At 37.6% G+C, this 57,671-nt stretch carries 48 protein-coding genes and 1 pseudogene (1 of these 49 running past the window's edge); 27 read left to right on the top strand and 22 right to left on the bottom strand.

Annotated features, from left to right (window positions below):
- The 3 genes from V6256_RS05970 to V6256_RS05960 all read left to right on the top strand — a co-directional run.
- Window positions 1-290 carry the 3' portion of a GNAT family N-acetyltransferase gene (locus tag V6256_RS05970; protein WP_341597160.1) on the top strand. 208 nt of this gene lie to the left of the window's left edge, so only the last 290 of its 498 coding nucleotides appear in the window; its start codon lies beyond the left edge, outside the window; it ends in the stop codon at window positions 288-290.
- Between the two features lie 99 nt (window positions 291-389).
- Complete coding sequence (locus V6256_RS05965) at window positions 390-1,250, top strand: DMT family transporter (protein WP_341597159.1); 861 nt, start codon at window positions 390-392, stop codon at window positions 1,248-1,250.
- Window positions 1,251-1,279: 29 nt separating this feature from the next.
- Window positions 1,280-1,888, top strand: coding sequence for an acyl carrier protein phosphodiesterase (locus tag V6256_RS05960; protein ID WP_341597158.1), 609 nt, complete (start codon window positions 1,280-1,282; stop codon window positions 1,886-1,888).
- Between the two features lie 55 nt (window positions 1,889-1,943).
- On the opposite strand, the gene V6256_RS05955 is transcribed toward V6256_RS05960, so the two are convergent.
- Window positions 1,944-2,513, bottom strand: a complete 570-nt coding sequence (locus V6256_RS05955) for a phosphoribosyltransferase (RefSeq protein WP_341597157.1) — start codon at window positions 2,511-2,513, stop codon at window positions 1,944-1,946.
- A gap of 207 nt (window positions 2,514-2,720) precedes the next feature.
- Window positions 2,721-3,710, bottom strand: a complete 990-nt coding sequence (locus tag V6256_RS05950; RefSeq protein WP_341597156.1) for a 2-hydroxyacid dehydrogenase — start codon at window positions 3,708-3,710, stop codon at window positions 2,721-2,723.
- Between the two features lie 306 nt (window positions 3,711-4,016).
- Here V6256_RS05950 and V6256_RS05945 point away from each other — a divergent pair, with 306 nt between their 5' ends.
- A complete protein-coding gene (locus tag V6256_RS05945) occupies window positions 4,017-6,125 on the top strand; it encodes a protein-disulfide reductase DsbD family protein (protein WP_341597155.1) in 2,109 nt (702 codons plus the stop codon).
- 1 nt (window position 6,126) lies between these two features.
- On the top strand, window positions 6,127-6,642 hold the full coding sequence (locus tag V6256_RS05940; protein ID WP_341597154.1) for a protein disulfide oxidoreductase: 516 nt from the start codon (window positions 6,127-6,129) through the stop codon (window positions 6,640-6,642).
- Window positions 6,643-6,776: 134 nt separating this feature from the next.
- Here V6256_RS05940 and pckA read toward each other — a convergent pair whose 3' ends face one another.
- The 3 genes from pckA to hslR all read right to left on the bottom strand — a co-directional run bounded on the left by pckA (window position 6,777) and on the right by hslR (window position 9,858).
- Window positions 6,777-8,396: a phosphoenolpyruvate carboxykinase (ATP) gene (gene pckA, locus V6256_RS05935; RefSeq protein ID WP_341597153.1), complete on the bottom strand. Its 1,620-nt coding sequence runs from the start codon at window positions 8,394-8,396 to the stop codon at window positions 6,777-6,779.
- A 166-nt stretch (window positions 8,397-8,562) separates the two neighbouring features.
- Window positions 8,563-9,423: an Hsp33 family molecular chaperone HslO gene (gene hslO / locus V6256_RS05930; RefSeq protein ID WP_341597152.1), complete on the bottom strand. Its 861-nt coding sequence runs from the start codon at window positions 9,421-9,423 to the stop codon at window positions 8,563-8,565.
- Window positions 9,424-9,453: 30 nt separating this feature from the next.
- The gene (gene hslR / locus V6256_RS05925) at window positions 9,454-9,858 is read right to left on the bottom strand and encodes a ribosome-associated heat shock protein Hsp15 (protein WP_341597166.1); all 405 of its coding nucleotides are present in this window, start codon (window positions 9,856-9,858) and stop codon (window positions 9,454-9,456) included.
- A 298-nt stretch (window positions 9,859-10,156) separates the two neighbouring features.
- On the opposite strand from hslR, the gene gspC reads away from it, so the two are divergent.
- From gspC to V6256_RS05855, 14 genes are all read left to right on the top strand, one after another.
- Window positions 10,157-10,990 carry a type II secretion system protein GspC gene (gene gspC, locus V6256_RS05920; RefSeq protein ID WP_341597151.1) on the top strand — a complete coding sequence of 278 codons (834 nt, stop codon included), beginning with the start codon at window positions 10,157-10,159 and terminating at the stop codon, window positions 10,988-10,990.
- A gap of 66 nt (window positions 10,991-11,056) precedes the next feature.
- Complete coding sequence (gene gspD / locus V6256_RS05915; protein ID WP_341597150.1) at window positions 11,057-13,087, top strand: type II secretion system secretin GspD; 2,031 nt, start codon at window positions 11,057-11,059, stop codon at window positions 13,085-13,087.
- A gap of 17 nt (window positions 13,088-13,104) precedes the next feature.
- Window positions 13,105-14,625 carry a type II secretion system ATPase GspE gene (gspE, locus tag V6256_RS05910; protein WP_341597149.1) on the top strand — a complete coding sequence of 507 codons (1,521 nt, stop codon included), beginning with the start codon at window positions 13,105-13,107 and terminating at the stop codon, window positions 14,623-14,625.
- A gap of 1 nt (window position 14,626) precedes the next feature.
- Window positions 14,627-15,844 (top strand): type II secretion system inner membrane protein GspF, encoded by a 1,218-nt coding sequence (gspF, locus tag V6256_RS05905; protein ID WP_341597148.1) that lies wholly within the window; start codon window positions 14,627-14,629, stop codon window positions 15,842-15,844.
- 32 nt (window positions 15,845-15,876) lie between these two features.
- Entirely contained in the window at window positions 15,877-16,317 is a 441-nt protein-coding gene (gene gspG / locus V6256_RS05900) for a type II secretion system major pseudopilin GspG (RefSeq protein WP_341597147.1), read from the top strand.
- Window positions 16,318-16,343: 26 nt separating this feature from the next.
- Window positions 16,344-16,910 carry a type II secretion system minor pseudopilin GspH gene (gene gspH / locus V6256_RS05895; protein ID WP_341597146.1) on the top strand — a complete coding sequence of 189 codons (567 nt, stop codon included), beginning with the start codon at window positions 16,344-16,346 and terminating at the stop codon, window positions 16,908-16,910.
- Window positions 16,911-17,300, top strand: coding sequence for a type II secretion system minor pseudopilin GspI (gene gspI / locus V6256_RS05890; protein ID WP_341597145.1), 390 nt, complete (start codon window positions 16,911-16,913; stop codon window positions 17,298-17,300).
- Complete coding sequence (gspJ, locus tag V6256_RS05885; protein ID WP_341597144.1) at window positions 17,287-17,928, top strand: type II secretion system minor pseudopilin GspJ; 642 nt, start codon at window positions 17,287-17,289, stop codon at window positions 17,926-17,928. The genes gspI and gspJ overlap by 14 nt, the downstream gene beginning before the upstream one ends.
- Window positions 17,921-18,919, top strand: coding sequence for a type II secretion system minor pseudopilin GspK (gene gspK, locus V6256_RS05880; protein ID WP_341597143.1), 999 nt, complete (start codon window positions 17,921-17,923; stop codon window positions 18,917-18,919). Before gspJ ends, gspK begins: the two co-directional genes overlap by 8 nt.
- Complete coding sequence (gspL, locus tag V6256_RS05875; RefSeq protein WP_341597142.1) at window positions 18,912-20,111, top strand: type II secretion system protein GspL; 1,200 nt, start codon at window positions 18,912-18,914, stop codon at window positions 20,109-20,111. The genes gspK and gspL overlap by 8 nt, the downstream gene beginning before the upstream one ends.
- Entirely contained in the window at window positions 20,111-20,590 is a 480-nt protein-coding gene (locus V6256_RS05870; RefSeq protein WP_341597141.1) for a type II secretion system protein GspM, read from the top strand. Before gspL ends, V6256_RS05870 begins: the two co-directional genes overlap by 1 nt.
- Window positions 20,591-20,608: 18 nt before the next feature.
- A complete protein-coding gene (locus V6256_RS05865) occupies window positions 20,609-21,358 on the top strand; it encodes a type II secretion system protein N (RefSeq protein WP_341597140.1) in 750 nt (249 codons plus the stop codon).
- 143 nt (window positions 21,359-21,501) lie between these two features.
- On the top strand, window positions 21,502-22,128 hold the full coding sequence (gene lexA, locus V6256_RS05860; protein WP_341597139.1) for a transcriptional repressor LexA: 627 nt from the start codon (window positions 21,502-21,504) through the stop codon (window positions 22,126-22,128).
- A gap of 103 nt (window positions 22,129-22,231) precedes the next feature.
- The gene (locus V6256_RS05855) at window positions 22,232-22,912 is read left to right on the top strand and encodes an SCO family protein (RefSeq protein ID WP_341597138.1); all 681 of its coding nucleotides are present in this window, start codon (window positions 22,232-22,234) and stop codon (window positions 22,910-22,912) included.
- A gap of 188 nt (window positions 22,913-23,100) precedes the next feature.
- Here the strand turns inward: V6256_RS05855 and V6256_RS05850 are convergent, their stop codons facing one another.
- The gene (locus V6256_RS05850; RefSeq protein WP_341597137.1) at window positions 23,101-23,586 is read right to left on the bottom strand and encodes a GNAT family N-acetyltransferase; all 486 of its coding nucleotides are present in this window, start codon (window positions 23,584-23,586) and stop codon (window positions 23,101-23,103) included.
- Between the two features lie 242 nt (window positions 23,587-23,828).
- Between V6256_RS05850 and metA the strand changes: the two genes are divergently transcribed.
- The 3 genes from metA (at window position 23,829) to V6256_RS05835 (ending at window position 29,552) form a co-directional block, all read left to right on the top strand.
- On the top strand, window positions 23,829-24,740 hold the full coding sequence (gene metA / locus V6256_RS05845; RefSeq protein WP_341597136.1) for a homoserine O-acetyltransferase MetA: 912 nt from the start codon (window positions 23,829-23,831) through the stop codon (window positions 24,738-24,740).
- Between the two features lie 171 nt (window positions 24,741-24,911).
- On the top strand, window positions 24,912-28,595 hold the full coding sequence (gene metH / locus V6256_RS05840; protein WP_341597135.1) for a methionine synthase: 3,684 nt from the start codon (window positions 24,912-24,914) through the stop codon (window positions 28,593-28,595).
- Window positions 28,596-29,183: 588 nt separating this feature from the next.
- Window positions 29,184-29,552 (top strand): MazG nucleotide pyrophosphohydrolase domain-containing protein, encoded by a 369-nt coding sequence (locus V6256_RS05835; protein WP_341597134.1) that lies wholly within the window; start codon window positions 29,184-29,186, stop codon window positions 29,550-29,552.
- A 184-nt stretch (window positions 29,553-29,736) separates the two neighbouring features.
- On the opposite strand, the gene V6256_RS05830 is transcribed toward V6256_RS05835, so the two are convergent.
- The 15 genes from V6256_RS05830 to argE form a co-directional block, all read right to left on the bottom strand.
- Window positions 29,737-31,140 carry an efflux transporter outer membrane subunit gene (locus V6256_RS05830; RefSeq protein WP_341597133.1) on the bottom strand — a complete coding sequence of 468 codons (1,404 nt, stop codon included), beginning with the start codon at window positions 31,138-31,140 and terminating at the stop codon, window positions 29,737-29,739.
- A gap of 2 nt (window positions 31,141-31,142) precedes the next feature.
- On the bottom strand, window positions 31,143-33,083 hold the full coding sequence (locus V6256_RS05825) for a MacB family efflux pump subunit (RefSeq protein ID WP_341597132.1): 1,941 nt from the start codon (window positions 33,081-33,083) through the stop codon (window positions 31,143-31,145).
- Window positions 33,084-33,086: 3 nt separating this feature from the next.
- Window positions 33,087-34,277: an efflux RND transporter periplasmic adaptor subunit gene (locus V6256_RS05820; RefSeq protein WP_341597131.1), complete on the bottom strand. Its 1,191-nt coding sequence runs from the start codon at window positions 34,275-34,277 to the stop codon at window positions 33,087-33,089.
- A 233-nt stretch (window positions 34,278-34,510) separates the two neighbouring features.
- Window positions 34,511-36,109: a B12-binding domain-containing radical SAM protein gene (locus V6256_RS05815; RefSeq protein ID WP_341597130.1), complete on the bottom strand. Its 1,599-nt coding sequence runs from the start codon at window positions 36,107-36,109 to the stop codon at window positions 34,511-34,513.
- A 200-nt stretch (window positions 36,110-36,309) separates the two neighbouring features.
- Complete coding sequence (locus V6256_RS05810) at window positions 36,310-36,795, bottom strand: VOC family protein (protein WP_341597165.1); 486 nt, start codon at window positions 36,793-36,795, stop codon at window positions 36,310-36,312.
- A 231-nt stretch (window positions 36,796-37,026) separates the two neighbouring features.
- A complete protein-coding gene (locus V6256_RS05805) occupies window positions 37,027-38,292 on the bottom strand; it encodes an MFS transporter (RefSeq protein ID WP_341597129.1) in 1,266 nt (421 codons plus the stop codon).
- 266 nt (window positions 38,293-38,558) lie between these two features.
- Complete coding sequence (locus tag V6256_RS05800; RefSeq protein WP_341597128.1) at window positions 38,559-40,421, bottom strand: ABC transporter substrate-binding protein; 1,863 nt, start codon at window positions 40,419-40,421, stop codon at window positions 38,559-38,561.
- Window positions 40,418-41,464, bottom strand: coding sequence for an ABC transporter ATP-binding protein (locus tag V6256_RS05795; RefSeq protein WP_341597127.1), 1,047 nt, complete (start codon window positions 41,462-41,464; stop codon window positions 40,418-40,420). The genes V6256_RS05800 and V6256_RS05795 overlap by 4 nt, the downstream gene beginning before the upstream one ends.
- 3 nt (window positions 41,465-41,467) lie before the next feature.
- Window positions 41,468-42,448: an ABC transporter ATP-binding protein gene (locus V6256_RS05790; protein ID WP_341597126.1), complete on the bottom strand. Its 981-nt coding sequence runs from the start codon at window positions 42,446-42,448 to the stop codon at window positions 41,468-41,470.
- 3 nt (window positions 42,449-42,451) lie between these two features.
- Window positions 42,452-43,603 (bottom strand): ABC transporter permease, encoded by a 1,152-nt coding sequence (locus tag V6256_RS05785; protein ID WP_341597125.1) that lies wholly within the window; start codon window positions 43,601-43,603, stop codon window positions 42,452-42,454.
- A gap of 9 nt (window positions 43,604-43,612) precedes the next feature.
- Window positions 43,613-44,602 (bottom strand): ABC transporter permease, encoded by a 990-nt coding sequence (locus V6256_RS05780; protein ID WP_341597124.1) that lies wholly within the window; start codon window positions 44,600-44,602, stop codon window positions 43,613-43,615.
- Window positions 44,603-45,149: 547 nt separating this feature from the next.
- Window positions 45,150-45,392, bottom strand: coding sequence for a sulfurtransferase TusA (tusA, locus tag V6256_RS05775; protein ID WP_341597123.1), 243 nt, complete (start codon window positions 45,390-45,392; stop codon window positions 45,150-45,152).
- 135 nt (window positions 45,393-45,527) lie between these two features.
- The gene (locus tag V6256_RS05770; RefSeq protein ID WP_341597122.1) at window positions 45,528-46,538 is read right to left on the bottom strand and encodes a hypothetical protein; all 1,011 of its coding nucleotides are present in this window, start codon (window positions 46,536-46,538) and stop codon (window positions 45,528-45,530) included.
- A 316-nt stretch (window positions 46,539-46,854) separates the two neighbouring features.
- Entirely contained in the window at window positions 46,855-49,494 is a 2,640-nt protein-coding gene (gene ppc, locus V6256_RS05765) for a phosphoenolpyruvate carboxylase (protein ID WP_341597121.1), read from the bottom strand.
- A gap of 177 nt (window positions 49,495-49,671) precedes the next feature.
- A complete protein-coding gene (argE, locus tag V6256_RS05760) occupies window positions 49,672-50,817 on the bottom strand; it encodes an acetylornithine deacetylase (RefSeq protein ID WP_341597120.1) in 1,146 nt (381 codons plus the stop codon).
- A gap of 507 nt (window positions 50,818-51,324) precedes the next feature.
- Here argE and argC point away from each other — a divergent pair.
- From argC to argH, 5 genes are all read left to right on the top strand, one after another.
- Window positions 51,325-52,335, top strand: a complete 1,011-nt coding sequence (gene argC / locus V6256_RS05755) for an N-acetyl-gamma-glutamyl-phosphate reductase (RefSeq protein ID WP_341597119.1) — start codon at window positions 51,325-51,327, stop codon at window positions 52,333-52,335.
- A gap of 12 nt (window positions 52,336-52,347) precedes the next feature.
- The gene (gene argB / locus V6256_RS05750; RefSeq protein WP_341597118.1) at window positions 52,348-53,133 is read left to right on the top strand and encodes an acetylglutamate kinase; all 786 of its coding nucleotides are present in this window, start codon (window positions 52,348-52,350) and stop codon (window positions 53,131-53,133) included.
- 14 nt (window positions 53,134-53,147) lie between these two features.
- A complete protein-coding gene (locus V6256_RS05745) occupies window positions 53,148-54,056 on the top strand; it encodes an ornithine carbamoyltransferase (protein ID WP_341597117.1) in 909 nt (302 codons plus the stop codon).
- A 26-nt stretch (window positions 54,057-54,082) separates the two neighbouring features.
- The gene (locus V6256_RS05740; protein WP_341597116.1) at window positions 54,083-55,291 is read left to right on the top strand and encodes an argininosuccinate synthase; all 1,209 of its coding nucleotides are present in this window, start codon (window positions 54,083-54,085) and stop codon (window positions 55,289-55,291) included.
- Window positions 55,292-55,453: 162 nt separating this feature from the next.
- Window positions 55,454-57,334: an argininosuccinate lyase gene (gene argH / locus V6256_RS05735; protein WP_341597115.1), complete on the top strand. Its 1,881-nt coding sequence runs from the start codon at window positions 55,454-55,456 to the stop codon at window positions 57,332-57,334.
- 139 nt (window positions 57,335-57,473) lie between these two features.
- Here argH and V6256_RS05730 read toward each other — a convergent pair.
- Window positions 57,474-57,602 (bottom strand): annotated as a pseudogene (locus V6256_RS05730) (gamma carbonic anhydrase family protein); the annotation flags it as partial.
- Window positions 57,603-57,671: the final 69 nt, after the last annotated feature.

Below are 57,671 nucleotides of genomic sequence, written 5' to 3'. Positions count from 1 at the left end.
ACAGTTTACGTACTTGGGTTGCTTATTATCAAGGGACGATAGCAGGGTATTTTGAGCTTGAAAAAACAGCTAACCAAGAAGTAGAAATTAAATATTTTGGGTTAAGCCCTGCTTTCATTGGCAAAGGTTTTGGAGGGTATCTATTAACTTATGCGATACAACAAGCCTGGCAGAGTTGCCATGCTAAACGTCTTTGGGTGCATACTTGTAGTTTAGACCATCCCAGTGCATTAGGTAATTATCAAGCCCGTGGATTTACTTTATATCATCAAGAAATTGAGCCTGAGTGATACTCTTTTTCCTTCAAATATTTGTTTTAATAAATATCAACAATAGCTTACAAGAGTGATTATCCAGTGGTAGGATAGCGATTTTTTATGGGGTAAGCTATGCCGGCTGGACTGGGTTTTTTAATCGCGACGTTTTTATGGGGTAGTTCCTTTGTTGCTCTGAAAGCTGCTATTGATGTTTATCCTCCCTCTTTTGTTATTTTTTTACGTATGCTCATTACGTTATTAATTTGCTTATGTCTTTGGCATTGGGTTAAGCGCTTTACATATCAACAAGGGGATTGGAAGTGGCTATTAATGATGTCACTGGCTGAACCTTGCCTGTACTTCTTATTTGAAGGTTATGCAATGCAGTATACTTCTGCTTCTCAAGCGGGAATTATTGTCTCTTGTTTACCTTTGATGGTAGCCTGCCTTGCGTTCTTTTTAATTCAAGAGAAATTGAGTAAAAGTATTATTCTCGGTTTTAGCTTATGTATCACTGGCAGTGTGTTGTTGAGTGTTGTCTCGCCAGATACAGACTATGCGCCTAATCCTTTATTAGGCAATGGTTTAGAGTTTTTAGCGATGCTTTGTGCGGCATTCTATGTTGTTGCTATGAAACACCTTTTAAATCGCTATTCAGCACTTTCATTGATTGCATTACAAGGGTTTTCTGGGACCATTTTCTTTATCCCATTCTTATTCTTTATTGATTTACCTGCGCAGCATGATATCAATGCGCTTTTGAACATTATCTACTTAGGATCTGCGGTAACACTGGGTGCTTATGGTATGTATAACTTTGCATTATCTAAGTCATCGGTGTTAACCGCAGCAGCTTATTCTAACTTAGTCCCTATTTTTGCTTTATTATTATCAGCAATATTATTAAATGAAGTCCTAACAATAGCGCAGTGGTTAAGTATCTTCGTTGTTTTCGTCGGCATTTTAGTAAGCAAGCGACATGCTAGTAATTAGGCTTAATTGATACACTCAGGTCGAATATTATGAATTATCTTGCACATTTACATATAGCAGATCATACAAAAACCAGTTTTACTGGTAACTTTTTAGGTGACTTTGTTAAAGGCGATCCTGAACAACAATTTCCTGTTGATATTGTAAAAGGGATCCGCTTACATCGTTATGTTGATAGCTTTACTGATAAGCACCCACTCGTATTAAAAGCGAAACAACTTTTCCCAAAACAATTAAGGCGTTATGCACCTATTGCATTAGATATGTTTTGGGATCATTGCTTAGCTCGACAGTGGAGTGATTCCCATCACCTATCATTACCTCGTTTCTGTGAATTAGCGGAATTAAAAATAGCTGATGAAACAAGTGATCGTCACATTGTATTGCCGGAAAGGTTTCAACGAGTTAATGGCTGGGTGTGGAAGGATAAATGGCTTGAGTCCTATCAGAAAATAGAAAATATTAACTATGCTTTACAAAGAATGTCTATGCGTAGTGAACGAATGAAACCATTAGCGGAAACGGGTGAAGTATTAATAGAAAACTATGCTGTTTTAAGTGATGTGTTTAAGCCCTTATATAAAGATCTGTTACTGGTTACCGAGCAATTTGTTTTACAGTATAAAAAAGGAGACTAAATAGTCCCCTTTACGATATAAAAATCAACACAAGATGTATCAACAAGACTAAGAGTTAGTCTTCGTTATTAAATAAGTGTGCAATATTTTTAAAGTCAGTTTTTCCTTCAGTAATTTCTTCGATGCTTAAACCTGAAGCTTCATGTGGAAATACTAACCATTCATCTGACTCATGGATGTAGTAATCTGGTACCATTTCCACTGCTTTGTTTTTTGGTTTGTAGTAAGGTGTTGCAATACGCACATCACGAGGCATATTCAAACGCATTACTTCAGTTAACTTTTCCGTTAATGCAACAACACTTCGACCTGAGTCAAATACGTCATCTACAATTAATAAACCATCGTCAGCATTTGCATTCTCAATAATGTAATGTAAACCATGTACTTTGATCGTTTTACTTTGCTTGCCAATTCCGTAGTAAGAAGAAGTACGCACAGCGATATGGTCTGTTTCTACTTTTTTGTAGTCAAAAAATTCTTGAACTGCGATACCAATTGGAGCACCTCCACGCCAAATCCCTACAATAAATTGTGGGCGAAAGCCGCTGTCGTAAACTTGTGCGGCAAGACGAAATGAGTCTTCAAGTAGTTGTTGTGCAGTGATAAAGACTTTTTCAGACATATCATTTTCCTCTGAATTAAATTTAGTAGGACATTTTAAACTAAAAAAAGCATCTGTGCTTACTTTGCGCTATAAAATAGTAAAAAAAGCAGCGTATTTTGAGTAGAAATAAAGAGAGATAAGTTAAGCCCTTGAAATGCCTAGTTTAACAGAATAGATAAATACCTAATATGGAGTGTTATCTATTCTGTTGATGGCGCTTAGCTTTTAAATTGTTACTTGGTTAGTACAATCTTTTCCTTCACTTAATATTTTTAAGTTGCCTAATGTGGTTTGGGCAATACTAGTTAGTGCTTCTTTAGTTAAGAATGCTTGATGGCCAGTAAATATAACATTATGACAAGCTGATAAACGGCGGAAAATATCATCAGAAATGATTTCGCTTGAATGATCACCAAAGAATAATGTTTCTTCATCTTCATAAACGTCTAAACCTAAACCACCAATACGGCCAGATTTCAATGCTTGGATTGCATCATAAGCATTAACCAAACCGCCACGACTTGTGTTGATGATAGTTACTCCATCTTTCATCAGAGCAAAGGTATCTTTGTTTAATAGATGTTTATTATCTTCCATTAATGGACAATGTAAGCTAATAACATCACTGTTTGCGAATAATTCTTCCAAGCTAACATATTCAGCGCCCAGTGCGATTGCATGCTCAGATGGGTAAGGGTCTGATGCTAATATCTTACAGCCAAACCCTTTGAAAATAGCCATAGCAGCGACACCAATTCGGCCTGTTCCAATAATACCGACAGTCTTTCCGTGAAGATTAAAGCCTACTAAACCTTCCAAAGAGAAGTTGGCATCTCGTGTACGCTGGTATGCTTTATGAGTTCTACGGTTAATCGTCATTAATAGTGCAATGGCATGTTCAGCAACGGCTTCTGGTGAGTAAGCTGGCACACGGACAATATTAATATCTAATTTTTTTGCACACTTTAAATCAACATTATTAAAGCCCGCACATCGCATGGCAATGTGTTTAACACCTAATTCATGTAACTTAGTTAAGACAGGCTCACTTAAATCATCATTTACAAATGCGCACACCGCATCAAAACCGGCGGCGAGTGATGCTGTTTGTATGTTTAGTTGAGTATCAAAAAAATCGATGCTAATTGGATCTGAGATAAGTGGTTTGAAATGTTGAATATCATAACTACGAGAACTAAACATTGCGACTTTCATAAAATGGGCTCCATGTTGGTAAAACTGTTTAATTTATAATTATTTTAAATAGTAACAGTATTAAGAAAGGTTTTATTGTTTTTCTAATACGGTTATTCTACGGATTGTTTTTTTATATAAATATTATTTTTGTGATTAAAAGCATGTTTATTGATATTTATTAATAAACAGGCTTTTTTTAAATTTAGTAACAAATGCAATTTTTAGGTAAAAAGGGCGGTCTGTTATTGATGGGAACTTTTTTTAGATAAATCTATCCATCTTTATTGTGAACGTATTCATGTTGTTAAGCTTTCTGGAGTAATAATGCCCATCATCAAGTCTTATCTATTATATTTAATTGTATTTTTTACTTTTTCTTCCAGTGCCTTTGCACAAGCACCTGAAACAGGGTGGCTAACTAATGCCAACCATCCCCCAGTGAAAGTAAATCTACAATTAACTGGGCAAATTGAGGATAACTCCGTCAATGCGATATTGAATGTGAGCTTGGATGAAGGCTGGAAAACCTATTGGAGATCTCCTGGTGAAGGAGGTGTAGCACCAACGTTTGAATGGCAGCCTCATTCAACTAATATTAGTAGTATTGATTGGTCTTGGCCAACACCTAAACGTTACCCTGTTTTAGGGGTTGAAACTGTGGGTTATAAAGATCAAATACACTTTCCTATTAAACTACACCTTAATGATGCAAATGAAGTGACTGTATTAAACGGTACATTGACGCTTGCTTCGTGCACAACTATCTGTGTATTAACCGATTATGAAGTTGATTTAAGCTTTTTTCCGGGCGCTTTAAGTCTTGACCAAGATGTTGCTTTTGCTTATGCCCAAGCGGTGAGTAGTGTGCCTATTGTGGTTGGCGAAAGTGCAATTAAGGCTAAAAATAATAATGCTAATATTACTAGTCTTATCAGTTCATGGGATCAAATCAATCAAAAAATCGTTGTTCAGTTAACCAGTCAAGTAGCATGGCAGCAGCCAGATTTATTTATTGATAGTAGCAATCCTGAACTAGACAATGTGTTTTATTCAAAACCTACTATTTCAGTCTCAGATAAGACAGTGACAGCCAGTTTTTCTGCAAGTAGTTGGGCTGGTGATGTTGACCTGAAGAAAGCAACAATGAATATTACTGTTGTTGACCAAGGTGTTGCGGTTGAAGTGGCGACAACCTTAGGTAACCAACCTATCATATACGATGGCGATTCTATTCTATCTATTTTCTTAATTGCACTGTTAGGTGGCTTGATTTTAAATATTATGCCTTGCGTTTTACCTGTTTTAGGCATGAAGCTAAGCTCTGTCCTTGGTGCTAGTGATGGTAAGCGCTCGCAAATTAGAAAACAATTTATAGCATCCAGTGTTGGTATTATTAGCTCATTTTGGTTATTAGCTGCATTTCTGATGGTGCTTAAACTTTCGGGTGAAGCGTTAGGTTGGGGAATTCAATTTCAAAATCCTTACTTTATCGGGTTTATGGTTATTGTCACGGCAATATTCACAGCTAATATGCTCGGGTTATTTGAGATTCAACTCCCTTCCTCTGTACAAACTTGGTTAGCAACAAAAGGTGGCCACTCCTATCTAGGGCATTATTTACAAGGTATGTTTGCTACATTGCTGGCGACGCCTTGTAGTGCTCCATTCTTAGGCACGGCTGTTGCTTTTGCTTTGGGGGCGTCAGTATGGCAATTGTTTGCTGTATTTACTGCTCTTGGGTTAGGTATGGCTTTACCTTGGTTATTGATTGCAATATTTCCTAGTATCGCATTGTTGATACCTAAACCTGGTAAATGGATGGGGAGCGTTAAGGGCTTTTTTGCTTTATTAATTCTTGCCACTTGCCTTTGGTTAGTGAGCTTATTAAGTAGCTTTATTGGTATTTTTTATGCTTCTTTAATTGCCTTGTTTATCTTATCTATTTTTGCTGTTTTAACGCTTAAAAAATACGGTGCCCGTCTCTTTTTCATTCGTACTGGCGTCTTTTTAATCATTACAGCCTTTGCTTTAATTGTGGCTAGTTTGACCTCTGCTTACTGGAGCACACCTTTAAAAGATGACATTCCTTGGGTTCCTCTTGATTCACAACTGATAGAGCAGGAAGTCGCGCAAGGCCATGTTGTTTTTGTTGATGTTACCGCGCAATGGTGTGTTACCTGTAAAGCAAATAAAATCGGGGTGTTATTACAAGAGCCTGTTTCTTCTGCTTTACAAGAAGAGGGGGTGATTGCCATGAGTGGCGATTGGACAGTACGTTCCGATAGTGTGACTGCTTATTTACAATCGTTTAACCGCTATGGCGTTCCTTTTAATATTGTATATGGTCCTGGCGCACCTAATGGTATTGAGTTATCAACCATTCTAAATAGTGATGATGTTATAAATGCGATACAGAAAGCAAAAGGGCAGTAAAATGACAGAAGAAAATAAAAGTAAAAAGACTTGGTTCTCACGTATTAAATCAATTGCTCTTTATGTTTTTTTTGCCTTGGCATTAGGCTGGGGAGTGGATTTTTGGCGTGCTCAATCAATTGTGTCAGGCAAGGCTCCTGAGTTAATTGCGACTAGTGTACAAGGTGAAAATATTGATTTGATCGCAATGAGCCAAGATAAGCCGGTAATGGTTTATTTTTGGGCTACTTGGTGCAGTGTTTGTAGCTTTGTGTCCCCGTCGGTAGATTTTGTTGATAATCAGATGCAGGTTGTTTCTGTGGCCTTAAATTCCGGAGGGAATGAGCGAGTAGCACAGTACCTTAGCGCTAAAGATTATGATTTTACTGTTGTAAATGATGAAAAAGGTCACATTGGAAAAGCATGGGAAATTAGTCTGACGCCAACGATCATTGTTGTTGATAAAGGGGTTATCACGTCGGTAACAACTGGTTTTACAAGTCCTTTTGGCATGTGGGCGAGAATGCTGTTTAGTTAAAAAATAAACTAACTTTAACTTACGTTGGTCAATAGCAGTAATAGATGAGTGATTATTAATGTTTTGTGTTAATAATTAAAAAAGCCAATTTATAATTAAATTGGCTTTTTTGGTATTAGGTTAATTAATTATTTTTAATCGTCTAATGTTGGTCCAGCATGCAGTAACACTTTACCTTCTTCCTTGTCTGTATAGCGATCAAAGTTTTCGATAAATAAGTGTGCTAATTTTTCTGCTTTTGTCTGCCATTCTTGTGCATTAGCGTAAGTATCTCGAGGATCTAAGATCGCACTGTCTACATTAGGTAATGCAGTAGGAACTGCTAAATTAAAGATAGGAATTGTTTTGGTTTCAGCCTTTTCAATTGAACCATCTAAGATAGCGTCAATAATGCCACGAGTATCTTTTATCGAGATACGTTTACCAGAGCCATTCCATCCAGTGTTTACTAAGTAAGCTTCTGCACCACAAGCTTCCATTCGTTTCACTAATTGTTGTGCATATTGTGTTGGATGAAGCATTAAAAATGCTGCACCAAAACAAGCTGAAAATGTCGGTGTTGGTTCTGTAATACCTCGTTCAGTACCAGCTAACTTAGCCGTAAACCCAGATAAGAAATGATATTGAGTTTGCGCTTTATCCAGTTTTGAGACAGGTGGTAATACCCCAAAAGCATCTGCTGTTAAGAAGATCACTTTTTTAGCGTGGCCGCCTTTAGAGACTGGTTTGACTATATTTTCGATATGATGGATTGGGTAAGATACACGCCCATTTTCAGTCTTGCTTGCATCGTCATAATCCACTACACCTCGCTCATCAAACACAACGTTTTCAAGTAGTGCATCTCGCTTGATTGCACCAAATATATCCGGCTCAGCTTCAGCGCTTAGGCGGATAGTTTTAGCGTAACAGCCTCCTTCAAAGTTAAATACACCTTCATCATCCCAACCGTGCTCATCATCACCAATTAGCGCTCGTTTAGGATCTGTTGAAAGAGTTGTTTTGCCTGTGCCAGATAAACCAAAGAAAATAGCAGTATCATCAGCTTGACCAATATTTGCTGAGCAATGCATTGATGCCATTCCATTCAGCGGTAATAAGTAGTTCATGACAGAAAATAGGCCTTTTTTCATTTCCCCGCCATACCAAGTACCACCGATAAGCTGCACTTTTTCAGTCAGATTGAATGCAACAAAATTCTCTGAATTTAAGCCTTGTTCTTGCCAGTTAGGGTTATTTGTTTTGGAACCATTCATGACTACAAAATCTGGCTCAAAATCGATAAGCTCATCTTCTGTTGGACGAATAAACATGTTTTTAACAAAGTGTGCCTGCCAAGCCACTTCCATAATAAAACGTACTTTTAATCGAGAGTTAATATTGGCACCACAATAAGCATCCACAACAAACAGTTTTTTACCAGATAACTGTTCAGTCACTGTGTTTTTTAATTGCTCCCATGTTGCTTGGTCGATAGCTTTATTGTCATTTTTGCCTTGATCACTCCACCAGATGGTATCTCGTGTTGTATCATCTTTAACAATATACTTATCTTTAGGAGAGCGCCCTGTGAAGATACCAGTGTCAACAGCAACTGTGCCATTACTAGTAATTACCCCTTTCTCACAACCACTCAGTGAGTCTTGAGTCTCTTCAGCAAATAAGACTTCATAACTTGGGTTATAAATTACTTCTGATGCACTGTTAATTCCGTATTGTTGTAATTGTGTTGCAGATAGCTTGGTTGAGGACATAACTTACTCTCTTCTTTATATTTTATTGATAAAGCGTGAATAGGAGAGGTAAGAATAAGTGAAACGCAATAAATTAAGTGGGATCAGTTTCTAATTTATAGGGGAAAAACCATAACCCATGGAGGGTTATGGTAATTTTGTGATGCAGGGTTCATTAAAATGAAATTTAGTGTTTTTGGTCCGTTGCAGTAAATAAAATTTGCAAGTCTTGCTCTTTAAAAGAGTAAGTTGTTGCACAATACTCACAGCGCATTTCAATACTTTCTTGTTCTTCTAAAATTTCTTTTATCTCAGTTGGATCTAAAGACGCTAAAGACGATAAACAACGTTCTTTAGAACACCCACATTTAAAGCTAATTGGTTGTGTTTCAAATAAACGAACTTGCTCTTGGTGATATAAACGAAACAGTAACTCATCATTTTTTAACGTATAAATTTCTTCAGCTTTGATCGTTGATGCTAAAGCACATACATGTGCAAAATCTTCTTCGTGGTTTTCACTACTTGCAGGTAATGTTTGAATCAATAAGCCCGCTGCTTGTTTAGGCGATGATTGACTGTCTGCAAATAAGCTTATTTTAGTTGCAAGTTGCTCAGATTGGACAAAGTAATCCTCTAAACAAGCGGCCAATGTTGCTTTTTCTAATGCCACTATGCCTTGGTAACGCTCTCCATTTTCAGGGGTGATTGTAATCATTAGATTACCTTTACCAATTAATTCTAAAAATGAAAGACCTGTGGTATCACCTTTCCAGCGTGCCGTTCCTCTAACTTCTAAATCTTGATTCGCATTAATCACTGCCATACTTAAAGGACCATCGCCTTGGATTTGTACGGTGATTTTTCCTTCAAATTTTAGAGTTGCCGTTAATAAACTTGTGGCAATCAACAGCTCCCCAATTGTATTAGCGACTTCAGCAGGGTAATCATGGTTATCAATACATTGTTGAAATGCTTGATGAGCTTGGGCAATTTCCCCACGAATTTCAAAATCATCAAATAGGAAACGTTGTATTTGGTCTGTCATAAGTTCTCTCAATATTAATTTTTGCAGCGATTAATCAAATTTTGCTGTGTTACGTTGCGTTTTAGCTTGTATAAGCTCACGCCGTTCTTTTTTATTTGGTTTGCGATCTGGGTGCGGTGCATTTTGCAAACTTAACTTTCTAAGTACTTGGTATTGTTCTCGTTTAATAATGCTTTTTTCAGTCTCTTTATAAAGTGTTTGAGCAATCGGTGCACCTCTACGTTGATCTGAAATTGCTTCAATAGTGATTTCAAATAATTGCTCTCCTTGTCGAAGAGAGAGTAGTGCGCCTATTTCAACCATTTTACTTGCTTTACAGCGTTGGCCGTTATAATGGACTTTGCCACCCTGTACCATATCACGAGCAATGCTTCGGGTTTTGTAAAAACGAGCTGCCCATAGCCATTTATCTAGTCTAACTGTTAGCGTTGTCATCATCGCCTCGTTTTATAAATGAATTAGAGTGTAGCAAAATGCTACTATTTGCCAAAATAAAAGAAAAGAGTGAACTGAGCCATAATAAATGGGGTCATAAATGCATAAAACAAGGTACACTTGATGCATAATACCGTATTAAATATTACTATTTATTTGTGATTTGTATATTCATGACTTATTAAATTACTTATTATCGGTGTTGTTTAATATTAATAATTTGTATAACAAGAAGATAAAGATAAAATGTAATCATTAACAGTTAATGATTTAGTGACAGGAATAAATAAGAATACCGATGATCTCTCAACTTCCTAAAATTACATTAGCCATATTATGCGCTTTTATTGCTTATCAAGCTGCTCTATTAACATGGGGGTTATACCCTGTAAAAAAACAATCTTATACATGGACCCCAGCGACAAATACAACCAAAAATGATGATAATAGCGAGCAATTAACCACTAAATTATTACAAGAACAGCATTTATTCGGACAGTTTGTCGGCGAAAGAAAGGTACAAGGAAAAACCACTGATGCCCCTAGAACCAAGCTTAAGTTAACCTTGGTAGGTATTATTGCTGCGACAGAGCCTGCTTACTCAAGTGTTATTATCGAATACAAAAACTCACAAGACAGTTATTTTATCGACTCTGATATTCCTGGAACGGGAGCAAGAGTCTCCGAGATATACCAGGACCGTATTATCATTGTCGTAGATGGTGAAGCACAAACCTTAGTGCTTGATGGTCTAGAAAAAGATATTGAACGAATGGACAGAGTAGAAAGAGGGCAAACGGTATTATCTAGACCAGATAAATCTAAAAAAATTGAGTTAGATAGAAACTCTTTAATTGATAACCCCGCTAAATTGCTTGATTACATTAAAATTTCGCCAGTAAGAGAGGGTAATGTCGTGAAAGGCTACCGTGTTAATCCAGGTAAAGATCCTGAACTTTTTGAAGAAGCAGGCTTAATTGCAGGTGATTTAGCCATTGAGTTAAACGGTGTTGATTTAACCAATACAGCAGAAGCGGTTGGCTTGATGAAAGAGTTTCCTACCATGACAGATATTAGCTTAACGGTTGATCGTGATGGTGAAATAAACGAATTGTTCTTTAGTATTCCATAGTATATAAAAATTGTTATCTAAAGTTAGCTTGTGATAAATAATATAATAAAACAGAAGGTTGTTGTAATGAGTTTAGGGATAAAGAAAAAATTGGCAGGTATGTTAGCAGCCAGTGTTTTTATTTTATTTTCACAGTCTACAGTAGTGCAAGCAGCAGAGTACTCCGCTAGTTTCAAAAATGCAGATCTGAATGAATTTATTAATATTGTAGGTAAAAATCTTAATAAAACCATTGTCTTAGACCCTGCTGTGCGCGGGAAAATTAATGTTCGTAGTTATGATTTATTAAATGAACAGCAATATTATCAATTCTTTTTAAATGTCCTAGAGGTTTACGGCTTTGCTGTTGTGGAAATGGACAATGGCATTTTGAAAGTGATTAAAGCTAAGGATGCAAAAGTTGCTGCGATTCCTGTTGTGGATAATGGCACACAATATAAAGGTGATGAAATGGTCACCCGAGTGGTGCCTGTTATTAATGTGTCAGTGAGAGAGCTTGCTCCTTTATTGCGTCAACTTAATGACAGTGCTGGTGGCGGTAATGTTGTTCACTATGACCCTTCAAACGTTATTATGATCACAGGTAGAGCTTCTGTTGTTAATCGACTGGTGAATATTATTCAGCGCGTAGATAAAGCAGGCGACCAAGAAGTTGATATTGTAAAACTTCAGTTTGCTAGTGCCTTAGACATGGTAAATATGATCAACTCAATCCAAGAAACACCAAGCACATCTAAAACATCTACTAGCAGTGTACTCAAGCCGCGCTTAGTTGCAGATGAAAGAACTAACTCGGTAATTATTAGTGGTGAGCCTAAAAGCCGCGCTCGTGTTATTAAATTAGTGAAATCTTTAGATGATGAGTTAAAAAATAACGGTAATACACGTGTTTTTTACCTGAAATATGCGAATGCAAAAGAAGTCGTAGATGTATTGAATGGTGTGAGTAAAGGGATTGAAGAAACTGTAGGTAAAAGTGCTGGTGCCTCTAATGCGAGTAAACAATCGTCATTGAATATTCAAGCTCATGCAGGGACTAATTCCATTGTCATTTCTGCTCAACCGGCATTAATGTCTTCGCTTAGCAGTATCATTCGTCAACTTGATATTAGGCGTGCTCAAGTATTAGTTGAAGCGATTGTGGTGGAGGTATCAGAAGGCAGTGGTATTAACCTGAGCGTACAGTGGGCTTCTACTTCAGCTGGTGGAACACAGTTTAACGACAATGGTATTTCTACGAGTGAAATTATTACTGGTGCTTACCAAGTGGATAACGACGAAGATGATCTAACAGATGTTATTGATTCTTTATCTTCACTGGCTGGTGGTATCGCTGGTTTCGTTGGTAATGATTGGGGGGTAATACTACAAGCCCTTAGTACGACAACGGGATCAAATATATTAGCAACTCCAAGTTTAACGACTTTGGATAATCAAGAAGCGAGTTTTATTGTTGGTGATGAAGTACCAGTATTGACGGGGTCAACGTCAAGCTCGTCTAATGATAATCCATTCCAAACTATTGAACGTCGTGAGGTGGGAATAAAGTTAAAGGTAACACCGCAAATTAACGAAGGTGATTCTGTGCAGATGGAAATCGAACAGGAAGTGTCTAATATCCAAGGCCAAACTTCTGTTGATGTTATTTTTGCAACTCGTTCAGTTAAAACTACCGTTTTAGCTAAATCAGGTGAAACGATTGTTATTGGTGGGTTAATTGATGAAGCAGTTAATGAAACCGTAGATAAAGTGCCTTTATTGGGTGATATTCCTTACTTAGGGCAGCTATTTAGATCGACTAAGAGTAGTACTGAAAAGCGTAATTTAATGATCTTTATTCGCCCAACTATTATTCGTGACGATCAAACTATGTTGGAATTGAGTCAACGTAAATATGGATTGATTCGCCAAGTTCAATTAGGTCAAGCAGTTGATGGTATCGAGTTAATGCCAGACTCTAATGTGCCATTATTACCAGAATGGGGCCAGCCAGTTGAAATAGACCCTTATACCTTTAAAGAAGGCAGTGAGTCTAATCAAGCAGTCGTGGATTTTGAATTAGAGCAAGCAAAACAACAAGCTGAAGCATTACAATAAAAGTTGGATTGGGTAATATGAACGATTTAAGTGACCTTGACGTCATTGAACAAGCTGACAATATAGAGTTTACGCCTTCAGGGCAGTTACCCTTCGCTTTTTCTAAAAAACATGAATTAGTGATGTCGCATGAAGGCAGAAACAGTCAATTGTGTTTTAAACAAACACCGAGTGTCGATTTATTGATTGAGGCGCGTCGTGTGATTGGCCATGCTTTTACGACTAAGCTGGTGGATAGTGACGTTTTTAATCGATTAGTTGCTAAGGCGTATCAATCTTCTACTTTAGAAGCTCAGCAACTAATGCAAGATTTAGGGGATGACGATCTGTTTACCTTAGCGGATGAGTTGCCTAGTGATGAAGACTTGCTAGAAGCTGAAGATGACGCGCCGATTATTAAGTTGATTAACGCCATGCTAGGGGAGGCCATTAAAGAAGAAGCTTCTGATATTCATATTGAAACCTTTGAACAATCTTTAATTATTCGTTTTCGTATTGATGGTGTCTTACGTGAAATATTAAAACCTCAGCGTAAACTTGCTTCGTTACTCGTTTCACGTATTAAAGTAATGGCAAAATTGGATATTGCTGAAAAACGTATTCCTCAAGATGGACGTATTTCATTACGCATTGGTGGGCGAGCAGTTGATGTGCGTGTTTCTACTATGCCTGCAAGTCATGGTGAGCGTGTGGTATTACGTTTATTGGATAAAAACGCAGTTAAATTAGAGCTTGCAACATTAGGCATGACCAAACAAAACCATGTTTTATTGCAAAGTCTGTTGCATAAACCACACGGTATCATCTTAGTCACAGGACCAACGGGGTCAGGTAAAAGTACGACGCTTTACGCTGGTCTATTAGAAATCAATTCGAAAGATAGAAATATATTAACCGTTGAAGATCCAATTGAGTACGCGATCGATGGTATTGGGCAAACGCAAGTTAATACTAAAGTTGATATGACATTTGCGCGCGGCTTACGCGCTATTTTACGTCAAGATCCTGACGTGGTAATGATTGGTGAAATACGTGATATCGAAACGGCAGAAATTGCCGTACAAGCCAGTTTAACCGGACACTTAGTATTATCTACTTTACACACCAATACCGCTGTAGGTGCCGTTACCCGTTTGCATGATATGGGGGTTGAGCCATTTCTTTTGTCATCTAGTGTTCTCGGTGTATTAGCACAACGTTTAGTACGTCGGTTATGCGCTCAATGTAAGCAGGCTCATCCTGCTACAACTCCAGAAAAAGAGATCCTTGGGGTTGAGAGTAATGAGCAAGCGATTGTTTACCGTCCTGTGGGATGTCAGCATTGTAATCACTCTGGTTATCGCGGGCGTACAGGAATACATGAGCTACTTGTTGTTAACGAAAAAGTACGTGAGTTAATACATATAGGCGCCGGTGAGCAAGCCATTGAACGTGAAATACGTCAAACCTCAAAAAGTATCCGTGAAGATGGAATACAAAAAGTGTTGTCAGGGCAAACTACGCTTGAAGAAATTCTACGTGTAACAAGAGAGGACTAATTTGGCTACTTTTACATACAAGGCACTAGATGCTAAAGGTAAACAAAAAAAAGGAACTGAAGAAGCTGACTCTGCCCGTATGTTGCGCCAACACTTGCGTAACAAAGGCTTAACGCCTATCGAAGTCGATAGCATCGCCTCGAAACGTAAAAAATCTAATAATAGCTTTATTCAAAGCAAGATAAAAACGGCTGACCTAGCTTTAATAACTCGTCAACTATCAACTTTAGTTGCTTCAGGTATTCCGATTGAAGAGTCATTACAGGCAGTTGCAGACCAGTGTGATAAACCAAAAATAAAAACCATGATTCAATCTGTTCGTGGTGGTGTTATTGAAGGTTATAGTCTTGCTGATAGTATGCGTAACTACCCAACCATCTTCGATAACTTATTTTGTGCAATGGTTGCTGCCGGTGAGAAATCAGGCCATTTAGAGAAAGTATTGGACAGGCTGGCTGATTATGCAGAGCAACGTCAAGAAATGAAAAGCAAAATGATGCAAGCCTTGATTTACCCTATCGTTTTAACCTTGGTTGCTATTTCAGTTGTGGCGATTCTATTAACTTCTGTTGTGCCGCAAGTAGTTGGGCAGTTTGAACATATGGGGGCTGATTTACCTCGCTCTACACAATTCTTGATTGCTACAAGTGATGCTTTGAGCGCCTATGGCTTGTATTTTGTGGTTATTTGCCTTTTGGCTTTATTGCTATTTAGCCAATATCTTAAAAAAGCCAAGAATCAGTTAAAATTCGATCGTTTATTATTAAATATTCCCGTGGTGGGGAAGGTAGTAAATGAATTGAATACTGCGCGTTTTGCACGTACTTTGAGTATTTTGAATAGTAGCGCTGTACCTTTGTTAGAAGCGATGGCGATTGCTGGTGATGTATTAAGTAATCAATATATTCGTTTGAAAGTAAGTGAAGCTGCTGAACGTGTACGTGAAGGAACAAGCTTAGGTAAAGCCTTAGGCAGTACAAAATTATTTCCTCCCATGATGCTACATATGATTACAAGTGGTGAGAGAAGTGGTGAATTAGGAAATATGTTGGAACGATCTGCAGATAATCAAGACAAACAATTCTCTGCGCAAGTTACATTAGCATTAGGCATTTTTGAGCCTGCACTCGTTATCTCTATGGCGGGTGTTGTTTTATTTATTGTCGCTGCTATTTTACAGCCAATATTGGCACTTAATAATATGGTTTCAGGCAGCTAAAACCATTCATTTAATCATAAAAGGGTCATTTCGTGAAAAACTCAATTAGCAAAACAACACAAAAAGGTTTTACTTTATTAGAAATCATGGTGGTTATCGTCATACTAGGTGTATTAGCTTCAATGGTGGTACCTAATTTAATAGGTAACAAAGACAAAGCTGATATACAAAAAGTGAAATCAGACATAGTGGCATTAGAGAATGCATTAGATATGTATAAATTAGACAATAGTGTTTATCCAACAACAGACCAAGGTTTAGAAGCACTAGAAACCGAGCCGACTGTTTCTCCTGTGCCTCGTAATTATCGTGATGATGGTTATATTAAACGTTTACCGCAAGACCCTTGGGGTAATGATTATGTTTTAAATAGCCCAGGCGAACATGGCAAAATAGATATTCTTTCTGTTGGTCTAGACGCTGAAGAAGGCACGGATGATGACATTGGTAACTGGAATTTAAATGATAAATAACCATTGTTAATAGGGTAAATTATTTAATGCGTAAAACAGCGGGTTTTACCCTATTAGAGATCATGCTCGTGTTAGTTTTAATGGGTATGATCTCCGTTGGTGTTGTGATGACTTTACCTAGTTCAGGTAGTACGACTAAAGGTAGCGAATGGTATGCGCAACGTTTTAGTAGATTATTGCAATTGGCTGAAGATCAGGCATTAATATTAAATGCCGAATTAGGCATCGAATTTAATGAGCATAGCTTTACCTTTGTTATTTATGATTACAAAAGTAAGAAGTGGTTACCTTTAGTTAATGACCGCATTAATGGCAATGTTGTGATACCCGAGACGATTACTGCTCAATATAATTTAGATGATAATGTTTGGGGTGAGTTGGAAACATTACAAAACAGTAATAACAATAGTACACTTTTTGATCAAGAAAGTAGTTTTCAAGCAAATGACTTTTATCCTCACGTTTTTATTATGTCTAGCGGTGAAGTGACCCCTTTTAACTATCAATTTACTAATAATGGCGATCAGCAGTCTACTGTGATCGTTAAAGTTGCGATGACCGGCGACATTCAAACTGAATGGGTAAATGACTAAATGAGATATCTAGCTAGGTCAGGTACATTACAGAAAAAACGTGGAATGACGTTATTGGAAGTGATGCTTGCATTAGTTATTTTAGCGACATCGGGTTTAGCGGTAATGCAAGCTGCTTCACAAGCGTTAAATAACCAGAGTTATTTACAGCAGAAAACATTTGCGATGTGGGTAGCCAGTAACAAGCTTGCTGAGTTGAAACTACTCGAAAAATGGCCGAATACAAGTTGGACACGTGAAGAAGTCGAGTTCTCAGGTGTCAAATGGTATGTTCGTTATCAAGGTGTTGCGACAAGTAATAGTGATTTTAGAGCATTGGATGTGGAAGTAAGTGATATTAAAGATGGAAAAGCATTAGGGCATATAAGGACTTACATTGCACAAAAGTAATTGCCCTAAGGCAGCTCGACAAGCAGGTTTTACCTTAATTGAGATATTAGTCGCGATTGCTATTTTCGCCGTATTAAGCCTAGCTGCATATCAAATTTTACAAGGCGTATTACGCAGCGGCGAAATCAGTCGAGAGCATGACCAGAGCTTAACTGAAGTACAGCGCGGAATGATATTAATCGAGCGGGATTTTGTACAAATGGTAGCAAGGCAATCGAGAACACCCGGTGTCGATGATGAAAAGTTACAAGCTTTATATGTTGGGCAAGCAGTCTTAGATTCAGATTTCGAAGGCATAGAGTTTAATCGCTTAGGCTGGAGTAATCCACTTAACCTATTACCAAGATCGAATATTTTAAGGGTAGGTTATCGAGTCCAAAATGAACAATTACAGCGTCTGTATTATTTGCACCCTGATGCTGTCGCAGGAGAAGAGCCCGAACAACAGGTTATCTTAAATGACATTGAAAACTTAACATTTCGCTTTTGGGATGATGGATGGACAACAACTTGGTCAACAGCAAGCGAGATACCCTCAGGCATTGAAATGGTGATCACAAGTAAAAAATTTGGTGAGCTGAGGCGAGTTTTTGTATTGCCTGCTAGTACGGTTGTAAGTGATGAATAATTCTCGTAAACAAGCCGGTATTGCGTTAATTACTGTATTAATGATATTGGCTATCATGGTGACCGTTGCAACGACTATGACAGGACGAATGACCTCTAGTTTGTTACGTACTGAGGGGCTTAATTATTCTCAGAAAATGTATTGGTACACTCAAGCAATGGTCGATTTTAGTCAGCTTATTATCAATAACGATTTTGCTGATAGTGATGTCGTCAGCCTAGATCAAATATGGGCAACCCCTGATCTTATTTTTCCTGTTGATGAAGGATCTATTTTAGGGCACATGATTGATAAACGCAGCTGCTTTAATTTGAATGCGCTAGCCAGTGAAAGTAATGAAGAGTTAGGCGTATCTCAGTTGAAAGCTTTATTAACTGCAATGGATGTCGAAGAGTACAGTGCTGATGTGATCTCAGAGTCGGTCAGAGACTGGGTCGATAGTGATGATGCTGCTAATGACTCACAAGGGGCTGAAGATAGGTATTATGAATCATTGAATGTCCCTCATTTAACAGCAAATAAATTGATGGTCGATATTTCTGAGTTACGCTCAATACAAGGTATGACTGCAGAAATCTATCTACACATAAAAGATCGTTTATGTGCGTTACCTGCAACGGACCAATTGATTAATGTAAATACAGTTAAGGCAGATCAAGCAGAGGTTTTGTTTGCTCTCTTTACAAGTGATACTTCTATTACCCTTGATCAGCTAGAAAGTTTGTTAGAGGAAAGGCCTACTAGTGGATGGATAAGTGTTGCGGAGTTTTTAGAATCAGATATTTTTAGTAATGAAACAATACCAGATACAGTGCAAGCACAATTAAGTGTGACCAGTGATTTTTTTCAAATGAATGGCATAGCAGAATTTGAAGAGCGGGCAATGGCTTTAAAGTTATTACTCAAAGTAGAGAGTAAAGTAGCGACTACAATACGCTTCCAATATGCAGCAATAGAAGAAGTGGATAACTCGGAGACAATCAGTGAGTGAACAACTAATTATTCGCTTAGCAAGCGATCAACAACAAGCAATACATTGGCTAGTATGGTCTGATAGTGAAAAAGAAATTATTGCATCGGGTGAGCTAGAGAATGCAAATGCTTTAACGTTGTTAACTGAAAAAGCACAATTACGTAAGGTAATTTGTCTTACCCCGAGTGTTGATGTGACATTAAAATCAGTTGTTATCAACGGTAAGTTAACACGACAAATACAGCAAGCATTGCCTTATATTCTTGAAGATGAATTAGCCAGTGATGTGGATAAATTACACTTTTCAATTCTCAATAAATCAACTGGCCTTGTTGATGTGGCAATTTGTTATAAAAGTAAAATGCAGATGTGGTTAGATTGGCTGGAGAAAGCGGCAATCCCTTGCCTGCATTTTATTCCTGAAACGCTTGCTTTACCTGACGCTAACGAGCAAGAGTGGCAAGCATTGCAACTTGAAAATCAATGGTTGATAAGAGAGGGTACTTATCAAGCTTGGAGTTGTGATAACGAAATGCTCGCAGATATTTTACAATTGCGCCTAGCAGATAATAACGAACAGGTGATTAAAAGTTATAGCGGCATCCCTAGTCAATGCGTAGGGCAATGGAAGGCAGGTCAAATCATGCTGCCTATGCAGTTGCTAGCAGAAGGTTGTATTGCTAATAATTGCAATTTATTAACCGGTGAATTTAAAGTAAATAAACCTAATAACTTACATCTTGATAAGTGGAAGTATTGCGCTGTTGCAGCTGTCATTTTATTTGCCCTGATCGTGATTAATGCTTTAGTCAAAGTTCAACAACTAGAGACACAGACTGAACTTGTGAAGCAACAAGTAGAGACAGTGTATCAAAAAGCCTTACCTGGACAAGGTCGCTTGCCTTATACGCGGATTAAGAAAAAACTAAGAAGTTTATTAAACCAAGCTAATAGCAAAGCCCCTGAAACAGGGCTGTTAATTGTGTTAAATAATCTTATTCCAGCACTACAATCTATCCCGAATTTAAGCATTGAAAACGTAAAGTTTGACAGTAAAAACCAACAGGTGAGTTTAGCTATTAGTGCGGATAGCTTTCAGGCATTTGAACAATTAGTAGAAAAAATTCCTGCGCAATATGATGTACAACAAGGGACTTTAAATAATAATAAAAACCGTATTAGTGGCACTGTTACTGTGAGGGCTAAATAATGTTTGAACAAGTTAATAAATGGTGGCATAGCATTACAGAAAGAGAGCAAAAACTAACCCTTGCCTCTTTACTCGCTATTTTTATTGCGTTGGTTTATTTTAGTGTATGGCAACCGATTGCAGATAACCTAGCAGCGAGTGAACTCAAATTAAAAAATGCTCAGCAAACATTGCACTGGGTGGAAGTGAATGCCAATAAACTGGTTGCTTCAGGTACAGTTGTCAATAAAGTGGGAGAGAAACAAAATTTAGCGCAATTGATCAGCAGCACAGCTAAACGCAGACAAATAGACATCTCGCGCATTCAAGGTCGACAAAACAGTGTTAATCTTTTGATTAATCAAGTGGAGTTTAATGAGTTTGTTGCATGGATGACAAGTTTACAAAATCAACATCAAATACAGATACTAACGGCAGATCTAAGTAAAGATAAGGTACCTGGAATGATCAAGGTAAACCGTTTATCTTTAAGCTATTAGCATTACAAAAGGTTACCAATGAAATTTAAAATTGCATTACTCATTATATTTATCTACTGCATTACGCTGGTGGTTAAGTTACCTGCCGCTGCTGTAGTAGATTGGCTACCTCGCAATGTTGCTAAAGTAAATAATGTAACGGGTACTATTTGGCATGGGCAAGCTCAATCTATTTCTATTAACACTAAAACCAAGTTTGAAAATGTACAATGGGATATTAAGCCGATGTCATTGTTATCGCTAACACTTGAAGCGGCGGTATCATTTAATAATGGTCCAGATGCAATGTCAGGTAAAGGTGTGGTTGCCTATAATATGTCAGGTGTGAGTGCTTCTAATGTTATTTTAGATATTACTTCTGAGCAGCTAATGCATTATTTACCTAGACGTTTACCAGGCACCCTACAAGGTGACTTTTCTGTGGTGATAAAAGAGTTCAAGCAAGGGCAACCCTATTGTCAACAATTAGACGGTAATATACTTTGGCAAAATGCTAAGACCCTCAGCCAATATGGTGATATTAATTTAGGCCAACCTACTGCCGACTTAGGGTGTGCTCAAGGTAATGTGAGTGCATTTGTATCTCAAGAATCTGATCAGCTTGTTACCAATTTAGATATTGTATTAGGTAAGAATGCGATTTATGAGTTAAATGGCGAAATTCAAGGGACCGATAAACTTGCCCCTAAAATTGCTGATGCATTAAATTGGATTGGCCCTAAAAATACCGCAGGTGCAACGACCTTAACTTATACCGGAAAGCTATAATTGCCTCAATGGAAGCGTTATTATGAATAATAGCTTCCATTTAATGTTCCCTCGTTAAATAAAACCCTCTCTCTGACTAGTATTTATTCATGTATAAATATACACTGTGTTTGTTTACAGTTGATAATAGCGTGGAGAATCTAATGAAAGAGCTAACTAAGCGCCAAGGCGAAGTCCTAGACGTCATCAAAGATCAAATTGCAAAAACAGGCATGCCACCGACTCGTGTTGAGTTAGCCAAGATCCTTGGGTTTAGAAGTGCAAATGCGGCAGAAGAGCATTTAAAAGCACTCGCACGTAAAGGTGCAATTGAAATCTTATCGGGTACATCACGTGGAATTAAAGTGGTGACTGAGCATAAAGACAATGAAGAAGTTGCTGAAGGGTTACCATTAATCGGTAAAGTGGCCGCTGGTGAGCCGATTTTAGCGCAAGAGCATGTGGAAACACACTACGATGTAGATCCGGCTTTATTTCATCCTGCCGCTGATTTTTTGTTGCGCGTTGAAGGCGAAAGTATGAAAGATATTGGGATCATGGATGGTGATTTATTGGCTGTTCATAAAACTCAAAATATCAATAATGGCCAAGTGGTTGTGGCAAGAGTAGAAGAAGACGTGACGGTCAAGCGTTTCTATCGTGATGGCAAAGATGTCACTCTGAAAGCAGAGAACACCTTGTTCAACCCTATTAAGATCGATTTAGAACATCAAAGCTTTAATATAGAAGGTATTGCTGTTGGCGTCATTCGTACAGCTGACTGGATGTAATTATCGGTGAGCTATACGTTATTTTGAGTTGTTTATGTGCGATTACTGCTCGCTAAAAGTGTATGATTACGTTTTAATATTCTAATTTAGTTGAGTATCATAAATGAAATCTCTGATTATTTTTATTTGCAGCGTTGCGATGGTAATGTTTTTTGCTTTAGGCTGCTTTAAAGGAGCGGATGTAAGCGATGCTAACTACTCTGCTTTGCAAAGAGTCAATAAATCATTAGTACTGACACAGCCTCCTACTTCATTGCCTGATTTTTCTTTTGAAAAAGCAGGAAAAGTTGCCTTTACCAATGAGTCTTTACTCGGGAAGTGGACTATTTTGTTTGTAGGTTACACATACTGTCCTGATATTTGTCCAACGACACTGGCACATTTAGATCATGTTTACCCTGAATTAACTAATGATGATAAAACAACCACACAGGTTGTTTTTGTTTCCGTTGATCCTAACCGAGATAAAGCCGAACAGCTTGCTGACTATGTTAATTATTTTAATGCTAATTTTATTGGTGTAACGAGTACCCATAAACAATTATGGCCTTTTGTAACGCAATTAGGGTTAAGTTATAGCATTGTAGAAGAGGGTGATACAGATGATGATTTATATCTTATTGACCATAGCGCCTCTATTATTTTAATTAATCCTAAAGGTGAATTTCATGCAACCTTTAAATCTGAAGTTAATGCGCAAGGTATTAATAACGTTGATATGGATAAAATGGCAATAGATATTAAAGATATACAAGATAATTATAATCCAAGCAGTAGCGATTAGGTTGCTACTGCTTAATAATACCAATCACACTAATTAACTGATCTATTTTACTTGCTAAAATAACTTATTTCTTCGTTGTAATTTTCGCAAATAGAACAACTATTTAACTCAAATTACGCCTTAAACTAAGTCATTTTTTCTGCGCAAAATTTAGATCACTTATTTAATATAATTGGTATAACTTAATCTTATAGTTGTTTGGTCCAAAACAAGGCGCTACCAAACTCTGGATCAAGTTGATAATCTGAAAACCCTAGTCGCTTGTAAGCTTTACAAGCGATAGAGTTACCACTCAAGACCTCTAAGGTGATTTTGCAACAATCGCGTTGTTTTGCAATTTCTTCAATCTTCTCAAAAAGGTGCGTTGTTAATCCATTTCCTCGAAAGTCTACATGTACAACAACATCATGAATATTGAATAGTGGTTTACAAGCAAAGGTAGAGAAACCTTCTATTGCTGTTAATAATGCAGCTGGTTTATCTCCATTAAATACTAAAATGATAACGACATCATTACGCTTAAGTAAGGTGCTCACCAAATTCTCTTTTGCAAAACGGCTGATATCTTCACTTCCACCCATAGGGTCACATGCATAATGGGACATCAAGCTAAGGTAAGCTTCTGCGTGTTTCTTTTTCTTTAAGTCTGCGACAACGGTTGTAAACTCTTGCATGCTTGTTCCTTTCATTTTTATGGAGTAATCATACTAGCCTAGAATAATTTGATTACTCATTTAATGGGATAAATGTGCTACCTCAGTCTAACTAATGACACCATGAGATACTAGAAAAAGTGACTTTTTGATTCTTGATAGCATATGTTGATAAATAAAAAATTGAATTAAGTGTTTTCAATTACAATTTAAATGTTAGACTTCTAGATGTCTAAACGTATTTATTTTTATAGGGATTCATTATGCCAATTCGTATTCCAGACGATTTACCAGCTTCAAGTATTCTCAAGTCTGAAAATATTTTTACCATGTCGGAAAGTCGCGCTAGTCATCAGAACATTCGTCCTTTACGTGTATTAATTCTGAATTTAATGCCTAAAAAAATTGAGACTGAAACTCAGTTAATGCGTTTACTATCAAATACACCGCTACAAGTTGATATTGAATTATTACGTGTAGATGCAAGAGCAAGTAGAAATACACCGCAAAAACATTTAGATAAATTTTATGGTGATTTTGAACGTATCAAAGAAAAGAAATGGGATGGATTTATTATCACTGGTGCGCCGCTAGGTACTATTCCTTTTGAAGATGTTTACTACTGGGAAAAATTCACTGAGATAGTGGAGTGGTCAAAGCATAACGTAACTTCTACTTTATTCTTATGTTGGTCAGCACAGGCTGCGTTAAAAATATTCTATGATCTAGAAAAAGTGACGCGTGATGATAAATTATCTGGCATATTTGCCCATCAAACTCACCACCATCAACATCCACTGGTAAGAGGTTTTGATGATGAATTTTGGGCTCCTTTATCACGTTATGCCGAATTTAATAGTGATGAGATTAAAAAGCACACTGATTTAGCGGTCTTTGCTGATGCACCTGAGGCAGGTGTTTATTTAGCGGCTAGTCCAGATTGCAAGCAAGTTTATATTACAGGCCACCCAGAATATGACGCACATACATTAAATAGTGAATATATAAGGGACCTTGAGGAAGACTTAGAACCAATATTGCCTGTTAATTACTACCCAAATGATGACAAAAATGAAAAGCCTCGTGCGACTTGGCGTAGTCATGGCAATCTTTTATACAGTAACTGGTTAAACTATTGTGTTTACCAGGTAACACCATATGATTTAAGCGTTTAGTTATAATCTATAAGGTTATATAAACCACCGTTTGGCAAATATAACCGTTTAAATATTCATAATTTATAACAGAATATTTCAAGTTAAGCAGTGCTTTACAAGTTATTGCCACAGACTTTTGTGCTATTATGCGCACTCATTTTTATCTTAAAAAAAGCAGCAGGGAACTCTATGTCAGCAAGTGATCGTAGTGCATTGATTAAAGCACAATTGGAAAAACATATTCTTCTGATTGATGGTGGTATGGGAACAATGATCCAAGACCATAAATTTGAGGAAGCTGATTTTCGTGGTCAACGGTTTAAAGATTGGGGCACTGATCTAAAGGGTAATAATGACCTACTTGTTTTAACTCAACCTGAATGTATTGCTAATATCCATCGCCAATACTTAGATGCTGGCGCAGATATTCTTGAGACTAATACGTTTAATGCAACGACAATTGCCATGGCTGATTATGCGATGGAATCTATCTCTGCTGAGATTAACTATGAAGCAGCACGCATTGCTCGTCGTGTTGCTGATGAAAAAACCGATGAAACGCCGGATCGTCCGCGCTTTGTTGCAGGGGTATTAGGCCCAACAAATCGTACTTGTTCTATCTCTCCAGATGTTAATGATCCTGCTTATCGTAACGTCACTTTTGATGAGTTAGTGATTGCTTACATCGAATCTACTAAAGCCTTAATCAAAGGTGGCTGTGATCTTATTCTAATTGAAACTATTTTTGATACGTTAAATGCAAAGGCTGCGGTATTTGCTGTTGAAACTGTTTTTGAAGAATTAGGCTATAAAATACCAGTGATGATTTCAGGAACGATTACTGATGCATCAGGACGAACATTATCAGGACAGACAACAGAAGCATTCTATAACTCACTACGCCATGCAGAACCACTTAGTTTTGGTTTAAATTGTGCTCTAGGGCCTGATGAGTTACGTCAATACGTTCAAGAGATGTCACGTATTTCAGAAACCTATGTCTCTGCACACCCTAACGCAGGTTTACCTAATGCATTTGGAGAATATGATTTAGAAGCGACTGAAATGGCTTCACATATTAAAGAGTGGGCTGAAAGTGGCTTCTTAAATTTAGTCGGTGGATGTTGTGGTACAACACCTGAGCATATCAAAGCCATGGCCGATGCGGTTGCTGGCGTAAAACCTCGAGAATTACCTGAAATAGAAGTAGCATGCCGCCTTAGTGGTTTGGAAGCACTTACTATTAAGTCTGACTCTTTATTTCAAAACGTAGGTGAGCGTACTAATGTTACTGGCTCTGCACGTTTTAAACGCTTAATTAAAGACGAGTTATATGATGAAGCCTTAGAGGTTGCATTACACCAAGTTGAAGCGGGCGCTGACATTATTGATATTAATATGGATGAAGCAATGCTTGATTCATTATTTGTAATGAAGCGCTTCCTTAACTTATGTGCTTCTGAACCTGATATCTCACGTGTACCGATCATGGTTGACTCTTCTAAATGGGAAATTTTAGAAGAAGGCCTTAAATGTGTTCAGGGTAAAGGGATTGTTAACTCAATCAGTATGAAAGAAGGTGTTGATAACTTTATTCATCAAGCAAAATTAATTCGTCGTTATGGCTTCGCTGTGATTGTGATGGCGTTCGATGAAGTGGGGCAGGCTGATACTCGTGAACGTAAATTTGAAATTTGTAAGCGTTCTTACGATATTTTAGTGAATCAAGTGGGTTTCCCACCTGAAGATATTATTTTCGACCCAAATATCTTTGCTGTTGCTACAGGGATTGAAGAACATAATAATTATGCTGTTGATTTCATTGATGCAGTTAAAGATATTAAAGATAACTTACCACATGCCATGATCTCAGGTGGTGTTTCTAATGTTTCTTTCTCATTCCGAGGCAATAACCCTGTACGTGAAGCTATTCATGCAGTGTTCCTTTATTACTGTTTCCAAAACGGTATGGATATGGGAATTGTAAATGCAGCTCAACTTGCTATTTATGATGATATTCCAAAAGAGCTTAAAGATGCTGTTGAAGATGTGGTGCTAAATAGACACGCTAATGCAACAGATGCTTTATTAGACCTTGCTGAAAAATATCGAGGTGATGGAGCGGCTAAAGTTGATGATGGCAAAGCACTTGAATGGCGTTCTTTACCTGTTAATGAGCGTATTGCCCATGCCTTAGTAAAAGGTATCACTGAATTTATCGAAGAAGATACTGAACTTGCTCGTCAAGATGCTGATATGCCGATTGAAGTGATCGAAGGTCCATTAATGGATGGCATGAACATTGTTGGTGACTTATTTGGTGCAGGAAAAATGTTTTTACCTCAGGTAGTAAAATCTGCCCGTGTAATGAAACAAGCTGTTGCTTATTTAAACCCTTATATTGAAGCAACTAAAGCGGTAGGTGAAACCAATGGTAAAGTGGTGATGGCCACTGTTAAAGGCGATGTTCATGATATCGGTAAAAATATTGTAGGCGTTATTCTTCAATGTAATAACTATGAAATTATCGATCTTGGTGTAATGGTACCAACGGAAAAAATTATCAAAACGGCACTGGAAAATAACGTTGATTTAATCGGACTGTCGGGATTAATAACGCCGTCGCTAGATGAAATGGTTTACGTTGCGAAAGAGATGCAACGTCAAGGTTTAAGCATCCCATTATTAATTGGTGGTGCAACGACGTCAAAAGCGCATACCGCTGTTAAAATCGAGCAAAATTACGATCATCCTGTTGTTTATGTGTCTAATGCTTCTCGTGCGGTAGGGGTGTGTCAAAAGCTATTAAGCCCTAAAAGTAAGCCGGAATTTGTTGAAAAGTTAAACTTAGATTACCAGCGCGTACGTGAGCAACATGCTAATAAACGTCCACGTAGTGCACCAATTGGCTTAGCACAAGCACGTGCTAACGCGGCTAAATTGGATTGGGATAATTACCAACCTAAAGTACCTAATCAGCTGGGCGTACAAGTTATCAAAAATATGTCGATTAGCGTATTACGTGAATATATCGACTGGACACCTTTCTTTATGACTTGGGGGCTGGCTGGTAAATATCCTCGTATTTTAAAAGATGATGTCGTTGGTGAAGAAGCAACCCGTCTATTCAAGGATGCACTAGCGATGCTTGATACAGTTGAAGAGGAAGGTGAAATCAGTGCTTCTGGTATTGTCGGGTTATTCCCAGCGAATAGTGTTGGTGATGATATTGAAATCTATACTGATGAAACGCGTACAGAGGTATTACAAGTGAGTAATCAGTTACGCCAACAAACAGAGAAAAAAGCACCTTTTGTAAACCATTGTTTAGCAGATTATATTGCGCCTAAATCATCAGGTATTGCTGATTATATCGGTACTTTTGCAGTAACAGGTGGGATTGGTGAACGTGAAGTTGCAGAGCGCTATAAAGCAAATAATGATGATTATAATGCGATTTTAGTACAAGCAGTATGTGATCGATTAGCTGAAGCTTTTGCCGAATACCTACATCAAAAAACACGCAAAGAGTATTGGGGCTTTGCCGCTGATGAAACCTTGGATAATAACGATTTAATTCGTGAAAAATATCAAGGTATTCGTCCTGCACCTGGTTACCCAGCTTGTCCTGAGCATACTGAAAAAGCGGTGATTTGGGATTTAATGAATGTTGAACAAGAAATAGGCATGGAGTTAACTTCAAGTTATGCAATGTACCCTGGTGCAGCAGTATCGGGTTGGATTTTCTCACATCCTGAAAGCCGTTATTTTGCCATTGCTGGTATCCAGCAAGATCAGGTTGAAGATTATGCACAACGTAAAGGTTGGGACATGCAAACTGCAGAGCGTTGGTTAGGTCCTAATATAGGATAGGTAGTTAGTTCCACCATGGCCAATTTATTGGTCATGGTGGTTTTATATATTTTCTGCATCAATGTACACTGTTTGACCTTCCTCTTTATTATTTCCTAAGATATTTATATAACACCGCTCTGAAGTACAATCCCTAGCGCTGATCGTTAATGATATTAAATGGGTGTATTCATATTTAATCCCATTTGAATTTTTCTATTTAAAAGAAGCAGCTAAGGTTATATTTTTAAATAGAAGGCTTATACCAATCACACTAATTAACTGATCTATTTTACTTGCTAAAATAACTTATTTCTTCGTTGTAATTTTCGCAAATAGAACAACTATTAAAGAATTAACATCTTATCGTTAATTCTCCGATAGGCTATTAACGAAGTTAATCGACGAAAGGCTCAAATTACGCCTTAAACTAAGTCATTTTTTCTGCGCAAAATTTAGATCACTTATTTAATATAATTGGTATTATCTATATTAAGAAATCAGTGAAAGTAAAAATAAAAGTTGGTTTTTGCCTCTTCGTCGCTTACCTTAATTAAGGTGGATTTATATTTGAGCGGCAGTTATATGCCGTATCTTCAGTGAGGGACTATGAAAGAATTCGATAAATTACTGGCTATTGCAAAGCGTAAAGCAAAATTTGACGAGACTAATACCTGGTCTAATGGTTCTATTACTTATCTTGCTGAAATTAAAAATGAAGTAGATGAAGTACTAGAAGAGATGCCGAAGCACCGACAATGTTATTTAGAGGATGAATTAGGCGATATTCTTTGGGATTACCTTAATGTATTAACGGCGTTAGAAAAAGAAAGAAGGATTGATACAAAAGCAGTGTTAGAAAGGGCTTGTCGTAAGTATCAAGAACGAGTCTCTGGTATTGAAACAGGAAAAGAGTGGTCAGAAGTTAAAAAAAAGCAAAAAATAGCTTTAGAAAATGAAAATAAATCAACGGCATAAGCGACTTAAAGTCTTGATGGATTTTAGATATGGACAGTTAATTTTCTGATATAACAGTTATATTTCACTTTAAGGTTTCGTTTTTATATCCAATAATCATTTTTAACCAATCTATTACATAGATTAAAAGGTGGGCATCGAGTAACGACATTGACTTTACTCGATGCAAAAATAGAAATGAGGTTTATTCTTCTTCATTAACCACATCAGGGGCAATATCAGAGCCTCCTAGCGCTTGGTATAGCGTTGCTTGTATATTAAATTGATTGAAGCGATTATCTAAGATAGCTTGTTCTGTTAAACGTAAACTATCTTGCGCATCCAACCAGTCTTGAATACCTATTGCACCATAGCGATATTGGCTTGCATAAATCTTTTCAGCGGCATTAGCAGCATTATACTGCTCAGCTAGTTTAGTGCCTTGATACTGATAATGTTGTCTTGCTGATATGGCATTATCCACTTCACTAAATGAAGTATAGAGAGTTTGTCTATAGTTTATGATTGCCGATTGAACATCAATTTCAGATAGCTTCTTATTTAGTTTCATCTCGTTCCATTGTAGGAAGGGCAGTATTAGATTAGCGCCTAATGTGCCAACAGGATTCGATAATAAATTCTTCAATTGTTCTGATGAGGATCCGACAGCTCCTGATAACGTCAATGTTGGTAGGTAGCTAGAATAAGTTGCGTCTTTAATTGAGTAAGCCGCCTGCAAGCTATAAAGCGCTGATTTTACATCAGGTCGACGGATTAAAATATCCGATGGGACACCTGCTGCGATAGTTGGAATTGGACCATCAGGTAATTGCTTAATACTGAGTTGCATTTTTGTAGGAGGCTGGTTAAATAAAATGGCTAATCCATTTTGCGCTTCTACAAGTTGCTGCTGTAGTTTACTGTATGCAACTTCTTGCTCTGCTAAGTTACGTTGAGACTCAAAAATATCTAGTTTGGTGACAGCACCTGAACGATATTGACTCTCTATCAACGCTAAACTTTGCTTGGCATAATCTATATTAGCTTGGCCTAAGGCAAGGCTTTGTTTCAGATAACCTATTTGCCAATACAATGATGCAGTTGTTGAGGCAAGACTTTGGGCGGTACTCTCTCTATCTTCTTCATTGGCTAAGCTAGTCCATTGTGCTGCATCTACTTCAGATGCCACGCGCCCCCATAAATCTAATTCATAACTAATAGAAAGATCCGTATTAAATGTATTGCTATAGGCGTTACTATCTAAGGATGTCGTTCTACCTGCGTTACTATTTGAACTGAGCTGAAAAGAACCTTCTGCCTCAGTTAAACCGGCTTTAAGGCGGGCGCTCTTTAAGGTTAATGTAGCGACAGCTAAATCGTTATTGGCTGTCAATACATGTTCAATAAGTGTATTGAGTTCTGAGTCATTAAATCGCTCCCACCAAGGATCAATTTTAACTTCCTGTGTCACTGTTAGACTTTGCCAATTGTCAGGAATAGCAACGTCTGGTGTAACCGCATCGGTTTCGCTAATAGTACTACAACTACTAACAACGAATAGGCAGCATAATGCATAAGTACAACGTAAAAGTGATGATGGTTTGATCATAATTATTCTCTCGCTAATGCATCAACTGGATCAAGTTGTGCTGCATTTCGTGCTGGTAAAAAACCGAAAAGGACCCCAATTAAAGTAGAGCAAGCAAAAGCAGTTACGATTGAGCTTGTTGAGTATATCATTTGGAAATTACCGCCAGTGGTGGCAAAAATAAAACCGATTAAGTAAGAGAGTGCAATACCAATAGTACCGCCACATATACAGACTAAAATAGCTTCAATTAAAAATTGTCTTAAAATATCACTTTGTCTCGCTCCTACGGCCATACGAACACCAATTTCACGGGTACGCTCTGTTACCGAAACAAGCATAATATTCATGACGCCAATGCCGCCGACAATTAATGAAATAACCGCAATAGCGGAGATCAATAAGGTCATGGTTGCAGTGGTTTTTTCGATACTTTCACGAATCGAGTCTGTATTAATGGTAAAGAAATCTTGAGTACCATGGCGCATTTTTAATAGGGTGACAATACCTTGCTCGGCAGCACTGCTCGATGCAGATTCATTAATTCTCACGGTAATACTGTCAAGGTAATTTTGATTGATCATACGGCTAGCGACTGTGCTATATGGGATCCACACATTCAAGGCATCACTATTGCCGAAAGCACTGGTTTTAGGTTTAGTAACACCTATGATGCGAACAGGGAGTTCTCCTAAAAAGATTACCTCTCCAATTGCTGACTTATCTGAAAATAATTCTTTGCGTGTATTATCATCGATTACCGCATCTTGGGACAAACTAGTGACACCTTCTTCATCCCAAAACTGTCCTTCTGCAATTTCATAGCCTTTAACACGAAAATAATCCGCGCCTACGCCATTAAAACTGGCTGTTACACCTTGGTTATCATAACGGATTGTACCGTTACTACTAATTGAAGGGGTAACGCTGTCTACATAGCTTAAATTTTTCAATGCATCACTGTCTAGCGATGTAAGTGTGCGTACTAAACCTGAACGTCGGTCGCCATATCCGGAGCCTGGTCGTACATCAATAGTATTAGTCCCCATAGCACTAATATTTTTTAAAACAGCTTGTTGCGAGCCTTCACCTAATGCCACAACAGAAACGACGGAAGCAATACCAATAATGATGCCAAGCATGGTTAAAAAAGTACGTAAACGATGTGATGACATTGCCAATAGGGCCATTTTAAAGGCCTCAAGGTAGCGACTCAGTGTGTTATTTTTATTGGCTGAAGTGGCAACGTTAGTTAATGGGGTGACGGCTTTGGCTTGTTTGTTTTGCGCATCCTTAATGATCACACCATCTTTGATCTCGATAATACGATCAGCAAAATTTGCAACTTCCATATCATGAGTAACTAATATGATAGTATGGCCATCATCATGCAGCTCTTGTAATAACTGCATCATTTCTTCACCGCTCTGACTATCTAACGCACCGGTTGGCTCATCGGCAAGAATGACATCGCCGCCGTTCATTAATGCTCGAGCAACACTAACACGTTGTTGTTGTCCGCCACTTAACTCTCCGGGTTTATGGTCAAGACGATTAGCTAATCCTAATCGGGTTAAGAGACTTTCAGCTCGTTGTTGACGCTCTTTTTTATCTTTTCCTGCATAAATTGCTGGAATTTCTGCATTTTCAATGGCGTTCAGATCACCTAATAAATGATAACGTTGGAATATAAAGCCAAAATGCTCACGACGAAGTTGCGCTAGCTGGTCTGCATCCATAAGAGAGGTATCTTGGCCATTAATAAAATAACTACCTTGACTGGGTTTATCTAAACAACCCAATATATTCATTAATGTTGATTTACCTGAGCCTGATGACCCAACAATAGCAACCATTTCACCGCGATTAATTGATAAGTTAATATCGTTTAACACGGTCAATTCTTGATCACCCGCTGCAAATGAGCGGTATACATTGGAGATGGTTAATAGCGTATTATCCATTATTTAAAACCCCATTGGAGAACGCGACTTACGGGTACGTGTCGGTAAGTTTGCAGCGGCAGAACCTACTACAATTTGATCGCCTTCCTCCAGACCTTCAGTGACTTCGGTATAAATATTGTTGCTAATACCGATTTTTACTTTTTTGTATTGAACCTCTCCTTCTTCAAGGATTGGAACTTGATAACGAATAGAAGAATCACGGCTAGGCATTTTTTGTAAAGCTTGAGAAGGGATCAGTAGTACATCTTCTGCTTCGCTTAAAATAATAGAAACCTGCGCGGTCATGCCGATACGTAATACACCATCAGGGTTATCTACTTCAAAAAGACCATTATAGTAAATGGCATCGGAGTCACTTGACTCCATATCACTATCATCACCATCCATTGAAGTTGGGCCTGGCTCTATTGCACGTAATACCGCGCTATAACGTTTATTTGGTTGGCCTAGAATAGTAAAGTAGACAGTTTGTCCTGGTACGGTGTTAATGACATCTGCTTCAGAAATTTTTGCTTGTACAGTCATTTTACTTAGGTCGGCTAACTCTACTAATGTTGGTGTTGTTTGACTGGCGTTTACCGTTTGTCCTACCTCAACAGAATTATAAACGAGAGTACCATCGATAGGCGCTTTAATGATGGTGTAACCAAGGTCTAGTTCAGCACTTGCGATACTTAATTCGTTTTGTATTTTTTGTGCTTTTAATTGCTCTAATTCTGCTTCATACACAGCTAGCTCTGCTTCTGCAGTTTCATAATCTTCTTTTGAACTTGCGTTATCTTTTAACATTGACTGTTGGCGCTGAAATGCTTTTTTTGCTTGGGTTATTTGCGCTTGTTTAGCTTTATATTGCGCATTGGTAATCGTAAGTGATGCTTTCGCAGCAGCTAAGTCATTTTTTTGTGTGAGATTATCTATTTCTGCAATTAAATCACCTTTCTTAACTTCTCCCCCCAGTGGTACTGGCAAGTTAAGTACTTGTCCAGATGCTTGAGAACCGACACTCACTAATTTAGATGCCTGTAACATACCGATGGCAAGCACGCTATTTTCGATATTACCTTGTTTAACCGGTTGAGTTTCATAACCCTGTTCAGGTGCTTTGGTATTCATAAAGTAGAAAACGCAAGCGGTAATAAGAATAGCGATAATGACGACAATAAGTAGTATTTTTTTAGTCGTTTTTTTCATGAGTGAAAGGTATCCGTTAAATGAAAAGTTATTTAAGTAAGCACAATAAAGTTATTATATAGAGTATATTATTTTATAAGTTAAGAGTGGGTTAAGCATAGTCGTTCATTTATAAAAAAGTGGGGGGAATAGTAACGGCTAAAAAGATTTTTTATTTTATGCATTAAAACTAGTGATAGCTTATTTGTTTTATCACTAGTTATTAATCATATTATGCAAATATACCTAAGAATTTAAGACATATGTTGTTTTTGGCGTTGTAATAATTTACTTGGTTTAACCGATTGCTTTCTCTGCCCAGGGTAAAGGTTAAGTGTATTAAATATACTTTTTAAGCCCGATGCGATGTAATCTCGTTCAAGTTGCTGCAGTACTATGTCATGTTGAGTTGGAAACAGACTGATAACAGCTTGTGATATTAATTCAAAAAGTCGTTTAAGATTAATTTTATGTGTTTGCCCTGTTTGTTCAAAGATCCAGTTCCCCATCGCCATAAAATTATCAAAAGGTTTATCTGCTAATAAGTAGTCTAAAGTATGTTTAAAACGACCCGAGTTACCGATCATATCCCAGTATCTTGCAAAACGGTTAACAAGCTGCATTGTTGCAAAGTCAACACGGTCAGTGCTGAGAATGTTAAAAGGAGGCAGTGGATTAAAGCGTAAATCAAAGTTTTCAGTGTGTCTTATAATTGGGCTACCTTTAAGGCGTTTTAAAATACCCATTTGAATTTCATGGGGCTTACAGGCATAAAGTTGATCAAAACTATCTTTAAAGGTTTCAAGTGTTTCACCTGGTAAGCCAAAAATTAAATCAGCATGAATATGTGCCGTGGTATTTTCTTTTAACCAGATCAGGTTTTCTTTGGATTTATCATTATTCTGTTTACGGCTAATATTGGTTTGTACTGTTTGATCAAAGGTCTGAATACCAATCTCAAACTGTAGGGTGTTCTCTGGGAATAAAGCCAACATCTCTTTTAGTTTTCTAGGTAAGTGGTCAGGGACAACTTCAAAATGCAGGTATAAATCATCGGTCATTCTATCTAAGAAAAACTGCATAATTTGTAAAGAGGTTTTAATATCTAGATTAAATGTACGATCAATGAATTTAAAGTTACGAGCGCCACGTTGATATAAAGTCTCCATTTGTTCTAAAAAAGGAGTTAATGCATAAGGGTTGGATTTTGTATCTAATGAAGATAAACAGAATTCACACTTAAAAGGGCAACCTCGTGATGCTTCAACATATAATAAACGATTCTTTAAATCTTCATCACTATAATACTGGTAAGGCATACTAAGCGTTTTTAAATCAACTGGACTCGATTTAATCACTTTCGTTTTAGGTAAGTCATTATTTATGATCGCTTTGCTGAGTTCATAAAAACTAATATCAGCTTCACCTGTTAGTACATAGTCTGCATCTTGAACAATAGCTTGCGTTTCTGATTCGTAACTAACTTCTGGCCCTCCTAAAACAATAATCACTTCAGGCGCAATGACTTTTAAAAGGCTAACAACATTGGTTGTTTCAATAATATTCCAAATATAAACACCAAAGCCTACGATAGTTGGTTTTGACGCTAATATTTGTTCAACAATATCAAGTGGGCGAGTTTGAATAACAAACTCTTTAACTTCACAATATGGTTGCAACTCTTTTAAGTTTGCATAGAGATAACGTAAACCCAGACTGGAGTGGATATATTTTGAGTTAAGCGTGGCTAATACTATTTTCGCGGAGCTTAAGTCACCAGTTATAGGCGTGTTATCTTCACTTAAATTAGTGCGAAGAATCGTGAGTTCATTATCGAATTGTTGAATAGCCATGAAAGATCTTAAATATAGAAAACATATACCAGTAATAATACAGTAAACGGGTAGGTGATTCAGTCTCTTATTTATGTTTAAAGGTTCAATAAAAAGGCTGCGGGTTATGTTTCCTAGGCTAGATAGCGTAATTGCTGTGTATTTTCAGGTATAAAAAAAGCTACCTAGGTAGCTTTTTTTTATTTATTAACACTGATTGATTATTCGTAATCAGTTGCGTAAGTTTCTTCATAAGAGTGTGAGTATAGCTCAAATAAATTACCAAACGGGTCTTCTAAGTAAACCATTTTTGCAGGCTTGCTATCATCTTCTGGGTGGTAGCGCATAATATCCATACGTACTTTACCGCCATATTGCTCAGTGCGAGCGATTGCACCTTCGAAGTCATCTGTTTGTAAACAAAAGTGGAAAATGCCAAGACGTGTAAAGTCAACATGGTGACGATCTTGACGATCTTTCATTTCAAACATTTCAACGCCTATGCCATCGGTTGTTACTAAGTGTGCAATATTAAATCCTTTGAAGCCTTCACCAAAAACAGCAATACACATTCTACCAATCGCCGTTTCACGCTCTTCTTGTACTTTAGTATTGTTCATCACTATTCTAAGACCTAGTGCTTTAGTGTAGAATTCAACAGCTTTATCCATATCGCCAACCATTAAACCAACGTGATTCATTTTCATCATATTCTCCAAATTTTTATTTATTTAAATGTCTGCTTCGTGTTGATGTAGAGATATTAAACAACCAAAGTTATAAATAAAAATTATGAATTTTTATTAAAATGATAATATGGGTTTATGCTTCCTGGAAGGAGAGCTAGATTGAATGTATTCGTGATAACAGTAATGTAAGCGCAATAGTAAACAAGCGACTTAAGCCACTTGTTTACTATGGTCAGCGGGGAAAAGAGGTTATGGCTTTTCTGTTGCAGTATCCACTTCAGTACGAGGATCCATCTCATAAGCAGTTGGCCCAGCCATATCAGTAACAGTACGAAACTCCTCTTTTTCTTCTATGATAGAAGGTTGAATATGACTGCGTCGTCTAAATAAGACAATAATGAAAAATAACAGCAGGCAAACTGCAGTGAAAGCATAAAGCCCATCTGAGCCCATTAACCCCATTGATAATGAGGCAAGTGGCGCACCGATAGCAGACGATAAACCTAATGTAATTAACATGGCACTACTTATTTCGACAAAGTCGTTAGAAGTTGCATTATCATTTGCATGGGCAAGACAGATTGCATATAAAGTCATGCATGCACCTCCCCAAAAAAACGCAGTGATAAATGCAGGTAAACCGGCATATGCAGGTACAAGGTGCGGCACATAAACAAAGGCTAATGATACGATGGCGCCAAGTAAAGCGGCGTACATTAGTACACTACGACGGTCAAATTTATCGGAAATTCTTCCAAGCGGTAACTGAAAGCAAGCACCACCGAGTACAGTTGAAGATAAAAACAATCCAAGCTGTATATTATCAAAGTGATTATCTTTGGCGTAGATAGGTGCTAATGACCAATATGCCCCAGTCACTAAACCTGCAACTACTGCGCCTATTAATGCAATATGTGAGTGCTTCCATACCTTACGCATATTTAATTTCACTTCATTAACCACCGCAGGTGCGGCCGAACGAGTGAGTGAAATGGGAATAATGGCAATGGAAATTAATATCGCCCCTAAACTGAATAACATGGCATCTTCTATACTGCCTAGGTTAAAGAGTTGTTGCCCACCCATAACCATAATAAGGTTCAAGGTTGTGTAAATGGATAATATTGTCCCTCGGTTTTGCGGTGTGGCATTACCGTTTAGCCAGCTTTCAATGATCATATATAACCCAGAAATAACCAGGCCAATTAAAAAGCGTAATAATAACCAGCTATAAAATTCAGGTAATAAAGGAAAGATTAAAATAACTACGGTATAGGAGGTTGCTAAAACAGCAAAGCTGCGAATATGGCCGACTCTTTTTAGCATGTGAGGGGTTGTTAAACACCCAGATACAAACCCTAAAAAATAAGCTGAGCCTGTTAGTGCTATTTGTGTATCAGAAAACCCTGATGCATGAGCTGCAATAGGTAATAGGGTGAGCAGTAAGCCATGCCCTAATAATAAAAGTGCGTTGGAAATAAGTAGTGAAGAGATCGGGATCAGTGCTTTTATCATATCGCTCCTATAATGCATTCGCTAAGGTATATGGATATTACTGTGCTACTGATTTAAAAATTATGGAAGATTTATGCCAAGAATAGCGCTGTATTTTATTGTTTTTAATCAATACCTTATTTTTTAGTATGCATATGAATGAGTGTTAAAGCACCAAATTGGATAACCTTATACTGTTATTGCACCATTCATAATGGGGAAATATGAAAAAGGCTTACTTAACATTAAGTAAGCCTTTTACTCATTTCAAGCGTAAACCTTAGGTTTTATTCTGAAATATAGTATTGCTCTTTGTAATGGTAAAATGGGCTTTTATAAACAGAATACAATTTATTAGGCACATTGTTCATACGGTTGTGAACAACCGCTGGCGATGGTGTATAACGTAATATACCTATCGACCATAAGTTTTCAGCATGAAGTTTCATCACTTCATGTACTTCATCAGCAAAGGCTTGTTTATCACCTTCCACTAATAATTGTTCATAACGTTTTGTTAAGTCTTCCATTTCTGGTGTTAATTTCACACCATTCTTACCTTGCGATAAGTAGTAAGCTGCTTGCTTAGGTGCAAAGTTATTTTCTGACATAACAGGGAAGTAGTTGTTAGCACCAAATAATGGATTTAAACCAGATGTGTTGTTATGTAATACCATTTGGTAATCACCACCACGACGAATCTGTTCAAAGTAGCTTTTTTCAGTTGAACGCATAATGAAGCGTAAACCTAGCTTGTCCATATCCGCTTTCATTAGGATTGCACCTTCTTCACTGATTTTACGTCCAGCTTGGAAAGCCACTAAGAAAGTTAATGTTTTACCATCTTTACCTAAACGGTATTTTTCATCATCGCGCTCAGTTAAGCCTAGGTCATCAAGCATTTTGTTGGCTTTCACTCGGTCCATTTTAGTGTAAGCAGAAGAGGTCTCTTCGCTACCACCTGGTGACGTTGGTAAAATAACTGATTGCGCCGGAGTCGATAAACCAATCCCTAAAATCTGATTTTGAGTTTCACGATCCATCCCTAATGAAAGAGCTTGGCGGAAGGTTTTTTCACGCATTAGACGCTGCACTTCTTTTGCTTCGCCATCGTAATCTTGGTTCGGAAACAGGACTAACATATTGGCATGATCATCTAACTCCATCATACGTGTTTTATAGTTACCTTTTGTTTCGCCTTTTTTAAGTGCAGTGAAATCACTGGTTAATTTAGAAATTCGATCCATATCGACTTCACCCGCGAGCGCTTTTAAGATGCGAACTTGTGGCTCTGCAGTTAATGGCCAAGACATTCCATCAATATAAGGTAATTGATTTCCTTCTGTATCTACTTTCCAGTAATAGGGATTGCGTACTGCTCTTTGCTGAAGAGCCTGTGGATCCGTGTTGTACACCCAAGTGTATAAAACAGGTAAATCAGGGTTAGTATTAGCACGGGTATTCCAGCGATTATGAAATAGTTGGCGCCAGTCAGTCATGCCTGCGTCAGCAATTTTTTTATCAAGATCTTCTTTATCAGCCATATTTGGCAAGAAATCTTTTAGGTAATGTTTAGGGCTTTGTGGAAGGCGAAATTCCATAGTAGAGCGTAAATGCATTTCTATAAAGTTTGGATTTGGTTCAGCAAACTCAAGTTCAAATACTTGCTCATCAATGATTTTTAATTTGGCAGGTTTACCATTTGTTAAAAATAATGATTTAGGACTTGGCTCTAATTCTGAATTTAACTCTAAATTATTATACCAAAAATCAACATCTTCAGTGGTAAATGGCACACCGTCAGACCATTTCATCCCTTTGCGTAGTGTAAAGCGATACGTGCGTTTATCTTCAGATAATTCAAAAGATTCAGCTAAATTTGGTACGTATTCTTGCTTATCATTGAGGCCAATAAGCGGTTCATTACTCCACTCATGAAAATGATAATTAGGCTCTATACGACGCCAAGTACCACCATATTTTCCGACTTCATTGATAGGTGTGATGACCAGAGGGTTTTCAGGTAGTCGCTCGTCCACTGCAGGCAGCGAGCCTTTATCTACCATTGTCTTTAACACAGGGGCTTCTTGATAACTCCATGCATTTAATGAACCCAATAGCAGGGCCATTGTCATAAGTTTACGTTTCATATGATTTCCTTGTCATTACTCTGAAGGTATATCTCTTCAACGAAGTGGCATGCACTTTGTCTAAAGATTTCTTTGCCATTGAATGTACTTATAAAGTCACGTAATGCAGGGACTTCATTTTTACATTTATCTTTGGCGTATTTGCATCGATTGTGGAACGCGCAACCTGATGGTGGATTAGATGCGTCAGGGATTTCTCCGGCTAAAATATCGCTGCGAATTTCTCGTTCGTTAATGTCAGGAATAGCATGCATTAACGCTTCTGTGTATGGATGTAATGGATCTTTAAAAAGTGCATCAGTGTCTGCAACTTCAACAATTCTACCTAGATACATTACCCCGACACGGTCACACAAGTATTTCACGACGCTTAAATCGTGGGATATGAATAAAAAAGAAAGATCCATTTTAGCTTTTAATTCACTGAGTATTTCTAAAATTTGTGCTTGTACTGATACATCCAGTGCACTGACGGCTTCGTCCGCCACAATAAATCTAGGATTGGTTATTAGTGCTCGTCCAATACCAATACGTTGTCTTTGACCTCCAGAAAATGCATGTGGGTAGCGCATTAAATGCGAGCTTCTTAAGCCAACTTGTTGGATCATTTCAGCCGCTTTTTGATATAAAAAATCTTTATTGGTATGGCCGGCTAACCTTAATGGTTCTTCTAAGATCTCTTGTACTGTCATTCTAGGTGATAGCGATGAGTAAGGATCCTGAAAGATCATTTGAATTTCTTGTCGATAAGGGCGAATCTCTTTGTTGGTCATTGGTACAAGATCAATTGTTTCACCATTTTTGCTGTTATAAAGCACTTTGCCACCAGTAGGTTGCATTGCTTTTAAAATAGCGCGACCAACGGTGGTTTTACCGCAACCCGACTCTCCAACTAAACCAAAGGTTTCATTTGGATAAACTTTAAAATTTACACCATCAACCGCCTTGATAGTGCCTTGGCGTCGACTGAAGGCTCCGCCTTTCATACTGAAATGCATTTGCAGTGATTCGACTTGAACTAGGGGGGTAGAGTTATAATCCATTATCTATGCCTCGAAACATCTGACTTTGTGGTCATTTTCATGGGTAACAAAAGGAGGAACTTCTTGACGACATTTATCTGTTACTTTGTCGCAACGTTTCCAGAATGGACAACCTGTTATCTTGCTATAAGGATCAGGTATGCTTCCTTTAATTGGTTTTAGTGCTTGATCAGTATGTAGTGTAGGAATCGATTCAATCAATGCTTTAGTATAAGGATGCTTAGGCGTTTTAAGCACTTGATCTGTACTGCCTTGTTCGACAATATAACCAAGGTAAAAGACGGCTATTTCATCAACCATATTAGCGACTACCGCTAGGTCATGGGTAATTAAAACCAACGCCATATTCTGTTCTCGTTGCACATCTTTAATTAATCCGAGTATTTGCGCTTGGATAGTTACATCTAATGCTGTTGTTGGTTCATCTGCAAACAAAAGACGTGGGCTACAACTTATGCCCATTGCGATCATCACGCGCTGACGCATACCACCTGACAACTGAAATGTATAATCATCAAACACATCGCGTGCTCTCGGTACACGTGCACGCTCTAGCATCGAAATCGCATGTTCTTTAGCCTGTTTTTTATTCATATCGGAATGTTGCCTGATTAATTCAACCATCTGGCTACCTACGGTATGAATTGGGCTTAAGCTACTCATTGGCTCTTGGAAAATCATGGAAATTTCTTTACCGCGAATTTTGTTAATTTCTTTGCCATTTTGTTTTGCTTTCATTACATCGAAGGGCTTACCATCACGATGATAAATGACTTCGCCTTTAGTCACTTTGAACATTGGCTCTGGTAGTAAGCGAATGGGCAGGCGTGATGTTACACTTTTGCCGCATCCTGATTCTCCAACAATCCCCAAACTCATGCCTTCATAGATTGTTAAATCGATATCATTTAGTGTGTTGGTTGTCCCCTCAATGGTATGAAACTGAGCGGCAATATTTTTATATTCAAGTAATTTTTTTCGCATAATTTAAGCTCTATTCATGTATGGATCTGCAGCATCACGAAGGCCGTCACCAAGGAAGTTGAAAAATAAGACAATTGCAATGACAAAACCTGCTGGGTAAAGCACCCAAGGGTAGTTAGCAATTACTGTGATACTTTGTGCTTCCTGTAGTAATACACCCCAACTAACAACAGGAGGGCGTAAACCTATACCTAAAAAGCTTAAAGATGTTTCAGCGATAATCATGGCTGGAATACTGAGAGTCGCATGAGCGATTACAAAACTTGTTGATCCTGGTAGAAGGTGTTTACGGATAATGTAGAAGTTACCAGCACCTGATAATAATGCGGCTTCTGTATACTTTTCTTCTTTTAAGCGCATCACGATACCGCGAACAACTCGGGCGATACCGGTCCATCCGATTAAAGACAAGATAACGGTGATCATGAAGTAAACCACCACTGGAGACCAGTGTGGAGGCAATGATGCAGCTAATGCCATCCACAGAGGAATTGATGGGAATGACATTAATATTTCAATTAGTCGTTGAATTAAGGTATCAGTCTTACCGCCATAAAATCCTGAAATACCACCTAGTACCGTGCCAAATACCAAACTTAAAAATACACCAATAAGGCCTATTGAAAGGGAAATTCTCGCGCCATGAACCACTTTACTAAAAATGTCTCGCCCTAGTTTATCCGAGCCCATAAGAAATAGAGCAGCCCCTTCATCGACACCCATTAAGTGAATATCTGTTTCAATTAAACCCAGGAACATATATGAATAACCACGATGTAGGAATCTTATTGGGTAAACTTGATCCCCCGCTGTATATTCAAATTCCAACGTTTCCATATTTAGTTTACGAATAATATTGTTGATATATGGTCGTGTTAAGTTCCCTTGATCATCAGTAAAATGGATTTCAGTCGGTGCTACATAAGTATATTTAGCACTGAATGAGTTAATATCTTGTACACTGACAAAGTGTGCAAAAATAGCGACTAAGTAAAAAAATATGATCATAATTGCGCTAAATAAAGCGACTTTATGCTGTTTGAATCTAAGCCACATTAAGCGTTTTTTGGAAGCATAAAAGATTTCATTGTCTTGATCTTGAATGTCTAAATTCTCTTCCATGCCATTCTTATCAAGATTGTATATAGATGTCATAATAGTCCCTTATGAAAGACGAATGCGCGGATCTAATAGCGCAAGAATAATGTCAGAAAGAAGCGTTCCCACAATCGTAAATATTGCGAGCATCATTAAAAAAGTACCGGCTAAATACATATCTTGACCGCGTAGTGCTTCTAATAAGTAGGGACCTGTAGTGGGTAGACTCAGTACGATTGCAACAATGGCACTGCCTGACACTAACTCTGGTAGTTGCCATCCAATTGTTGAAGCTAATGGGGTGATTGCATGTCGTACTGGATATTTCAGAATAACTCTATGAGTTGGCAGACCTTTTGAGCGTGCAGTATCTACATATGGCTTATGCAACTCATCCATCATGGTTGCACGCATAATACGAATTTGGCTAGCTGTACCTGCTGTACCTACAACGATAACAGGGATCCAGATGTGGCTTAATGCATCATATAACTTATCCATACTCCAAGGGGCATTGATATATTCAGGTGAAAATAACCCTGAAAATGGAGAGCCAAACCAATTCAACGATAAGTACATTAATAATAATGCCAATAAGAAGTTTGGAATTGCTAAACCTAAGAAGCCTAAAAAGCTCACCACATAATCAAATAGAGTATAAGGTTTCATGGCTGAAATAATACCGGTAAAAAATGCGGTGGTTAGAGTAAAAATTAATGTCACGAAAGTGATCATAAATGTTAACCCTAATTTACCCCATATCAACTCACTTACTGGTTTTTGATGCTGAAATGAATAACCAAAATCACCACTTGGAAAGCCACTTATCCAGTTAAAATAGTTAACTATCATACTATCACTGATACCCAGTTCAGCTTGGATACTTGCACGAAGTGCATCAACGTCATTGATTGAACCATCAACAATCATTCTTTCTGAAATATACGCATCGACAAAATCACCGGGGGGTAATTGGATCAGTATAAAAGAAATAATGGATATTATTATCAGTGTTGGGATCGATATCAGACAACGTCGTAAGATATATTGCAGCATTGATCATCCTTAATAAATTGCTTTGCTATACAGTTGTTGTTTGGGTTACACATATCGACGTTTATCTCATTTTAGTGTGACGCGCGAAGCTAGTGTAAATAACGTATTTCTCAGAAATTTTTGTACAGATCCTCTGGTACTTGAATTGTCTGATCATATTATTTCTTAATTAAAGTATGGTTTTTTCGCCGTGAGGATGTAAATGGCAGCTAATGAGTAGTTTGAAGTAAACAGGGTTTTTTATGAGTAGATGTTAAAATTTTGTGACTATATGCATAAAAAATACGCTGATATCGTGTTTACTTTAATCTCTTTAAAAGAGATGGAATATTTTTGATATTGAATGGTCTTTTTAGAAATGTGATCAGCGTTAAGTTATTTTTTTCATAAATGGTTGAATATCCTTGTTTTATTGGGCATTTTAAAGGTTGTTTTTTGCTGCTGGTGGGTTTTATATTAGGTAATTTTGCCCAATCAAGGGCTATTTATATGGTTAGGAAAAAAGCTCTGTTTATTGATTAAATGTTAAATAAATGTAAATTTATTTTTATTTTAATCCTTTTTTAATTAAGTATCGGTAAGGGATTGTTTCAACTTGAGACTCTATGAGTTGGTGCTCCATAAAACGACAAAAACTTGGGATATCTCGAGTCGTCGCTGGATCGTCAGCAATAATCTCTAATAAATCTCCCGCTGCTAGTCTACGCACCGTTTTTCGAATGACCATTACTGGCTCTGGACAGCGTAAACCTAATGCGTCTAATTGTTTAATTGTTGTTTTATTTGTCATATTAATACCGCGTTTGATTCAAAAAGATAATATTAACATATCCCCTCTGTCTCAAGCATTAATATAATTGAAGAAGCGTTTGCTCCTTCAATTATATAACTAGCACTGTGTTGCCGTATTACAAACGTAATATTATTAGTTGGTGATAGTTTTTCTTAATAAAACCTGATTATCTAAAATTAAATTATTAGACCAAATAAATTGTGCATCTTGCGCTTCATTATCAAAAATATCGGTAAAATTAGTATATGATTTCTTATTATCAACACCGACAGTCTCATTACTAAAGGCAGTTGCAAACGGCCATTGGCTATCATCATAACCTTGTTTTTCCCAGCCAGTTGGTATTGCCCAATGTACGCCATATAAAGTGGAGGCATCATTACCTCCTTCTGTAGTACATTCTGTTGATAAGCGAGTAGTGCCTGATTCACTTAAACAACTTAAATCTGAAATCGGAGCGGTATAGTAGTTTTGTGCTTTCCAGCTATTATCTGTAATGCTAATTGTTTTATCGTTAGTATCTTTGAAGACAGCCACCAACCCAGCATCACCCGCATGTGCTGAAATACCACGGTTAGCTTCCGTCCCTGTCCCTAAATTTTCTTCCCAATCAACAGCTAATATTGCGATATCAAAAGGCTTTTTCACTTTAAATTTAATAATGTTGGAATTAAATTGAGTAAATGGAACGGGGTCTTTACCTACAGCAACGCCATTGATATACATTTCAAAATAGTTATCAGCAAATAGGTAAGCAGTGATCACTTCTCCATCTGCATCTATCTCTATGGTGTCTTGCGTAGTGAGTGCGGTTAAGGCTGATTTTGGATCGTTATAACGTTTCCCATAATCGTTGTATAAATCTGCAGCAAATGGCATTTTGTCATTGGTAAAGTTTACCTCAGCAGGTACTGTCCAAGTTGTATCATCGTTAATACTCTTAATCGTTCCTAGTTCAGCGACGCGACCACCTTGGGGGAATAAGTTTTCAGTAGTCGTTTCTGCTATTCCGTAGGTCACTGAGCCTGAACCTTTATAGTCAGCTGCACTTACAGTGCTAGTTGTATGTGTTTGATTGTGATAACAACCTTGTAAAAATAGGGTTAAGCCAATTAATGTGGATGTTAGGTAAATTTTCATCATCGTCATGCCTCTCTGCTTAGCGAAGTATTGATAACAATTATATTAAATTTAAGTGTTTATATTTGAGTAGGTTAGCACGGCTGAAGAATAACAATATGTATCAAATAAGGAGTTTTTAAAACAGTGCTGAAGGTTTTAATTAATAGATCCCATATAAAGCATTTTTAAAACAGTCGTGAAGTTTTTAATTAATAGACTCCATATAAGGCGTTTTTAAAACAGTGGTGAAATCTTTAATTGGCAGGCTATAAAAGAAAAAACCTACCTTTATCTATTGATAAAGGTAGGTTGGGAATAGTAAAAAGCTTATGGCAGATTAACCTGTATTACGAAGACCTGCTGCAATACCTGCGATCGTTACCATTAATGCTTGGTCTATATCTGGGTTAATTGTTTCATTCTCTTCACATGAGCGAGAGCGAGATAATAACTCAGCTTGTAACATATTCAGTGGATCTACATAAGGATTACGTAACTGAATAGACTCTTTGATCCAAGGTTGCTCTTGCATTAACTTATGATCAGGAATTGTTTCTAATACCGTTTCACGTGTTAATTTTAGGTTTTCACGTAAGCGTTCACCTAATGGCCATAGTGCTTTTGGTACTAAGCGCTCTTCGTAGAACTTAGTTAGCTCTTCATCCGCTTTCATGAATACCATTTCAAACATTTCTAAACGAGTATGGAAGAAAGGCCAGTTAACGTACATTTCACGTAGTAGCTCTTTTTTACCTTCATCTAATAACGTTTTAAGTGCAGAGCCTGCGCCAAGCCAAGCTGGTAGCATTAAACGGTTTTGACTCCAAGCAAAGATCCATGGGATTGCACGTAAGCTTTCAACGCCGCCATTTGGTTTACGTTTAGCTGGACGACTACCTAATGCTAATTTGCCTAGTTCTAACTCAGGTGTAACACTGCGGAAGTATGGTACAAAGTCTGGCTCGTCGCGTACAAAGTAACGATATTCTTCACATGATTGTTCTGCAAATTGTTGCATTAAATCACGCCATTCTTGTTTTGGTGCTGGTGGCGGAAGCAAGTTAGCTTCTAATATTGCTGCTGTATAAATGTTTAAGCTCTGGGCTGCAATTTTTGGTAGACCAAATTTAAAGCGGATCATTTCGCCTTGTTCTGTTACACGTAATCCACCTTTTAATGAACCAGGAGGTTGTGATAATAAAGCTTGTTGTGCTGGAGCTCCACCACGGCCGATTGTGCCGCCTCGTCCATGGAACAGTACAAGTTGAATGTCATTATCTTCACTAATTTTGATTAATGCTTCTTGCGCTGTGTATTGTGCCCAGTTCGCAGCCATTACACCTGCATCTTTAGCTGAATCTGAGTAACCAATCATTACGTGTTGCTCACCACCGATATATCCTCGGTACCAATCAACAGCGTATAGGCGTTGCATTACATCAGCTGCATTATTCAAGTCATCTAATGTTTCAAATAACGGAGCAACAGGAATACGGAACGGACAACCCATCTCTTTTAATAACAATTGAACGGCTAATACGTCAGACGCTTCACGTGCCATTGAGATAATGTAAATACCTAATGCTTCTGGATCCGTTTGCGCAACGACTTTACAAGTATCTAATACTTCTTGTACGTCAGCGGAAGGTTTCCAAAGTGTTGGAATAAGAGGGCGCTTACTATTTAGTTCTTGTAATAAGAAAGCTTGTTTATCCGCTTCGCTCCACGCATTGTAATCGCCAATGCCTAAGTAACGAGTTAGTTCAGATAATGTATCACCATGACGTTCACCATCTTGGCGAATGTCTAGTTTTACAAGATTAATACCGAAACAGTTTACACGACGGATAATATCTAATAATAAACCGTTAGCGATTGACTTCATGCCCATCTTCATTAGCGAGTGGTAGCATAACTCTAGGGGCTCTTTAAGCTGTTTAGTGGTTGTAATGATATCTTTTGCAGTACTATCGTGACCTTGTAATGTTGCACTTAAAGCCGTTAGGGTTTCTTTAAGTTCAGTACGCAATTTACGAAGTACAACACGGTAAGGTTCGTCTGCATCACCTACAATGGCACGTAATGTATCATCACAATTATCCATTGATAATTCAGTTGTTAACTGTTTGATATCTTCAAGGTATAAGCTAACCGCTACCCAGCGGCTTGTAATTAATACTTCTTTTGTTACTTCTGATGTTACAAATGGGTTACCGTCACGGTCTCCACCCATCCAAGACGTAAATTTAATTGGAGAAGCATCAAGTGGTAGTGAAATATCTAAACCATCTTGTAATGTTTTATCTAGCTCTCGTACGTAAAGCGGTACTGCTTCCCATAGGCTGTTTTCTATTACTGCAAAGCCCCATTTTGCTTCATCAACAGGTGTAGGTCGATTTTTACGGATGTCATTTGTATGCCAGCCTTGTGTAATCAATTGTTCAAGACGGACTAAAAGTAGATCACGTTCTTTATCTGAAATCTCAGTTAACTCTAAATAAGTTAAACATTTATTGATTGCAGTATATTTATTGATAAGTGTACGACGTGTGACTTCAGTTGGGTGCGCAGTTAATACCATATCCATGTGTAAGCCACTTACCGCTTCAGCAATTTTATCTTCTGTGATATCGCTATTTTTAATTTTAGTGATTAGTTGCTGTAGTGGTTCTGGCGTGCATACATCACCATCGCAATGGCGAGAGATACCATGAAATTGTTCTGCGATATTGGCAAGGTTTAAAAAATGAGTAAAGGCACGTGCCACTGGTAGTAATTCATCATCCGTTAAATTAGCGAGTACTTCTATTAATGTCTCGCCATCTTTGCTGTTACCTGAGCGTGAGGATTTAGATAATTGTCGTATTGTTTCTATTTTTTCAAGGAAGGCTTCACCGAGATGGTCGCTAATACTATTACCAAGTAGTTGCCCTAATAAACTTACATTGCTTCGTAAGTTTGCATATTGATCTGTCATCTTACTTCCTTATATTTGTAATAAAATTACACTTTTGATGTCGTAGAATTAAATAAAATACCATAACGAAAGGCCCAGTCAATGGAGTTGTCTTTGCGTTTAGTTATTCTATTTCAATTCTAGTTTTGGAATTTTATTCCTTATGTAACAAAGTTACACAAAGAATAAGGTTAATATTTAAGCACAATAATGAGCGATTAATTTACTGACCAATGCTTGTGTTGGCTTTACAAATGAAAGGTCTAAATACTCATTAGGTTGATGTGCTTGGGCTATATGTCCTGGCCCTAATACGATCGTGTCGCAGCCTAGTGCTTGGATAAAAGGTGCTTCAGTACAATAATTTGCACTGGTTGCTTTATTGCCAGTATAAATCTCAGCTTGATTAATTAAATCTGAGTGTACAGGACATTCATACGAGGGAATCGGCTCGTGTAAATGAAACACCTCAATGCTATCGGGATATCTTTTTTCAATTTCAGTTAGCGCTTGTTTTACAGTAATAAATAAGTCACTGGTGGTGACGCCTGGAATTGGGCGCATATCGATATGTAATTCACAACAGCCACAAATACGGTTAGGGCTATCACCCCCCGAGATTGCACCAAAGTTTAATGTTGGATAAGGCACTTCAAAGTGAGGGTTGTGATATTTTTCTTTGAAAGCTTGTTGTACTAGTTTTAATTCAGATAAGACTAAATGCATGATATCAATAGCATTTACTCCTTTATCCGGATCAGAACTGTGCCCTGTTCTGCCTGTGATACGGATACCTTCGGACATATGGCCTTTGTGCATAACGACAGGAACTAAACCAGTCGGCTCGCCAATAACCGCATAATCAGGCTTAAACTGCTTTTGCTCGGCGATTTGTTGTGCACCTGACATTGTAGTCTCTTCATCTGCTGTTGCAAGAATACGTAATGGTTTGGATAACTTATCAAGTTCGATGCTTTTTAACGCCTCAATAACAAAAGCAAAAAAACCTTTCATATCGATAGTACCTAAGCCATACAAACGGTTGTCTTTTTCAACAACTTTAAAAGGATCTGTTTCCCAGCCTTTTTCATCATAGGGAACGGTATCGCTATGGCCAGCTAACAATAAACCACCATCGCCTTCACCCATTGAAGCTAATAAATTAAACTTCCCAGGCGCACCTTTAACTTCCGTTATTTCAGTGCTAAATCCTAGATCAGAGAGCCATTCGGCAAGTTGATTGATAACTGCTTGATTACTTTGATCCCATGAACTATCACTTGAGCTAATAGAGGGTAACTTTATAAGGCCTTTATACAGGTCCATAAATGCTGGTAATGACATACTATTCCTTTAGATTCAGGTGGTAATATCGAATTTAAGATTTTTGCTTGTGTAACTTTTTGGGTTTTAAAAATTAACCCGAAAAATTAAAAGTAACTATGATTTTGATGATTAAGCAGTAAAACCATTCTATGCCTTATTTAAGTTCAAATTAAAGCACTTTTTACATATTCAATTGAAATAACCATTTTAAATGGGCTAAATTTATTTTTTTTATAACTTATTTGAGTATGCTTTTAATAAAAAAATGATTTAATATCAACTTATTAAATGGCTTTTAATTCATGATGTTATGGGTTTTATAAATCTATTCTCAATTGTTGCTGATGGATTATTTTATCGCGGATAGCGTCATCTTACTATTTTTTGTATATTTATTCATGTTTATTGAATAAATAGTCACTTTGATTTAAAATATCGCTTTCGGCAAGGAATGCTTTTTATTTTTATCGCCGTTTGAATTTATTTATGATGAATTAAGTTAATAATGAAACAGGAATTTTCTTTATGTTAAAAGCAATTGTAGTGGGTGCTAGTGGTTACACTGGAGCAGAATTAGCGCAATTTTTAACGCGTCACCCAAGTATTGAGCTATCTGGTTTATATGTTTCTGAAGGTAGTTTAGATAAAGGAAAAAACATCTCTGAATTATACGGCAGCTTACGTGGTTTAGTGGACTTACCATTACAACCTTTAGGCGTAAGTGGTATTCAATCTGCTTGTCAGGGGATTGATATTGTTATTCTTGCTACAGCGCATGAAGTTAGCCATGATTTAGCACCTCTTTTCTTAGCTGAAAATACAGTTGTATTTGATTTGTCGGGTGCCTTCCGTGTTCAATCATCAGGCTTTTATGATAAATACTATGGCTTCTCACACCAATACCCAGATTTATTAGATAAAGCAGTATATGGATTAGCTGAATGGAATGCAGAACAAGTAAAAGAAACTGATCTTATTGCCGTACCTGGTTGTTATACAACTGCTTCTTTGACAGCATTAAAGCCATTATTTAATGCTGGTCTTATAAAAGAAGGAATAAAACCAACGATAAATGCCACTAGTGGTGTAAGTGGCGCTGGTCGAAAAGCCAGTGTCGTTAGTAGCTTTTGTGAAGTTAGCTTGCAGCCTTATGGTGTCTTTACACACCGCCATAAACCTGAAATTGATCAGCATCTAGGCACTGAAGTTGTTTTTACCCCACATTTAGGTAACTTTAAGCGTGGTATATTGGCAAGTATCAATGTGGTACTAAACGAAGGTGTTACACTTGAGCAGGTCAATCAAGCTTATCAAGACGCTTATGCAGATAAACCGATTGTACGTTTAATGGATGGCACGTTACCGGCACTTAAGAATGTTGTTGGGACACCATTCTGTGATTTAGGTTGGGCTGTTGAAGGGCAGGACTTAGTGGTCTTTAGTGCGATTGATAATTTATTAAAAGGTGCCTCTTCACAAGCAATGCAGTGTATTAATTTACGCTTTGGTTTCGATATTACTACTTCTATTTTATAAGATAGGTTAGCAATGACTCAAACACAAAAAAAGCCACTATTAATTAAAATTGGTGGCGCAGTATTAGAAAGTGAACAAGCACTTACGAATTTATTTTCTGCATTAACTGAATATCTAGCGATAGAAAAGCGTCCATTATTAATAGTGCATGGCGGCGGTGTAATTGTTGAAGATGTTCTTAGTAAAATGAATATTAAGAGCGAAAAGAAAAATGGTTTACGTATCACTCCATTTGATCAGATCCCTTATGTTGCTGGTGCATTAGCTGGTACATCAAATAAATTATTAATGGCAAAAGCCTTACAAGCTGGATTATCAGCGGTGGGTTTATCATTAGCAGACGGATTCAGCTGTTCGGTTAAGCAAATGGATCCAGATCTCGGCGCCGTTGGTATTTGTAGCCCTAATAACCCAACATTAATTAATAGTCTGTTAGCAGGAGACTTTTTACCTGTTATCTCATCAATTGCGATTGGTGAAGATGCAAAACTATACAATGTAAATGCAGATCAAGCAGCGATCGCTATTTGTGAATTAATTGGTGCCGAATTAGTTTTCTTATCCGATGTAGATGGTGTATGGAATGCTGATAAACAAGTGATTGCAGAATTAAACACTCAACTTGCTGAGCAGTTAATAACTGAAGATGTTATTAAAGATGGCATGGCTGTGAAGGTGAAAGCGGCATTACAAGCTGCTGATGAACTAGGTTATGTTATGTTGGCAAGTTGGAAAAACCCAGAAAATTTAGTCTCATTGCTTGCAGGTAAAGCAGTGGGTACAAAAGTAATTAAATAAAGTAGAGAGTTAAGATGGAAAATTTATTAACGGGTATGGAAATGACTCAGCAGCAGGCACTAGACCTGATTGCTCTGGGTAAAGATTTAAAAGCAAATCCAAGCAAGTATGCTCAATCACTTGCAGGTAAGAGTGTCGTGACTTTATTTGAAAAGCAATCATTACGTACACGTGTTACGTTTGATATTGGCGTTAATAAATTAGGTGGCCATGCTGTTTACTTAGACCAAACTAATGGTGCAATGGGTAATCGTGAAGATGTTAAAGACTTTGCGGCTAATATTTCTCGTTGGGCTGACTGTATTGTTGCACGTGTATTCGATCATAAAACAATACTTGAATTAGAAGAGCACTCAACAGTGCCTGTTATTAATTCTCTATGTGATTTATACCATCCTTGTCAGGGGATGGCAGACTTTTTAACTATTTCTCAAAATTATGATGATTTAACTAAAGTAAAATTAGCGTATATTGGAGATGGTAATAATGTTACTCATTCTTTGTTCATTGCTGGTGCGATTTTAGGTGCAACGGTAACTGCTGTTTGTCCTTTAGGTCACAGCCCAGATGCTCAAATTTTGAAAAAAGCAGAAGAAATCGCTAAAACAACAGGTGCGACTATTACTGTTACAAATAATATCGATGATATTAAAGGTTATGATGTTGTCTACGGTGATACTTGGTTATCAATGGGCGATGAGACACCATTAGAGCAAATTAAAGCTAAGTTTATGCCATATCAAATTAATCAAGAATTACTTGATCAAACAGGTATTAAGCATATCTTACATTGCCAACCAGCACATCGTGGATTAGATATTACATCTGATGTGATGGATGGTCCTGCTTCATTGATTTTTGATCAAGCAGAAAATAGAATGCACATTCAAAACGCTATAATGCTTACCCTAATAAATAAATAGAAATAATTGAGAAAGGAAAACAATTAATGAGCAAAGTTAAAAAGGTAGTTCTCGCTTATTCAGGCGGCTTAGACACATCAGCGATTATTCCATGGTTAAAAGAAACTTATGATGATTGTGAGATCGTAGCGTTTTGTGCCGATGTAGGTCAAGGTGCTGAAGAGTTAGTTGGTTTGCATGAGAAAGCAATCGCTTCAGGTGCATCTGAATGTCATATCGTTGATCTAAAAGAAGAGTTTGTTAAAGACTATATTTACCCAACGATCGCATCTGGTGCAGTTTACGAAGGTACTTATTTATTAGGTACATCAATGGCACGTCCAATCATTGCTAAAGCACAAGTTGAAGTAGCATTAAAAGTTGGTGCTGATGCAGTTTGTCACGGTTGTACAGGTAAAGGTAATGACCAAATCCGTTTTGAAAGCTGTTTTGCTGCTTTAGCGCCTGAGCTACAAGTAATTGCACCATGGCGTGAGTGGGATATGGTTTCTCGTGAAGATTTACTAGATTACCTTGCAGAGCGTAATATCGAAACAACGGCTTCAGCAACTAAAATCTATAGCCGTGATGCGAATGCATGGCACATCTCTCATGAAGGTGGTGAATTAGAAGACCCATACAATGAGCCAAGTAAAGGTGTTTGGACATTAACAGTTGATCCGCTTGATGCACCAAATGAGCCTGAATACGTAACACTAACAGTAGAAAATGCACGTGTAACTGCTGTTGATGGTGTTGAACTATCGCCATACGATGCGTTAATGCTACTAAATGAAAAAGCAGCTGCACATGGTGTAGGTCGTATCGATATTACAGAAAACCGTACAGTGGGCATGAAGTCTCGTGGTTGTTATGAAACACCAGGAGGTACTGTAATGGTAACAGCTCTTCGTGGTATTGATGAGCTAGTACATGATAAACCATCTCGTCGCTGGCGTGACCAAGTGGGCCAAGAGTTTGCTCACTTAGTTTATGATGGACGTTGGTTTACACCTCTATGTGGTTCTTTATTAGCTGCATCTGAGTCATTAGCAAAAGATGCTAACGGTGAAGTTGTTGTTCGTCTATATAAAGGACAAGCAGTAGCGGTTCAGAAAAAATCGCCAAACAGCTTATACTCTGAAGAGTTTGCTACATTTGGTGATGATAACGTTTATGACCAAAAGCATGCTGAAGGTTTCATCCGCTTATATTCACTATCTAGCCGTATTCGTAAGCTTAATAGTAACAAATAAGTTCAAAATGCTATAAAATTCCTGCGGCGATTATTTTTTCGTCGCAGGAATTTCTATTTATAAGCGTTTTAAAATTAAAAATACTTATAAATAGAATGAGTAATATTATTAATCCCTTAACGAATGGATTTGGTCAATGGCCAAGTCAGAATGGAGTAACAAATGGCACTATGGGGCGGACGTTTCAGCCAAGCGGCAGATACAAAGTTTAAATTATTTAATGATTCATTGAAATTCGATTACCGTCTTGCTGAACAAGATATTATTGGCTCAATCGCATGGTCTAAAGCTTTATTATCAGTAGATGTTCTGAATGCAGATGAACAAAAAAGCATTGAAGTTAGTTTGAACGAATTATTGGTGTCAGTGCAAGAAAACCCAGAGCAAGTATTGCAATCAGATGCTGAAGATATTCATTCATGGGTCGAAGGGCAATTAATCAATAAAGTGGGTGATTTAGGTAAAAAATTACACACTGGCCGTAGTCGTAATGACCAAGTTGCAACAGATTTAAAACTATGGTGTAAAAAAACAGCGCAAGAATTAATTGTTCACCTTGATGGATTAGAATCAAAGCTTATTGAACTAGCAAGAATTCACCAGGGTGTTATTTTACCGGGTTATACGCATTTACAACGTGCACAACCAGTGACATTTTCGCATTGGTGTTTAGCTTATTTAGAAATGCTCGAGCGTGATCATAGCCGTTTAGAAGGTTGTATCGAGCGCATGAATACTTGTCCTCTTGGTAGTGGTGCATTAGCAGGTACTGCTTATGAGATGGATCGTACTGCCTTAGCGCATTCACTTGGTTTTGAAAGAGCAACAAGAAACAGTTTAGATTCTGTATCTGACCGAGATCATGTTGTAGAGCTAATGAGTTGTGCAACGTTATCAATGGTGCATTTGTCACGTATGGCTGAAGATCTTATCTTTTATAACAGTGGTGAGTCTGCTTTCATTGAAATGTCAGATTTAGTGACCTCTGGATCTTCATTAATGCCACAAAAGAAAAACCCAGATGCGATGGAGTTAATCCGTGGTAAATCAGGGCGTGTCTTTGGTTCATTAGCAGGAATGTTAATGACATTGAAAGCATTACCATTAGCTTACAATAAAGATATGCAAGAAGATAAAGAAGGCTTATTTGATGCTTTAGATACTTGGGGCGATTGTTTATCAATGGCAGCAATGGCATTAACTGACCTTAAAGTAAATGAAGAGCGCACTAAAGAAGCTGCACAAGGTGGTTACTCTAATGCAACAGAACTTGCCGATTACTTAGTTGCTAAAGGTATCCCTTTCCGCGAAGCACATCATATTGTTGGTGTTGCCGTTGTCGCTGCAATTGAAAAAGGCGTTCCTTTAGAGGACTTAACGGTTGCGGAGTTTAAAGTATTCTCTGAAGTTATCGAAGATGATGTTTATCCAATATTAACATTAGAAGCAACATTAGCAGCTCGAAAAGCATTAGGTGGCGTTTCTCCTACACAAATAGAGTATGCATTAACATCTGCTGAAGAGCGACTAGCGTCAAGAGATACCTCTGGTATTGTGATTAGATCGGCACGTTTGACTGATATTGAGCGTATTGAGTCGATGGTAAATCATTGGGCTGAGAAAGGTGAAAACTTACCTCGTGATAAAGCTGATTTAATAGAGTCATTAAGTGAGTTTGTTGTTACTGAGTTAGAGGGGAAAGTAACAGGTTGTGCTTCTGTTCATATTTATGACACTGGCTTAGCTGAAATTCGCTCTTTAGGTATTGAACCAGGTTATGAAGGACGTGGTCAAGGCAGTGCATTAGTAGACTTGTTGGTGAAACGTTCAGAGAAGTTAGAGATTAAACGTTTGTTTGCTCTGACACGTATGCCGGAGTTTTTCATGAAACTAGGGTTTAGTCCTGAAAGTAAAACGACTATGCCAGAAAAAGTATTGAAAGATTGTGCGATGTTTGTAAGTCAACATGCAACAGATCAAAAAGCATTAGAGTTAAATTACAAAACAAGTATGTTATTACATAAATCAATGGGTAAAAATTAACTTTTAGCCCTCTATTATAATTAAGGGTGTATCTTCACAAATACACTCTTAACTAATATCTCTACTCTTCCATGCGTTAACCACTCTATTTTATCTATAAAGAATCAATTGTGTTTCTATAGTAAAGGAGAGAATTACGCTAAAGATATTCATTCTTTAAATTGACATAATGGCTAGCAGAACGTTTTAAGAAAGCCATTTCCGCTTCAGTTAATTGTCGAACCGCTTTAGCTGGTGAGCCTATATATAGAAAACCAGATTGTAATACCAATTCCGTTAAAGATGTGATCTAATGTTCATATTCAAAGGAGATGATATGAATCACGATTTTTCTGGC

It is taken from the genome of Psychromonas aquatilis, from assembly GCF_038155185.1.
Taxonomy (GTDB): domain Bacteria; phylum Pseudomonadota; class Gammaproteobacteria; order Enterobacterales; family Psychromonadaceae; genus Psychromonas; species Psychromonas aquatilis.
The sequence above is the reverse complement of the archived record's forward strand: the minus strand, read 5'-3'. Positions and strand labels throughout refer to the sequence as shown.

Coding starts and splice junctions, on each gene's coding strand:
- V6256_RS05965 (WP_341597159.1), top strand. CDS start 390: ATGCCGGCTGGACTGGGTTTTTTAATCGCGACGTTTTTATGGGGTAGT.
- V6256_RS05960 (WP_341597158.1), top strand. CDS start 1,280: ATGAATTATCTTGCACATTTACATATAGCAGATCATACAAAAACCAGT.
- V6256_RS05955 (WP_341597157.1), bottom strand. CDS start 2,513: ATGTCTGAAAAAGTCTTTATCACTGCACAACAACTACTTGAAGACTCA.
- V6256_RS05950 (WP_341597156.1), bottom strand. CDS start 3,710: ATGAAAGTCGCAATGTTTAGTTCTCGTAGTTATGATATTCAACATTTC.
- V6256_RS05945 (WP_341597155.1), top strand. CDS start 4,017: ATGCCCATCATCAAGTCTTATCTATTATATTTAATTGTATTTTTTACT.
- V6256_RS05940 (WP_341597154.1), top strand. CDS start 6,127: ATGACAGAAGAAAATAAAAGTAAAAAGACTTGGTTCTCACGTATTAAA.
- pckA (WP_341597153.1), bottom strand. CDS start 8,396: ATGTCCTCAACCAAGCTATCTGCAACACAATTACAACAATACGGAATT.
- hslO (WP_341597152.1), bottom strand. CDS start 9,423: ATGACAGACCAAATACAACGTTTCCTATTTGATGATTTTGAAATTCGT.
- hslR (WP_341597166.1), bottom strand. CDS start 9,858: ATGACAACGCTAACAGTTAGACTAGATAAATGGCTATGGGCAGCTCGT.
- gspC (WP_341597151.1), top strand. CDS start 10,157: ATGATCTCTCAACTTCCTAAAATTACATTAGCCATATTATGCGCTTTT.
- gspD (WP_341597150.1), top strand. CDS start 11,057: ATGAGTTTAGGGATAAAGAAAAAATTGGCAGGTATGTTAGCAGCCAGT.
- gspE (WP_341597149.1), top strand. CDS start 13,105: ATGAACGATTTAAGTGACCTTGACGTCATTGAACAAGCTGACAATATA.
- gspH (WP_341597146.1), top strand. CDS start 16,344: ATGCGTAAAACAGCGGGTTTTACCCTATTAGAGATCATGCTCGTGTTA.
- gspI (WP_341597145.1), top strand. CDS start 16,911: ATGAGATATCTAGCTAGGTCAGGTACATTACAGAAAAAACGTGGAATG.
- gspK (WP_341597143.1), top strand. CDS start 17,921: ATGAATAATTCTCGTAAACAAGCCGGTATTGCGTTAATTACTGTATTA.
- V6256_RS05870 (WP_341597141.1), top strand. CDS start 20,111: ATGTTTGAACAAGTTAATAAATGGTGGCATAGCATTACAGAAAGAGAG.
- V6256_RS05865 (WP_341597140.1), top strand. CDS start 20,609: ATGAAATTTAAAATTGCATTACTCATTATATTTATCTACTGCATTACG.
- lexA (WP_341597139.1), top strand. CDS start 21,502: ATGAAAGAGCTAACTAAGCGCCAAGGCGAAGTCCTAGACGTCATCAAA.
- V6256_RS05855 (WP_341597138.1), top strand. CDS start 22,232: ATGAAATCTCTGATTATTTTTATTTGCAGCGTTGCGATGGTAATGTTT.
- V6256_RS05850 (WP_341597137.1), bottom strand. CDS start 23,586: ATGCAAGAGTTTACAACCGTTGTCGCAGACTTAAAGAAAAAGAAACAC.
- metA (WP_341597136.1), top strand. CDS start 23,829: ATGCCAATTCGTATTCCAGACGATTTACCAGCTTCAAGTATTCTCAAG.
- metH (WP_341597135.1), top strand. CDS start 24,912: ATGTCAGCAAGTGATCGTAGTGCATTGATTAAAGCACAATTGGAAAAA.
- V6256_RS05835 (WP_341597134.1), top strand. CDS start 29,184: ATGAAAGAATTCGATAAATTACTGGCTATTGCAAAGCGTAAAGCAAAA.
- V6256_RS05830 (WP_341597133.1), bottom strand. CDS start 31,140: ATGATCAAACCATCATCACTTTTACGTTGTACTTATGCATTATGCTGC.
- V6256_RS05825 (WP_341597132.1), bottom strand. CDS start 33,083: ATGGATAATACGCTATTAACCATCTCCAATGTATACCGCTCATTTGCA.
- V6256_RS05820 (WP_341597131.1), bottom strand. CDS start 34,277: ATGAAAAAAACGACTAAAAAAATACTACTTATTGTCGTCATTATCGCT.
- V6256_RS05815 (WP_341597130.1), bottom strand. CDS start 36,109: ATGGCTATTCAACAATTCGATAATGAACTCACGATTCTTCGCACTAAT.
- V6256_RS05810 (WP_341597165.1), bottom strand. CDS start 36,795: ATGAAAATGAATCACGTTGGTTTAATGGTTGGCGATATGGATAAAGCT.
- V6256_RS05805 (WP_341597129.1), bottom strand. CDS start 38,292: ATGATAAAAGCACTGATCCCGATCTCTTCACTACTTATTTCCAACGCA.
- V6256_RS05800 (WP_341597128.1), bottom strand. CDS start 40,421: ATGAAACGTAAACTTATGACAATGGCCCTGCTATTGGGTTCATTAAAT.
- V6256_RS05795 (WP_341597127.1), bottom strand. CDS start 41,464: ATGGATTATAACTCTACCCCCCTAGTTCAAGTCGAATCACTGCAAATG.
- V6256_RS05790 (WP_341597126.1), bottom strand. CDS start 42,448: ATGCGAAAAAAATTACTTGAATATAAAAATATTGCCGCTCAGTTTCAT.
- V6256_RS05785 (WP_341597125.1), bottom strand. CDS start 43,603: ATGACATCTATATACAATCTTGATAAGAATGGCATGGAAGAGAATTTA.
- V6256_RS05780 (WP_341597124.1), bottom strand. CDS start 44,602: ATGCTGCAATATATCTTACGACGTTGTCTGATATCGATCCCAACACTG.
- tusA (WP_341597123.1), bottom strand. CDS start 45,392: ATGACAAATAAAACAACAATTAAACAATTAGACGCATTAGGTTTACGC.
- V6256_RS05770 (WP_341597122.1), bottom strand. CDS start 46,538: ATGATGAAAATTTACCTAACATCCACATTAATTGGCTTAACCCTATTT.
- ppc (WP_341597121.1), bottom strand. CDS start 49,494: ATGACAGATCAATATGCAAACTTACGAAGCAATGTAAGTTTATTAGGG.
- argE (WP_341597120.1), bottom strand. CDS start 50,817: ATGTCATTACCAGCATTTATGGACCTGTATAAAGGCCTTATAAAGTTA.
- argC (WP_341597119.1), top strand. CDS start 51,325: ATGTTAAAAGCAATTGTAGTGGGTGCTAGTGGTTACACTGGAGCAGAA.
- argB (WP_341597118.1), top strand. CDS start 52,348: ATGACTCAAACACAAAAAAAGCCACTATTAATTAAAATTGGTGGCGCA.
- V6256_RS05745 (WP_341597117.1), top strand. CDS start 53,148: ATGGAAAATTTATTAACGGGTATGGAAATGACTCAGCAGCAGGCACTA.
- V6256_RS05740 (WP_341597116.1), top strand. CDS start 54,083: ATGAGCAAAGTTAAAAAGGTAGTTCTCGCTTATTCAGGCGGCTTAGAC.
- argH (WP_341597115.1), top strand. CDS start 55,454: ATGGCACTATGGGGCGGACGTTTCAGCCAAGCGGCAGATACAAAGTTT.